At 61.7% G+C, this 56,523-nt stretch carries 53 protein-coding genes and 4 tRNA genes (2 of these 57 only partly in view); 31 read left to right on the forward strand and 26 right to left on the reverse strand.

Going from position 1 to position 56,523, the window contains the following annotated elements; all coding sequences use genetic code 11:
- Nucleotides 1-1,945, reverse strand: the 5' portion of a protein-coding gene (locus IB249_RS11115) for an NADPH-dependent 2,4-dienoyl-CoA reductase (protein WP_192304485.1). Its footprint begins 95 nt before the window's first position; 1,945 of the gene's 2,040 nt are visible here — the first part of the coding sequence; the start codon lies at nucleotides 1,943-1,945; the stop codon falls past the left edge of the window.
- Between the two features lie 210 nt (nucleotides 1,946-2,155).
- Here IB249_RS11115 and IB249_RS11120 point away from each other — a divergent pair, with 210 nt between their 5' ends.
- The 5 genes from IB249_RS11120 (at nucleotide 2,156) to IB249_RS11140 (ending at nucleotide 6,473) form a co-directional block, all read left to right on the forward strand.
- Entirely contained in the window at nucleotides 2,156-2,839 is a 684-nt protein-coding gene (locus IB249_RS11120) for a GntR family transcriptional regulator (RefSeq protein ID WP_192304487.1), read from the forward strand.
- A gap of 107 nt (nucleotides 2,840-2,946) precedes the next feature.
- Complete coding sequence (locus tag IB249_RS11125) at nucleotides 2,947-3,879, forward strand: 4-hydroxyproline epimerase (protein ID WP_192304489.1); 933 nt, start codon at nucleotides 2,947-2,949, stop codon at nucleotides 3,877-3,879.
- Nucleotides 3,876-4,991: an NAD(P)/FAD-dependent oxidoreductase gene (locus IB249_RS11130; RefSeq protein ID WP_192304491.1), complete on the forward strand. Its 1,116-nt coding sequence runs from the start codon at nucleotides 3,876-3,878 to the stop codon at nucleotides 4,989-4,991. The genes IB249_RS11125 and IB249_RS11130 overlap by 4 nt, the downstream gene beginning before the upstream one ends.
- Complete coding sequence (locus IB249_RS11135) at nucleotides 4,984-5,220, forward strand: (2Fe-2S)-binding protein (protein WP_192304493.1); 237 nt, start codon at nucleotides 4,984-4,986, stop codon at nucleotides 5,218-5,220. The genes IB249_RS11130 and IB249_RS11135 overlap by 8 nt, the downstream gene beginning before the upstream one ends.
- Nucleotides 5,217-6,473, forward strand: coding sequence for an FAD/NAD(P)-binding oxidoreductase (locus IB249_RS11140; protein ID WP_192304495.1), 1,257 nt, complete (start codon nucleotides 5,217-5,219; stop codon nucleotides 6,471-6,473). Before IB249_RS11135 ends, IB249_RS11140 begins: the two co-directional genes overlap by 4 nt.
- A 140-nt stretch (nucleotides 6,474-6,613) precedes the next feature.
- On the opposite strand, the gene IB249_RS11145 is transcribed toward IB249_RS11140, so the two are convergent.
- Nucleotides 6,614-6,931 carry a DUF6124 family protein gene (locus IB249_RS11145; protein ID WP_192304497.1) on the reverse strand — a complete coding sequence of 106 codons (318 nt, stop codon included), beginning with the start codon at nucleotides 6,929-6,931 and terminating at the stop codon, nucleotides 6,614-6,616.
- A gap of 807 nt (nucleotides 6,932-7,738) precedes the next feature.
- On the opposite strand from IB249_RS11145, the gene IB249_RS11150 reads away from it, so the two are divergent.
- From IB249_RS11150 to abaF, 9 genes are all read left to right on the forward strand, one after another.
- Entirely contained in the window at nucleotides 7,739-8,488 is a 750-nt protein-coding gene (locus tag IB249_RS11150; protein WP_192304499.1) for an AraC family transcriptional regulator, read from the forward strand.
- A gap of 231 nt (nucleotides 8,489-8,719) precedes the next feature.
- Nucleotides 8,720-9,538 (forward strand): transporter substrate-binding domain-containing protein, encoded by an 819-nt coding sequence (locus tag IB249_RS11155; RefSeq protein ID WP_192304501.1) that lies wholly within the window; start codon nucleotides 8,720-8,722, stop codon nucleotides 9,536-9,538.
- 10 nt (nucleotides 9,539-9,548) lie between these two features.
- Nucleotides 9,549-11,324, forward strand: coding sequence for an aconitase X (locus tag IB249_RS11160; RefSeq protein ID WP_192304503.1), 1,776 nt, complete (start codon nucleotides 9,549-9,551; stop codon nucleotides 11,322-11,324).
- Nucleotides 11,317-11,982, forward strand: a complete 666-nt coding sequence (locus IB249_RS11165; protein WP_192304505.1) for an amino acid ABC transporter permease — start codon at nucleotides 11,317-11,319, stop codon at nucleotides 11,980-11,982. Before IB249_RS11160 ends, IB249_RS11165 begins: the two co-directional genes overlap by 8 nt.
- Nucleotides 11,983-11,992: 10 nt before the next feature.
- Nucleotides 11,993-12,643, forward strand: coding sequence for an amino acid ABC transporter permease (locus tag IB249_RS11170; RefSeq protein ID WP_192304507.1), 651 nt, complete (start codon nucleotides 11,993-11,995; stop codon nucleotides 12,641-12,643).
- Nucleotides 12,636-13,358 (forward strand): amino acid ABC transporter ATP-binding protein, encoded by a 723-nt coding sequence (locus IB249_RS11175; protein ID WP_192304509.1) that lies wholly within the window; start codon nucleotides 12,636-12,638, stop codon nucleotides 13,356-13,358. Before IB249_RS11170 ends, IB249_RS11175 begins: the two co-directional genes overlap by 8 nt.
- A 133-nt stretch (nucleotides 13,359-13,491) precedes the next feature.
- On the forward strand, nucleotides 13,492-14,520 hold the full coding sequence (locus IB249_RS11180; RefSeq protein ID WP_192304511.1) for a trans-3-hydroxy-L-proline dehydratase: 1,029 nt from the start codon (nucleotides 13,492-13,494) through the stop codon (nucleotides 14,518-14,520).
- 127 nt (nucleotides 14,521-14,647) lie between these two features.
- The gene (locus tag IB249_RS11185) at nucleotides 14,648-15,565 is read left to right on the forward strand and encodes a dihydrodipicolinate synthase family protein (protein ID WP_192304513.1); all 918 of its coding nucleotides are present in this window, start codon (nucleotides 14,648-14,650) and stop codon (nucleotides 15,563-15,565) included.
- Nucleotides 15,566-15,638: 73 nt separating this feature from the next.
- Complete coding sequence (abaF, locus tag IB249_RS11190) at nucleotides 15,639-17,036, forward strand: fosfomycin efflux MFS transporter AbaF (RefSeq protein WP_192304515.1); 1,398 nt, start codon at nucleotides 15,639-15,641, stop codon at nucleotides 17,034-17,036.
- A gap of 124 nt (nucleotides 17,037-17,160) precedes the next feature.
- Here the strand turns inward: abaF and IB249_RS11195 are convergent, their stop codons facing one another.
- Nucleotides 17,161-18,168: an Ldh family oxidoreductase gene (locus tag IB249_RS11195; protein WP_192304517.1), complete on the reverse strand. Its 1,008-nt coding sequence runs from the start codon at nucleotides 18,166-18,168 to the stop codon at nucleotides 17,161-17,163.
- A gap of 393 nt (nucleotides 18,169-18,561) precedes the next feature.
- Here IB249_RS11195 and IB249_RS11200 point away from each other — a divergent pair, with 393 nt between their 5' ends.
- Together IB249_RS11200 and IB249_RS11205 are read left to right on the forward strand one after the other, a co-directional pair.
- Complete coding sequence (locus IB249_RS11200; RefSeq protein WP_192304519.1) at nucleotides 18,562-19,686, forward strand: carbon-nitrogen hydrolase family protein; 1,125 nt, start codon at nucleotides 18,562-18,564, stop codon at nucleotides 19,684-19,686.
- Between the two features lie 3 nt (nucleotides 19,687-19,689).
- On the forward strand, nucleotides 19,690-20,730 hold the full coding sequence (locus IB249_RS11205) for an AraC family transcriptional regulator (RefSeq protein WP_192304521.1): 1,041 nt from the start codon (nucleotides 19,690-19,692) through the stop codon (nucleotides 20,728-20,730).
- A 348-nt stretch (nucleotides 20,731-21,078) separates the two neighbouring features.
- On the opposite strand, the gene IB249_RS11210 is transcribed toward IB249_RS11205, so the two are convergent.
- The 11 genes from IB249_RS11210 to IB249_RS11260 all read right to left on the reverse strand — a co-directional run bounded on the left by IB249_RS11210 (nucleotide 21,079) and on the right by IB249_RS11260 (nucleotide 31,534).
- Entirely contained in the window at nucleotides 21,079-21,909 is an 831-nt protein-coding gene (locus IB249_RS11210) for a DUF2242 domain-containing protein (RefSeq protein ID WP_192304523.1), read from the reverse strand.
- Between the two features lie 231 nt (nucleotides 21,910-22,140).
- Entirely contained in the window at nucleotides 22,141-24,012 is a 1,872-nt protein-coding gene (locus tag IB249_RS11215) for a SurA N-terminal domain-containing protein (RefSeq protein WP_192304525.1), read from the reverse strand.
- A 231-nt stretch (nucleotides 24,013-24,243) separates the two neighbouring features.
- Entirely contained in the window at nucleotides 24,244-24,516 is a 273-nt protein-coding gene (locus tag IB249_RS11220; protein WP_002552737.1) for an HU family DNA-binding protein, read from the reverse strand.
- 148 nt (nucleotides 24,517-24,664) lie between these two features.
- Nucleotides 24,665-27,061: an endopeptidase La gene (lon, locus tag IB249_RS11225; protein ID WP_192304527.1), complete on the reverse strand. Its 2,397-nt coding sequence runs from the start codon at nucleotides 27,059-27,061 to the stop codon at nucleotides 24,665-24,667.
- A 161-nt stretch (nucleotides 27,062-27,222) separates the two neighbouring features.
- Nucleotides 27,223-28,506 carry an ATP-dependent Clp protease ATP-binding subunit ClpX gene (gene clpX / locus IB249_RS11230; protein WP_027618777.1) on the reverse strand — a complete coding sequence of 428 codons (1,284 nt, stop codon included), beginning with the start codon at nucleotides 28,504-28,506 and terminating at the stop codon, nucleotides 27,223-27,225.
- A 113-nt stretch (nucleotides 28,507-28,619) separates the two neighbouring features.
- Nucleotides 28,620-29,255, reverse strand: coding sequence for an ATP-dependent Clp endopeptidase proteolytic subunit ClpP (gene clpP, locus IB249_RS11235; RefSeq protein WP_192304529.1), 636 nt, complete (start codon nucleotides 29,253-29,255; stop codon nucleotides 28,620-28,622).
- Nucleotides 29,256-29,349: 94 nt separating this feature from the next.
- Nucleotides 29,350-30,660: a trigger factor gene (tig, locus tag IB249_RS11240; RefSeq protein WP_192304531.1), complete on the reverse strand. Its 1,311-nt coding sequence runs from the start codon at nucleotides 30,658-30,660 to the stop codon at nucleotides 29,350-29,352.
- Between the two features lie 395 nt (nucleotides 30,661-31,055).
- Nucleotides 31,056-31,131: transfer RNA gene (locus tag IB249_RS11245), tRNA-His, on the reverse strand.
- A gap of 76 nt (nucleotides 31,132-31,207) precedes the next feature.
- Nucleotides 31,208-31,292, reverse strand: a tRNA-Leu gene (locus IB249_RS11250).
- A 57-nt stretch (nucleotides 31,293-31,349) separates the two neighbouring features.
- Nucleotides 31,350-31,425 (reverse strand) — tRNA-His (locus IB249_RS11255).
- Nucleotides 31,426-31,457: 32 nt separating this feature from the next.
- A tRNA-Arg gene (locus IB249_RS11260) sits at nucleotides 31,458-31,534 on the reverse strand.
- 275 nt (nucleotides 31,535-31,809) lie between these two features.
- On the opposite strand from IB249_RS11260, the gene folD reads away from it, so the two are divergent.
- Nucleotides 31,810-32,664, forward strand: coding sequence for a bifunctional methylenetetrahydrofolate dehydrogenase/methenyltetrahydrofolate cyclohydrolase FolD (gene folD / locus IB249_RS11265; RefSeq protein ID WP_192304533.1), 855 nt, complete (start codon nucleotides 31,810-31,812; stop codon nucleotides 32,662-32,664).
- A gap of 238 nt (nucleotides 32,665-32,902) precedes the next feature.
- On the forward strand, nucleotides 32,903-33,841 hold the full coding sequence (pbpG, locus tag IB249_RS11270) for a D-alanyl-D-alanine endopeptidase (protein WP_192304535.1): 939 nt from the start codon (nucleotides 32,903-32,905) through the stop codon (nucleotides 33,839-33,841).
- A gap of 112 nt (nucleotides 33,842-33,953) precedes the next feature.
- On the opposite strand, the gene IB249_RS11275 is transcribed toward pbpG, so the two are convergent.
- From IB249_RS11275 to IB249_RS11285, 3 genes are all read right to left on the reverse strand, one after another.
- On the reverse strand, nucleotides 33,954-34,169 hold the full coding sequence (locus IB249_RS11275; RefSeq protein WP_192304537.1) for a hypothetical protein: 216 nt from the start codon (nucleotides 34,167-34,169) through the stop codon (nucleotides 33,954-33,956).
- Between the two features lie 18 nt (nucleotides 34,170-34,187).
- Nucleotides 34,188-34,394, reverse strand: a complete 207-nt coding sequence (locus IB249_RS11280; RefSeq protein WP_192304539.1) for a DUF6021 family protein — start codon at nucleotides 34,392-34,394, stop codon at nucleotides 34,188-34,190.
- 94 nt (nucleotides 34,395-34,488) lie between these two features.
- Nucleotides 34,489-35,163 carry a peptidase C39 family protein gene (locus IB249_RS11285; RefSeq protein ID WP_192304541.1) on the reverse strand — a complete coding sequence of 225 codons (675 nt, stop codon included), beginning with the start codon at nucleotides 35,161-35,163 and terminating at the stop codon, nucleotides 34,489-34,491.
- A gap of 198 nt (nucleotides 35,164-35,361) precedes the next feature.
- On the opposite strand from IB249_RS11285, the gene IB249_RS11290 reads away from it, so the two are divergent.
- Nucleotides 35,362-35,529, forward strand: coding sequence for a hypothetical protein (locus IB249_RS11290; RefSeq protein ID WP_192304543.1), 168 nt, complete (start codon nucleotides 35,362-35,364; stop codon nucleotides 35,527-35,529).
- Nucleotides 35,530-35,615: 86 nt separating this feature from the next.
- Here IB249_RS11290 and IB249_RS11295 read toward each other — a convergent pair whose 3' ends face one another.
- Entirely contained in the window at nucleotides 35,616-36,365 is a 750-nt protein-coding gene (locus IB249_RS11295) for a TerC family protein (protein ID WP_192304545.1), read from the reverse strand.
- Nucleotides 36,366-36,392: 27 nt separating this feature from the next.
- Nucleotides 36,393-36,635, reverse strand: a complete 243-nt coding sequence (locus IB249_RS11300) for a hypothetical protein (protein ID WP_192304547.1) — start codon at nucleotides 36,633-36,635, stop codon at nucleotides 36,393-36,395.
- Between the two features lie 134 nt (nucleotides 36,636-36,769).
- Here IB249_RS11300 and nhaR point away from each other — a divergent pair, with 134 nt between their 5' ends.
- Complete coding sequence (gene nhaR / locus IB249_RS11305) at nucleotides 36,770-37,669, forward strand: transcriptional activator NhaR (protein WP_192304549.1); 900 nt, start codon at nucleotides 36,770-36,772, stop codon at nucleotides 37,667-37,669.
- Nucleotides 37,670-37,672: 3 nt separating this feature from the next.
- On the opposite strand, the gene IB249_RS11310 is transcribed toward nhaR, so the two are convergent.
- Complete coding sequence (locus IB249_RS11310) at nucleotides 37,673-38,827, reverse strand: MFS transporter (RefSeq protein WP_192304551.1); 1,155 nt, start codon at nucleotides 38,825-38,827, stop codon at nucleotides 37,673-37,675.
- A 283-nt stretch (nucleotides 38,828-39,110) separates the two neighbouring features.
- Between IB249_RS11310 and sstT the strand changes: the two genes are divergently transcribed.
- Nucleotides 39,111-40,331, forward strand: a complete 1,221-nt coding sequence (gene sstT / locus IB249_RS11315) for a serine/threonine transporter SstT (protein WP_192304553.1) — start codon at nucleotides 39,111-39,113, stop codon at nucleotides 40,329-40,331.
- A 66-nt stretch (nucleotides 40,332-40,397) separates the two neighbouring features.
- On the opposite strand, the gene IB249_RS11320 is transcribed toward sstT, so the two are convergent.
- Nucleotides 40,398-40,907: a DUF1993 family protein gene (locus IB249_RS11320; RefSeq protein WP_192304555.1), complete on the reverse strand. Its 510-nt coding sequence runs from the start codon at nucleotides 40,905-40,907 to the stop codon at nucleotides 40,398-40,400.
- Between the two features lie 207 nt (nucleotides 40,908-41,114).
- Between IB249_RS11320 and IB249_RS11325 the strand changes: the two genes are divergently transcribed.
- Nucleotides 41,115-41,762, forward strand: coding sequence for a YceH family protein (locus tag IB249_RS11325; protein WP_192304879.1), 648 nt, complete (start codon nucleotides 41,115-41,117; stop codon nucleotides 41,760-41,762).
- Nucleotides 41,763-41,867: 105 nt separating this feature from the next.
- Here IB249_RS11325 and IB249_RS11330 read toward each other — a convergent pair whose 3' ends face one another.
- Entirely contained in the window at nucleotides 41,868-42,686 is an 819-nt protein-coding gene (locus IB249_RS11330) for a shikimate 5-dehydrogenase (protein WP_192304557.1), read from the reverse strand.
- A 246-nt stretch (nucleotides 42,687-42,932) separates the two neighbouring features.
- Here IB249_RS11330 and IB249_RS11335 point away from each other — a divergent pair, with 246 nt between their 5' ends.
- From IB249_RS11335 to IB249_RS11345, 3 genes are all read left to right on the forward strand, one after another.
- On the forward strand, nucleotides 42,933-43,304 hold the full coding sequence (locus IB249_RS11335; RefSeq protein ID WP_192304559.1) for a hypothetical protein: 372 nt from the start codon (nucleotides 42,933-42,935) through the stop codon (nucleotides 43,302-43,304).
- A 316-nt stretch (nucleotides 43,305-43,620) separates the two neighbouring features.
- Complete coding sequence (locus IB249_RS11340; RefSeq protein ID WP_192304561.1) at nucleotides 43,621-43,815, forward strand: hypothetical protein; 195 nt, start codon at nucleotides 43,621-43,623, stop codon at nucleotides 43,813-43,815.
- Nucleotides 43,816-43,927: 112 nt separating this feature from the next.
- Complete coding sequence (locus IB249_RS11345; RefSeq protein WP_192304563.1) at nucleotides 43,928-44,110, forward strand: hypothetical protein; 183 nt, start codon at nucleotides 43,928-43,930, stop codon at nucleotides 44,108-44,110.
- On the opposite strand, the gene IB249_RS11350 is transcribed toward IB249_RS11345, so the two are convergent.
- Nucleotides 44,107-45,168, reverse strand: a complete 1,062-nt coding sequence (locus tag IB249_RS11350; RefSeq protein ID WP_192304565.1) for an AI-2E family transporter — start codon at nucleotides 45,166-45,168, stop codon at nucleotides 44,107-44,109. The two genes, IB249_RS11345 and IB249_RS11350, sit on opposite strands and share 4 nt — an antisense overlap.
- A gap of 162 nt (nucleotides 45,169-45,330) precedes the next feature.
- On the opposite strand from IB249_RS11350, the gene yegQ reads away from it, so the two are divergent.
- Nucleotides 45,331-46,656: a tRNA 5-hydroxyuridine modification protein YegQ gene (gene yegQ, locus IB249_RS11355; RefSeq protein ID WP_192304567.1), complete on the forward strand. Its 1,326-nt coding sequence runs from the start codon at nucleotides 45,331-45,333 to the stop codon at nucleotides 46,654-46,656.
- Between the two features lie 34 nt (nucleotides 46,657-46,690).
- Here yegQ and IB249_RS11360 read toward each other — a convergent pair whose 3' ends face one another.
- A complete protein-coding gene (locus IB249_RS11360) occupies nucleotides 46,691-47,554 on the reverse strand; it encodes a LysR family transcriptional regulator (protein ID WP_192304569.1) in 864 nt (287 codons plus the stop codon).
- A gap of 96 nt (nucleotides 47,555-47,650) precedes the next feature.
- Here IB249_RS11360 and IB249_RS11365 point away from each other — a divergent pair, with 96 nt between their 5' ends.
- Entirely contained in the window at nucleotides 47,651-48,556 is a 906-nt protein-coding gene (locus IB249_RS11365) for a DMT family transporter (protein ID WP_192304571.1), read from the forward strand.
- A gap of 360 nt (nucleotides 48,557-48,916) precedes the next feature.
- Entirely contained in the window at nucleotides 48,917-50,761 is a 1,845-nt protein-coding gene (locus tag IB249_RS11370; protein ID WP_412547998.1) for a methyl-accepting chemotaxis protein, read from the forward strand.
- Nucleotides 50,762-50,783: 22 nt separating this feature from the next.
- Here the strand turns inward: IB249_RS11370 and IB249_RS11375 are convergent, their stop codons facing one another.
- Nucleotides 50,784-51,500, reverse strand: a complete 717-nt coding sequence (locus IB249_RS11375; protein WP_192304575.1) for a FadR/GntR family transcriptional regulator — start codon at nucleotides 51,498-51,500, stop codon at nucleotides 50,784-50,786.
- A 213-nt stretch (nucleotides 51,501-51,713) separates the two neighbouring features.
- Here IB249_RS11375 and IB249_RS11380 point away from each other — a divergent pair, with 213 nt between their 5' ends.
- Together IB249_RS11380 and gudD are read left to right on the forward strand one after the other, a co-directional pair.
- Nucleotides 51,714-53,135, forward strand: coding sequence for an MFS transporter (locus IB249_RS11380; RefSeq protein ID WP_225606899.1), 1,422 nt, complete (start codon nucleotides 51,714-51,716; stop codon nucleotides 53,133-53,135).
- A gap of 24 nt (nucleotides 53,136-53,159) precedes the next feature.
- A complete protein-coding gene (gudD, locus tag IB249_RS11385; protein WP_192304579.1) occupies nucleotides 53,160-54,503 on the forward strand; it encodes a glucarate dehydratase in 1,344 nt (447 codons plus the stop codon).
- Between the two features lie 130 nt (nucleotides 54,504-54,633).
- Here the strand turns inward: gudD and IB249_RS11390 are convergent, their stop codons facing one another.
- Nucleotides 54,634-55,512 carry a LysR family transcriptional regulator gene (locus IB249_RS11390; RefSeq protein ID WP_192304581.1) on the reverse strand — a complete coding sequence of 293 codons (879 nt, stop codon included), beginning with the start codon at nucleotides 55,510-55,512 and terminating at the stop codon, nucleotides 54,634-54,636.
- Nucleotides 55,513-55,673: 161 nt separating this feature from the next.
- Between IB249_RS11390 and ampC the strand changes: the two genes are divergently transcribed.
- Nucleotides 55,674-56,523, forward strand: the 5' portion of a protein-coding gene (gene ampC / locus IB249_RS11395) for a class C beta-lactamase (protein ID WP_192304583.1). It continues 317 nt past the right edge of the window; 850 of the gene's 1,167 nt are visible here — the first part of the coding sequence; it begins with the start codon at nucleotides 55,674-55,676; its stop codon lies off the right edge, out of view.

Here is a 56,523-nt window from a genome sequence, read left to right on the forward strand (position 1 = left end):
GCCCCGCCGCGACCAGGCCGTCGTGCAGTTCGCGCAGCGGGTCCTGCCCGGCGCAGATCACGATATTGTCCACCGCCAGCACCTGCGGCTCGCCGCTTTCGCCGATGCGGATGTGCAGCCCCTGGTCGTCGATCTTCAGGTACTCGACGCTGTTGAGCATCTGCACGTGCTTGTTCTTCAGACCGGTGCGGTGGATCCAGCCGGTGGTCTTGCCCAGGCCGTCACCGACCTTGGTTTTCTTGCGTTGCAGCAGGAACACTTCGCGTGCCGGGGCATGGGGTTCAGCCTTGATCCCGGCCACGCCGCCGCGCGCCTGGAGCTGGGTGTCGATGCCCCATTCTTTCCAGAACGCTGCACGGTCCAGGCTGGTCGCCACCCCCTCATGCACCAGGAACTCCGACACGTCGAAACCGATCCCACCGGCGCCGATCACGGCCACACGCTTGCCCACCGGCTTGCGCTCGAGGATCACGTCCAGGTAGCTCAGGACCTTGGCGTTGTCGACGCCCGGGATGGCCGGCGTACGCGGTGCGATACCGGTGGCCAGAATGATTTCGTCATAACCGCCTTCAACCAGTTGCGCCACGTCGACGCGGGTGTTCAGGCACACCTCGACGTGACTGGTCTGCAGTTTGCGATTGAAATAACGCAGGGTTTCGTAAAACTCTTCCTTGCCCGGCACGCGCTTGGCGACGTTGAACTGGCCGCCGATTTCGCTGGCCGAATCGAACAGCGTCACCTGATGCCCGCGCTCGGCGGCCACCGTGGCCGCCGACAGCCCGGCAGGTCCGGCGCCGACCACCGCGATTTTCTTGATCGACTGCACCGGCAGGTAGTTGAGCTCGGTTTCGTGGCAAGCCCGCGGGTTCACCAGGCAACTGGTCAACTTGCCGCCAAAGGTATGATCCAGACACGCCTGGTTGCAGCCGATGCAGGTGTTGATTTCATCGGCACGGCCCGCGGCGGCCTTGTTCACGAAATCCGGGTCGGCCAGGAACGGTCGCGCCATCGACACCATGTCGGCATCGCCTTCGGCCAGGATCTGCTCGGCCACTTCCGGGGTGTTGATGCGGTTGGTGGTGATCAGCGGGATGCCCACCGAACCGCGCAATTTCGCCGTGACCTTGCTGAACGCTGCACGCGGCACCTTGGTGGCGATGGTCGGGATGCGCGCTTCGTGCCAGCCGATGCCGGTGTTGATGATCGTCGCGCCGGCCTGTTCGATGGCCTTGGCCAGGGTCACGATCTCTTCCCAACTGCTGCCGCCTTCGACCAGGTCGAGCATCGACAGGCGGAAGATGATGATGAAGTTCGGGCCGACCGCTTCGCGCACACGGCGGACGATTTCCACCGGCAGGCGCATGCGGTTTTCGTAGCTGCCGCCCCAACGGTCGGTGCGGTGGTTGGTGTGCGCGGCGAGGAACTGGTTAATGAAATACCCTTCCGAGCCCATGATCTCGACACCGTCGTACTCGGCTTTTTGCGCCAGCATCGAACAGGTGACGAAATCGCTGATCTGCTTCTCGATGCCTTCCTCGTCCAGCTCCCGGGGCTTGAACGGGTTGATCGGCGCCTGGATGGCGCTCGGTGCAACCTGTTTCGGGCTGTAGGCATAACGACCGGCATGGAGGATCTGCATGCAGATCTTGCCGCCCGCCTCGTGCACCGCGCGGGTGACGATCTGGTGCTTGAGCGCTTCTTCCTCGGTGGTCAGCTTGGCCGCGCCGGAATACACGCCACCTTCGTCGTTAGGGCCGATACCGCCCGTCACCATCAGGCCGACGCCGCCACGGGCACGCTCGGCAAAGTAGGCCGCCATGCGTTCGAAACCGCCGGGTTTTTCCTCGAGCCCGGTGTGCATCGAACCCATCAGGGTGCGGTTGCGCAACGTGGTGAAACCCAGGTCCAGCGGGGCCAACAGGTGCGGATAGTGAGCGGCGGTCATCGAAAACTCCACGTCGAGCGATCACGGAAAAGTGAGGGCGCTCTTGGGCGCCCCTCTGTCATGCACAACAGATTATGGGCACTCGACCGGGCGCTCAATGACCGAAACTGACAACTTGATGATCCAATTGCGCAGCAGCTGGCGTGCAGATGCGCGAGTGCCGTGAGTTGCGACGGCAAATTCGTATACCATATCTGCAAATCAGTCCGAATGATCACTGCCGTGACCCTACCCAAATTCAACGCTCCCGACCTGGGCAATGCGCCTTCCACCTCGGAAATCATTACCCGCCACCTGCGTGACGCCATCGTCGCCGGGCATTTCGCCGAGGACGAGCCGATCCGCCAGGACGACATCGCCCGCCAGTTCAACGTCAGCAAGATCCCCGTGCGCGAGGCCCTCAAGCGCCTGGAAGCCGAAGGCCTGGTGATGTTCCAGCGCAATCGCGGGGCGATGGTCACGCGGGTGTCCGATGCCGAACTGGCGCAGATGTTCGAAGTGCGCATGCTGCTCGAAGACAAGGTACTGCGCCTGGCCATTCCCAACATGACCGAAGCCACCTTCGCCCGCGCCGAACGCATCTGCCAGGAGTTCGTCGGCGAGGATGACGTCGGCCGCTGGGCCGAGCTCAACTGGGAACTGCACGCCTGCCTCTACGAACCGGCGCAGCGGCCGTTCCTGGTGAACCTGATCCGCTCGGTCAACGACAAACTGGAGCGTTACCTGCGCATGCAGATGAGCCTGTCGTCCGGCAAGGAGCGCGCCGACCACGAACACCGCGAGATCATCGCCGCCTGCCGCGCCGGTGACGTCGACCGGGCGGTGGGTTTGCTCGACGAACACATCGCCGGCGTATGCAAGACCCTGTTCGAGCACCTGCCCCACCATCACTGACAGCCTGTGCCGATTTCGTCATCGGCGCAGAATAAAACCATCAAGCCGCCAGGCCCCGCACAGGCCACTCTTGCGTTCATCCATCCGAACGCAAGAGTGGCCCTTTGATGAAACGCATCACCGTGATCGACTCCCACACCGGCGGCGAACCGACCCGCCTGGTGACCGCCGGCTTTCCCGACCTGGGCAACGGCAGCATGGCCGAGCGTCGGCAACGGCTGGCGGAGCAACATGATGATTGGCGTGCCGCTTGCGTCCTCGAACCGCGGGGCAGCGACGTGCTGGTCGGCGCACTGCTGTGCGAGCCGGTCGACCCGAGCGCCTGTGCCGGGGTGATCTTTTTCAACAACACCGGCTACCTGGGCATGTGCGGCCACGGCACCATTGGCCTGGTGGCGTCGCTGGCACACCTGGGCAGGATCGGCCCGGGCGTGCACAGCATCGATACGCCAGTGGGGACCGTGCAAGCCACCTTGCACCCGGACCACTCCGTCAGCGTACGCAACGTGCCGGCCTACCGTTACCGCAAGGCCGTGGCCGTGCAGGTCCCGGGGATCGGCGAGGTGGTCGGTGACATCGCCTGGGGCGGCAACTGGTTTTTCCTGGTCGCCGAACATGGCCTGCGTGTCGCCGGCGACAACCTCGATGCGTTGACCGCCTACACCTACGCCGTGCAGCAGGCGTTGGACGTTCAGGGAATACGCGGCGAAGACGGCGGTTTGATCGACCATGTCGAGCTGTTCGCCGACGATGACCGGGCCGACAGCCGCAACTTCGTGCTCTGCCCCGGCAAGGCCTACGACCGTTCCCCTTGCGGCACCGGCACCAGTGCGAAACTGGCGTGCCTGGCCGCCGATGACAAATTGCAGCCCGGGCAGATCTGGCGCCAGGCCAGCGTGATCGGCAGCGAGTTCGAAGGCGCCTACGAATGGCAAGGCGAGCGCATCGTCCCGACGATTCGCGGGCGTGCCTTCATCAGTGCCGAAGCCAGCCTGATCATCGAACAGGACGACCCGTTCGCCTGGGGCATTCGCCCATGAGCCAAGGCCAGGCGGCCGATGTGATCGTGATCGGCGCCGGCATCGTCGGCGCCGCCTGCGCCCAGGCACTGGCCCGGCGCGGCTTGCGCGTGCGGGTGCTGGATGCCGGCCTGCACGGTGCAACGGCGGCGGGCATGGGGCACTTGCTGGTGCTGGACGACAACCCGGCCGAACTGGCCCTGAGCCAATACTCGCTGCAACGCTGGCGCGAGCACGCGCCGGACCTGCCCGACGCTTGCGCCTACCGCAGCAACGGCACGTTGTGGCTGGCGGCTAATGCCGAAGAAATGGCCGTGGCCGAAAGCAAATACCTGAACCTGCAAGCCCAGGGCGTCGCCTGCCAATTGATCGGCCGCCACGCCTTGCGCGAGCGTGAACCGGCGTTGCGCGAAGGCCTCGAGGGCGGGCTGTTGATCAACGGCGACGGCATTCTGTATGCCCCGGCGACCGCCCACTGGATGCTCGACAACGCCCATATCGAACAGCAGCGGGCGCGGGTCAGCGAGGTCGATGGCAACCGCGTGCGCCTCGACGACGGCCAGTGGCTGCACGCCGAAGCCGTCATCCTCGCCAACGGCATACAGGCCAGCGAACTGTGCCCGGAGTTGCCGATCGAGCCGAAGAAGGGCCACTTGCTGATCACCGACCGCTACCCCGGCAATGTCACCCACACGCTGGTGGAACTGGGTTATGTGACCAGCGCCCACAACGCCAAGGGACCTTCGACCGCCTGCAACATCCAGCCACGTCCGACCGGGCAATTGTTCATCGGCGCCTCACGGCAGTTCGGCACCACCGACCCGCAGGTCGAGGGCTGGATGCTGGCGAAAATGCTCAAGCGCGCCACCGAGTACATGCCGGGACTCGCGCAGCTCAACGGCATCCGCGCCTGGACCGGCTTTCGCGCCGCCAGCCCAGACGGGCTGCCGCTGGTGGGCCAGCACCCGCAACGCAAAGGCCTGTGGTTGGCCGTCGGGCACGAAGGATTGGGGGTCACCACCGCGCCCGGCACCGCCGATCTGCTGGTCGCGCAATTGTTCAACGAGACGCCGCCGCTGGCGGCGCAACCCTATCTGCCGCAACGCTTTCTCGGGGAGGCCGTCTATGCCTGATGTGATTGTGGACGGCCACGCCCTGCGGGTGGCCGAGGGCACGACGGTCGCCGCAGCGCTGACCCTGGCCGGTGACGGCAGCAGTCGCACCTCGGTCAGCGGCCAGCGCCGCGCACCGCTGTGCGGCATGGGTATCTGCCAGGAATGCCGGGTGACCATCAACGGCCGCCGGCGGCTGGCCTGCCAGACCCTGTGCCAGGACGACATGCAGGTGCAGACCCGACCATGAACGAATACGCCGACCTGTTGATCATTGGTGCCGGCCCCGCCGGCATGAGCGCCGCCCTCGCCGCCGCGTCCAGTGGCGCACGCATTGTGCTGCTCGACGACAACCCGCTGCCCGGCGGCCAGATCTGGCGCGACGGGCCTCAGGCCCACCTGCCGAAACAGGCGCGACAGCTGCGCGAACGCCTGGCCGCCAGCGGCAATATCCACCGCCATCCCGGCACTCGCGTGATCGCCTGTCCCGGGCCCAGACAGTTGCTGGTGGAGAACGCCGATCGCGGATGGCTGATCGACTACGACAAACTGATTCTGTGTACCGGTGCCCGCGAATTGCTGCTGCCCTTCCCCGGATGGACATTGCCGGGGGTCACCGGGGCGGGAGGACTGCAGGCGCTGATCAAGGGCGGCCTACCGGTGCGGGGCGAACGCCTGGTGATCGCCGGCAGCGGTCCCTTGCTGCTCGCCAGCGCAGCCACCGCGAAACACAACGGTGCCCAGGTGTTGCGCATCGCCGAACAGGCGACCTCAGCTGCCGTCGCCGGGTTCGCCGTGCAACTGCCGCGCTGGCCGGGCAAGCTCGTACAATCCCTGACCCTGTTCGACCGCCAGTACCGCACCGGCACCCACGTCGTGGCGGCGTTGGGCGAAGAAAAGCTCGAAGGCGTGCGTCTGCGCCAACAGGGCAAAATCATCGAACTGGCCTGTGATCGCCTGGCCTGTGGTTTTGGCCTGATTCCCAACACGCAGTTGGGCCAGGCGCTGGGCTGCGAACTCGCGGGCACGGCACTCGCGGTCGATGCCTGGCAGGCCACGACCCTGTCCGATCACTACGCGGCGGGCGAATGCACCGGTTTCGGCGGCAGTGAACGGGCGCTGGTCGAAGGGGCAATCGCCGGGCATGCCGCCGTCGGCAACAACGCAGCGGCCGAACAGTTGTGGCCACGCCGGGCGCGCTGGCAGGGCTTTGCCCGGGCGCTGAACAGTGCCTTCCGCCTTGACCCGCAACTCAAGGCACTGGCACACGCCGACACCCTGGTCTGCCGCTGCGAAGACGTACCCTACGCGGCCATTGCCGGACACACGGATTGGCGTAGCGCCAAACTGGCCAGCCGCTGCGGCATGGGCGCCTGCCAGGGCCGCGTGTGTGGCGGGACCTTGCAGTACCTGTTCGACTGGCAACCCTCGGCCCCCAGACCGCCGTTCAGCCCGGCGCGGATTGAAACGTTGTCGTGTGTGGACGAGACCCCGCCGGGGTGAAGGGGTGGTGGGTTGAACACTGGAGATCCAGTGTGGCAGCGAGCCTGCTCCGGGCGGCGTTCCGACGAGGGTCTTCAACGATGACGCGAGCCGTCTGAGGGCCCGCGTCGCCTGGGCATTTCTCGCGAGCAAGCGCGCTCCTACACGGGAACGAGGTTATCCAGCGCGCGATTCACCGCCAGGTCGGCGAGCATGATGATTTGCTGGATGCCCAACAGCATGTGCCGTTGCGGGCCGTCGACGAACACCGAGAGATCACCCGCCATGACACAGGCCGAAGCCAGTGATTCGCACGCACTGGCCAACAGGGTTTCAGTGTCGACGTCCGGGACGATGAGGAACAGGCTGCTGGGGGTGTGGGGGGATGCGGTTTTTTGCAGCGTGGGATCGAAATCCAGATCTGCCGCCTGCTCGTTTTGTGGGGAGGACTCGGGTGGGGTAGGCGTTGGTTTTGGCATGGTGAAAGCTCCGGCTATGAATGAAAGCTGCGCCGTTTACTCATCGAGGTTCCACGCCCGACCGCTGATTGGCAGCGATGTGCAGACATTAGGGAGCCACGCCACAGCACACAAGCCGGCGGATTCTGGCGAAGTTGTAGGCAAAGGCGCAAGGCAAGACAAATGTGGATTCGTCTGACAGAACCACCCCCTGTAGGAGCGATACGCTGCTTTGGCTGTTGATCTTGCTTTTGATCCACCCGCCCCTTCGGCAGGCTGAGTGGAGGCATTCATCCGGGGAGTGGGCGCGCAGCGCCGTGCGGCGAAGCCGCACACATCGAGAGGAGGTGCAGCGCAGCAAACCGGAGGCGATGTCCCCGGATGGATGCCGGAGCGAAGGAACGCCGAGCCCAGGCGAGGGGCCGGACGCTTGGGGCAAGCCTTTTTGGTTACTTTTTTGGCGTTTGAAAAAAGTGACCCGCTGTAAGAGCGGAACCATAGGCGGCCGTTACCGCAGAAACGGATATGTACACCAGCAAGAACATGGTCGACAGACAAACCGACATCGCGAGCAGGCTCGCTCCCACAGGGGATTGTGTACACCCGAAAAAGCAGCGTCAGCTATAAGGCCGCCATCGCTGGCAAGCCAGCTCCCACAAGGATCGTGTACACCAACAAACCGAGGTCAACTGCACCACTGCCATCGCGAGCAGGCTCGCTCCCACAATGGGAGACACAACCCACTGAGTTAAGCGACCACCCCAAGGGTTCCAGCCACGACGCCGAGTCATTATGATCCCAACGTCGCCCACCAGGCCCCTCCCCCCTATGTTCCCGTCACTCACTGCCTTCAAACCCTGCGACCTGCCCACGCTGCTGAGCAGCCTGCAACCGATCGCCACACTGCTCGACACCCTGTCGGACGTGGCGTTTTTCATCAAGGACAGCGAGGCGCGCTACGTCTTCGTCAACCAGACACTGGCCTTGCGTTGCGGCTTCAAACAGCGCGAAGACCTGCTCGGTCTGACCGCCGACCAGGTGTTCCCGGCGCGCTATGGCCCGCTGTACACCGCACAGGATCGGCGGGTGCTGTCCACCGGCCGCGAGCTGGTCGACCAACTTGAACTGCATCTGTACCTGGGCAACCAGCCGGTCTGGTGCCTGACCCACAAACTCGCGCTGCACAATGAACAGGGGCAGATCGTCGGCCTCGCCGGGATCTCCCGCGACCTGCAACTGCCGCAGTCCAATCATCCAGCCTTCCAGAAACTGGCTGCGGTGGACGCGCACATCCGCCGGCATTTCGCGCGCCCGATCAGCCTCGCCGAGTTGACCGCCATCGCCGGGTTCTCCGTGGCGCAACTGGAGCGCCATTGCAAACGGGTGTTCCAGCTCACGCCCCGACAGATGATCCACAAGTCGCGCCTGGAAGAAGGCTCGCGACTGCTGCTGGACACCGACCTGCCCATCACCGACATCGCCCTGCGCTGCGGTTACACCGACCACAGTGCGTTCAGTCGCCAATTCCGCGCCCTGACCAGCCTCTCTCCCAGCCAGTATCGCGAAGGTCGCCGTTAAAATGTTCCGTTAAGGGGCGCTGCACATTGGCCGTGCTCCCTTCCGTAACACCTTCCTCCTCTCCCTTCCTACCGACAGTCTCCCTCGTTTTTGCGACAACCGCCCTGACTCGCGGGCTGCTGGCCTTTCGCTTGGAAACGGCCATTTCGGCACGCTGCTTGCTAACAGTTAATATCGTATACGAAATCCTCGATACGATATCTAACAGCACTTTCCGATCACGAGGCCTCTATGAAAAACCCCGCATTTGCCGTAGCCCTCAGCGCTGTTCTCAGTACCTCCTTCATCGCCACCGCCCAGGCCGACAAGCTCGACGACATCATCGGCTCGGGCAAGCTGCGCTGCGCCGTCACCCTGGACTTCCCGCCCATGGGCTTTCGCGACGCCAGCAACAACCCGGCCGGTTTCGACGTGGACTATTGCAACGACCTGGCGAAAATCCTCGGGGTCGAGGCAGAAGTGGTCGAGACGCCGTTCCCGGACCGTATTCCGGCGCTGGTCTCCGGGCGGGCCGACGTGATCGTCGCGTCCACTTCCGATACCCTCGAACGCGCCAAGACCGTTGGCCTGACCGTGCCATATTTTGCCTTCCAGATGGTTGTGCTGACCCGCGACAACACCGGCATCAACAGCTTCGACGACATCAAGGGCAAAGCGCTGGGCAACACCAGCGGCACCTTTGAAGCCATCGCCCTGGAAGCCGACGTGAAGAAATGGGGCAGCGGCACCTTCCGCGCCTATCAGTCGCAGAACGACACCCTGCTGGCGGTCGCCCAGGGCCACATAGACGCCACCGTCGTGACCAACACAGTTGCGGCGGCAACGATCAAGTCGGGCAAATACAAGAACCTGAAGATCGCCGGCAATGCGCCCTACACCATCGACTACGTGTCCCTGGGCGCCAATCGCAATGAGTATGGCCTGCTCAACTACCTCAACCTGTTCGTCAACCAGCAGGTGCGCAGCGGTCGCTACAACGAGCTGTTCACCAAATGGGTCGGCACTGACATCCCGCCGACCGACCTGACCGTGCCGAAGGTCTACTACTAAGGTGTCCGGCATGCCTGGGTCCAATGCTCTCAAAGGTCGCAGCCTGATCCCGGGCAGCGCCCAGGGCGCCTTGCTGTTCGCCGATGTCGGGCTGAGTTTCTGGGGCGGAGTCGACCCCTGCAGCGGTGAGGTGATCGACCGTCACCACCCGCTCTGCGGCGAACACCTGGCCGGGCGTGTGCTGGCCATTCCCAGCGGCCGTGGTTCATGCACCGGCAGCAGCGTGTTGATGGAGCTGATCAGCAACGGCCATGCACCGGCCGCGCTGGTACTGGCCGAAGCCGATGAAATCCTGACCCTGGGCGTGCTGGTGGCGCAGACCATTTTCGGGCGTTCCCTGCCGGTGCTGTGCATCGGCCGGGAGGCCTTCGCCGCCTTGCGCGGCAAAGTCTATGCCCGCCTCGAGAATACGGCGCTGAGCCTGTTCGATCAGGTGCCCGTCGATACCTGGCAAGCAACCGCTGCGCCACCGACCGACGAACCCCGCGAGGTGCTCGAACTCAGCGCGCTCGACCGTGCACTGCTCGACGGCGCGCACGGCAAAGCCGCGCAGATGGCGATGCAGATCGTCTTGCGCATGGCCGAACTGCAAGGCGCGCCGCGCCTGATGGATATCACCCAGGCGCACATCGACGGCTGCATCTACACCGGGCCTGCGAGCCTGAACTTTGCCGAACGACTGGTGCAGTGGGGCGCGAAGGTTCGCGTTCCCACCACCCTCAATTCGATTTCCGTGGACCAGCGTCGCTGGCGCGAATTGGGCATCGACCCGGCGCTCGGCGAACCGGCCAGTGCCCTGGGCGATGCGTACATGGCGATGGGAGCACAGCTGAGTTTTACCTGCGCCCCCTACCTGCTCGACAGCGCGCCCCAGGCCGGCGAGCAGATCGTCTGGGCCGAATCCAATGCGGTGGTCTACGCCAACAGCGTGCTCGGCGCACGGACCCTCAAATACCCGGACTACCTGGACATCTGCATCGCTCTGACCGGCCGCGCGCCCTTGATCGGCTGTCACCTGGACACGCACCGCAAGGCGCAACTGCTGATCGAATTACCGCCGTTGAGTGAACTCGACGATGCGTTCTATCCCTTGCTCGGTTACCACATCGGTGCCCTCGCCGGCAGCCGGATCCCGCTGGTGCTCGGGCTGGAGCAGCGCGCGCCGAACCTCGACGACCTGAAAGCCTTCGGCGCGGCGTTCGCCACCACATCCGCCGCACCGTTGTTCCATATCGCCGGGGTCACTCCGGAAGCCCTGGACCCGGCACAGGTGTTGGAAGCGGACACGCCACTGCCTGTGGAAAAGATCCGGTTGCAGGACCTGTTGCTCAGTTGGCGCGAACTCAACAGTGCCCAGGACCTGCAGGTCGGCATCGTGTCCCTGGGCAACCCGCACTTTTCACTTGGCGAGTTCGCCCACCTCGCCCGCCTGTGTCGTGGCCGCAGCAAACACCCCGATGTGGGGCTGGCCATTACCTGCGGTCGCGCGGTGCTGGAACAGGCCCGCGCAGCCGGGCACCTCGTTGCCATCGAAGCGTTCGGCGCGACCCTGGTGACCGATACCTGCTGGTGCATGCTCGGTGAACCGGTGATCCCGCCGGGCGCCACAACCCTGATGACCAACTCGGGCAAATACGCCCACTACGCACCGGGTCTGGTGGGGCGCGCGGTGCACTTCGCCAGCCTCGCCGAATGTGTCGACGCCGCTTGCACTGGCGCCGCCAGCGGACGCTTGCCGACCTGGCTGCAACCCGCCCTGCCGATGGAGAGCCCTGCGCATGTTTGACTACACCTTCCAATGGCGCGCCACCCTGCGCGCCCTGCCGGACATGCTCGCCGGCGCCTGGATCACGTTCGAGACTGCCGCGCTGTCGATGATTTTCGGCGTGCTGATCGCCCTGGCGCTGACGGTCATGCGCGAAACCAGGCAGCCGCTGCTGCGCGGTATCGGCAACGGCTGGGTTTCGATCGCCCGCAACACTCCGTCGCTTTTCCAGATCTACATCCTGTACTTCGGCCTTGGCTCACTGGGCCTGCACGTCAGTTCCTGGATCGCCCTGCTCGCCGGGATCACCTTCAACAACGCAGGCTACCTCGCGGAAAACTTCCGTGGCGGGCTCAAGGCGGTGCCCGGCACGCAAGTGCGCGCGGCGCGCTCATTGGGCATGAGTGCCTTCCAGGCCTACCGGTTGATCATCGTCCCGCAACTGCTGCGGATCGTGTTCTACCCCCTGAGCAACCAGATGGTCTGGGCGGTGCTGATGACCTCGCTGGGCGTGATCGTCGGGCTCAACAACGACCTTACCGGCGTGACCCAGGACTACAACGTCAAGACGTTCCGCACCTTCGAATATTTCACCATCGCCGCGGTGCTGTATTACCTGATCGCCAAGGCGATTGTCGCGACGGCCCGGCTGATGGCCTGGCGGTTGTTCCGTTACTGAGGACGTGACCATGCTTTCCACCAGCTTTACCTGGAACGATCTGTTGTTCCTGCTCAACGGCGCCTGGGTCACGCTGCAACTGACCTGCTGGGCCATCCTGCTTGGCACGTTCGCAGGACTGCTTTTCGGTGTGCTGCGTGCCCTGTTGCCACGGGCCACGCTGCCACTGGCCTGGGTGCTGGACGTGTTCCGCAGCGTGCCGCTGTTGATCCAGTTCGTGCTGTTCAACTCGCTCAAGAGCATCGCCGGCCTGAACATCAGCGCCTTCAGCGTCGGCTGCATCGTGCTCGGGGTCTACGCCGCCGCGTACTTCACCGAGATCGTGCGCGGCGGCGTGCTCTCGGTGCCGCTGACCCTGCGCCGGGCCAGCCGCTCGCTGGGCATGAGTTTCTTCCAGGACCTGCGCTGGATCGTCCTGCCGATGGCCACGCGGGTGGCGTTTCCCGGCTGGCTGAACCTGGTCCTGGGCGTCATGAAAGACACCGCGCTGGTGATGTGGATCGGCATCGTCGAATTGCTGCGCGCCTCGCAAACCATCGTGACCCGCATCCAGGAACCGCTGCTGGTGCTGTGCATTGCGGGCCTCATCTACTACGTCATGAGCCTGGTGGTCGCACGCCTCGGCGCTCGTCTGGAAACAAGGTGGCAGGAAAATGATTGAGATCGACAACGTACACAAATCCTTTGGCGACCTCGACGTGGTCAAGGGTGTCAGCCTGACGGTGAACAAGGGCGAAGTGGTCTCCATCATCGGTGGCTCCGGCTCGGGCAAGTCCACCCTGCTGATGTGTATCAATGGCCTGGAGCCGATCCAGAAAGGCAGCATCCGCGTGGACGGTGTCGAAGTGCACCAGCGTGGCACCGACCTCAACCGCCTGCGGCAGAAGATCGGCATCGTGTTCCAGCAATGGAACGCCTTCCCGCACCTGACCGTCCTTGAAAACGTGATGCTGGCGCCGCGCAAGGTGCTCGGCAAGAGCAAGGCCGAAGCCGAGGCACTGGCGGTGCAACAACTGACCCATGTCGGCCTGGGCGACAAGCTCAAAGTGTTCCCCGGCAAGCTCTCGGGCGGCCAGCAACAGCGCATGGCCATCGCCCGCGCCCTGGCCATGTCGCCGGACTACATGCTGTTCGATGAAGCCACCTCGGCCCTCGACCCGCAACTGGTCGGCGAAGTGCTGGACACCATGCGCATGCTCGCCGAAGACGGCATGACCATGGTGCTGGTGACGCACGAGATCCGTTTTGCCCGGGACGTGTCCGACCGCGTGGCGTTCTTTCGCAACGGTCTGGTGCATGAGATCGGCGCGCCCGACCAGGTCATCGGCAACCCGGTGCACGCCGAGACGGCGGCGTTTCTCAAGTCGGTGAAATAGCGGTGACACCATCGCGAGCAGGCTCGCTCCCACAATGGATCTGCGGTGGGATCGAAATTTCCGATTTACAGCAGACCTGTGGGAGCGAGCCTGCTCGCGATAGCGCCCAAACAGACAACCCAAGGAGCAAACCATGCGCTCATCGAAAGTGATTCACGTCGTCAGCTGCCACGCCGAAGGGGAAGTCGGCGACGTGATCGTCGGCGGCGTCGCCCCACCGCCCGGCGCCACCGTGTGGGAACAGTCGCGCTGGATCGCGCAGGATGAAACCCTGCGCAACTTCGTGCTCAACGAACCCCGTGGCGGCGTGTTCCGCCACGTCAACCTGCTGGTACCGGCCAAGGACCCGCGCGCCCAGATGGCCTGGATCATCATGGAGCCGGCGGACACACCGCCGATGTCCGGCTCCAATTCCCTGTGCGTGGCCACGGTATTGCTCGACACCGGCATCCTGCCGATGACCGAGCCGCAGACCCGGCTGGTGCTTGAAGCGCCGGGAGGCCTCATCGAAGCCGTGGCCGATTGCCGTGATGGCAAGGTCGAGCGGGTGGAGGTCAAGAATGTGCCGTCCTTCGCCGATCGCCTGGACGCCTGGATCGAGGTGGAAGGGCTCGGTGCACTCAAGGTCGACACCGCCTATGGCGGCGACAGTTTCGTCATCGTCGATGCCCAGGGCCTGGGCTTCGCCATCCGCCCCGATGAAGCCGCCGACCTGGTGGCGGTCGGGCTGAAAATCACCCGTGCTGCCAATGAGCAACTGGGCTTTACCCACCCGCTGAACCCGGAGTGGTCGCACATTTCTTTCTGCCAGATCGCGGCGCCCCTGGTCCACGAGAACGGCATCGCCACCGGCGCCAACGCGGTGGTGATTCAACCGGGCAAGATCGACCGCTCGCCCACTGGCACCGGTTGTTCGGCACGCATGGCGGTGTTGCAGGCCAAGGGCTTGATGCAGGTGGGGGATCGCTTCATCGGTCGCTCGATCATCGGTTCCGAATTCCACTGCCGCATTGACTCGCTGACCGAAGTGGCGGGCCGCCCCGCGATCTACCCGTGCATTTCCGGGCGGGCGTGGGTCACCGGCACTCACCAGTTGCTGCTCGACCCGAGCGATCCATGGCCTCAAGGCTACCGGCTCTCGGACACCTGGCCCGGCGCCTGAACGCAGCCGCGCTGCTCAGCCGGACCGACGGCCCACGAAAATCCTGAAAAAACCGAAATAGCACTAGCCGATTCTTTTCATTTTAAATATCGTATACGAAATACAATTAACAAACCCGGAGGCAACAATGAGCAAGCGTATTAACTGGAGTGGCGTCTTCCCTGCCGTGACCACTCAATTCAACGACGACTTCTCGATCAACCTGGAAAAAACCCACGAGGTGATTTCCAACGTCATTCGTGACGGCGTGTCGGGGCTGGTGGTGTGTGGCTCGGTCGGTGAAAACACCTCGCTGACCGCTGAAGAAAAAATCGCTGTGACCGAAGTGGCGGTCGATGCCTCGCGCGGTCGTGTGCCGGTGATCTGCGGCGTGGCCGAGTTCACCAGCGTGCAAGCGGCCAAGGTGGCCAACTCGGTGCGCAAGGTTGGTGTCGATGGCGTGATGCTGATGCCGGCGCTGGTCTACGGTTCCAAGCCGTTCGAAACCGCCGAGCATTACCGCTACGTGGCAAAAAACGCCGACGTGCCGCTGATGGTCTACAACAACCCGCCGATCTACAAAAACGACGTGACCCCGGACATCCTGATTTCCCTGGCCGACTGCGACAACGTGGTGTGTTTCAAGGATTCCTCGGGCGACACCCGCCGCTTCATCGACGTACGCAATGAAGTGGGTGACCGTTTCGTGCTGTTCGCCGGCCTCGACGACGTGGTGCTGGAAAGCATCGCCGTGGGCGCTGAAGGCTGGGTATCGGGCATGTCCAACGTGTTCCCGAAAGAAGGCGAAACCATCTTCCGCCTGGCCAAGGCCGGTCGCTTTGCCGAAGCCATGCCGATCTACGAATGGCTGATGCCGATCCTGCACCTGGACGCCCGTGCCGACCTGGTGCAATGCATCAAGTTGTGCGAAGCCATCGCCGGTCGAGGCAGCGCGCTGACCCGCCCACCACGCCTGGCCCTGCCGGAAGCCGATCGCGTGTTCGTCGAGCAGATCATGGCCAAGGCTCTGGCCAACCGTCCGCACCTGCCGGACGTCGGTCTCTGAGTGATTGCCGGGCGGGTCCTCGCGGACCCGGCCCGGTTGCCTGTTTTTTTGCGCCGCTACAGGAAACGTCAGCATGCCCAACACTCAACACGCCTCAAGCGCAACCACACCCTCGGGACTCAAGCGTGTCGTGGCCGCCGCCATGGCCGGCACCGTCGCCGAATGGTATGAATTCTTCCTTTATGGCACCGCCTCGGCACTGGTCTTCGGCCAGCTGTTCTTCCGCCAGACCGGCAGCGCCATCGACGGCATCATCGCCGCTTTTGCCCTGTATGCCGTGGGCTTCCTCGCCCGCCCGCTGGGCGGCCTGGTGTTCGGTCACTACGGTGACAAGTTCGGGCGCAAGCGCCTGCTGCAGTTGAGCCTGGTGGTGGTCGGCATCACCACCTTCCTGATGGGTTGCCTGCCCGGCTTCAACGAAATCGGCTACGCCGCGCCGGTGCTGCTGGTGTTGCTGCGACTGATCCAGGGCTTCGCCTTCGGTGGCGAATGGGGCGGTGCGATCCTGCTGGTGTCCGAGCACTGCCCGGACAACCGCCGGGGCTTCTGGGCCAGTTGGCCGCAAGCCGGAGTACCGGCGGGCAACCTGGTGGCGACGGTGGCCTTGCTGCTGTTGTCGTCGAACCTGTCGGAGGAAGCCTTCCTCGCCTGGGGCTGGCGCGTGGCGTTCTGGTTCTCGGCGGTCGTGGTGTTGATCGGCTACTGGATTCGCACCAGCGTCGATGACGCGCCGATTTTCAAGGAAGCCCAGGCCCGTCAGGCGCAGACAAAACAACAGCAACTGGGCGTCGTCGAAGTGCTGCGCCACCACTGGCGCTCGGTGCTGGTCGGCATCGGCGCACGGTTCGCCGAAAACATCCTCTACTACACCGTCGTGACGTTCTCGATCACCTACCTGAAACTGGTGGTGCACAAGGACACGACGGAGATTCTGCTGCTGATGTTCGGCGCCCACCTGCTGCACTTCTTCATGATCCCGCTGATGGGCTACCTGTCCGACCTGGTGGGGCGCAAACCGGTGTACCTGACCGGCGCGGTGCTCACGGCGTTCTGGGGCTTCGTCGGCTTCCCGATGATGGACACCGGCAACGCCTGGTGGATCATGGCCGCCATCACCCTGGGCCTGGCCATCGAGTCGATGACCTACGCGCCCTACTCGGCGTTGATGGCCGAAATGTTCCCGACCCACGTGCGCTACACCGCGTTGTCGCTGTGCTACCAGGTGGCGCCGATCTTCGCCGGCTCCCTCGCGCCACTGATCGCCATCACCCTGCTCAACAAGTATCAGAGCTCGACGCCCATCGCGCTGTATCTGGTCGCCGCTTCGCTGATCTCCATCGTCGCCGTCGGCCTGACCCGGGAAACCCGTGGCAAGTCGCTGCATCTGGTCGACAGCGAGTCCGCCGCACGCGTCGCCGCCGTCAACGGCAACGCGGCGGGTGCCACCCGCCCGGACGGTTCGCTGGCCTGACGTGCAACCCTGCGGGAGCCGGTTCACAGGCTCCCGCAGCCGATACCACATGCCTTCATCGCAGGAGTCTGCCTGAGCGCCAGCCACTGCCAATCGGTGGCGCTCTCTTCTCCTCCCGGCTGTCCTATCCCAGCATCGCCTGCAGATCGTGATACAACGCCTCGGGGATCTGCACGCCTTCCACCAGGCTGCGCGCGCGCGCCTCATACCGCCGCTGCGACGGCAACCGTGCGCCCTGGCCCTGGATGCTCTCGAACAACACTTCGGCCCGTGCCAGGTGATGCCCGCTGGCCTCACCGAGAAAACGCTGTGGATCGAAAGCGATGATCAGTTCGCCATGGTAAGGCGACGACTTGCTGCCAGCGTCGTATGCCAGTGATTCGGCACTGGTGAGGTCGCCGATCAACGGCCCGGCGATCAGTTCGACCATGGCCGCCAGCGCCGAGCCTTTGTGCCCACCGAACGTCAGCATCGCGCCGGCATCGAGCACCACGTTGGCATCGGTGCTCGGCTGCCCCTGCGCGTCGACGCCCCAGCCCTCGGGAATCGACTTGCCCGCGCGTCGATGCAGTTCGATGTCGCCCCGGGCAATCGCACTGGTGGCGAAGTCGAAGACAAACGGTTCCTTGCTCGGACGCGGCCAGCCGAACGCAATGGGGTTGGTGCCAAACACCGGTTGATGGCCACCCGCCGGCGCGACCCAGGCATGGCTGGGGTTGCAGGCCAGGGCCACGAGCCCGGCGGCGGTCAGTTGCTCGATCTCGACCCACAGCGCCGAAAAATGCACACAGCGGTTGATCGCCAGCGCGGCAATCCCGTTGGCCCGGGTTTTCTCCATCAGTAACGGCAGCCCGGCCTGGAACGCCAGCTGCGAGAATCCGCCGGCGGCATCGACACGCACGATCGACGGCGCCTGATCGATCACCTGCGGCTCGGCAGCGGCCGCCACCTTGCCCGCCCTGAGCGAATTCACGCAGCCCAGCACCCGGTACAGGCCATGGGAGGCGCAACCATCGCGCTCGCCGGCAATCACCGTGGCGGTCACGGCCTGGGCGTGGGCAAGGTTGAAACCGTTGTGCAGCAAGATCGATTCGGCCAGCTCGCGAGCCTCGGCCAGGGTCAGTCGGATCATAATCCACTCCTTGAACAGACCGTCCAGACTGGCTCACTCGCCGCGCTGCGGCTTGATCGCTTTAGGCAGGGACAGTGACGAATTCAGCACATTGGCGATCAAGCCGCAGCAGCGCCCTCACTGAACCGGTGTGCGAACGACTGAAACCATCGGTGGCAGCGAGCCTGCTCGCGCTAGCGGGCTGACAGCCAGCATCGCAGTGCCTGTACAGCCGATATCGCGAGCAGGCTCGCTCCCACACTGGATTCCGGTCGTTCACGGAATGTGCACGCACAACAAAAAAATGAAAAAAACAGGGCTGGATCTCCCCCTAAGCCGTTGTTTTACCGTAGCCTCGAACCCACGCTGAATGCCAAATCATCCACCCTGTACACGGCTGTCGACTGTTTTCCCATGCGCAAACTTTTGTACCTGACGTTCTCCATGGCGTTGATCGCCGTCCTGACGACCTACGCCATGTGGGCTGCGGATCGCCCGGCAGGCCATTACCTGTCGGACCTGCGGATCGACCTGGCCATCGACCAGGGCACGCCTGCCGACCGTGGCAACCTGCTGGGCATCCAGCCGGAACTGTTTCCCACCGACTATCAGAGCCCCGACCGCCTGCATCGCAAACTCGCGGCCTATCTGCAAAAAGCCCAGGCGCAGGGCCTGCTGAACGAAAAAACCATCGTCGTGCTGCCCGAACACATCGGCACCTGGTTGATGGTCAGCGGTGAAAAAGACGAGCTGTACCAGGCCAATACCATCAAGGAAGCCATGAACTGGCTGGCGGTGAGCAACCCCGTGAAGTTCCTGCGCGCCCTGATCAGCGCCCGCGGTGAAAACCGCCTGGATGATGCGCACTTGCGCATGAAAGCCAAAGGCATGGCCAAGGATTACCAGGCGCTGTTCGGTGGCCTGGCGAAAGAGTTTCATGTGACGCTGGTCGCCGGCTCCATCGTGCTGCCCGAGCCGAGTGTCATCGACGGCACCCTGAAAGTCGGCCCAGGCGCGCTGTACAACAGCAGCATCGTGTTTGGCAGCGACGGTGTACCGATTGGCCAACCCCAGCGCCAGATGCACCCGGTGTTCGCCCGCAACGATGAGACAACGCCCCCTGGCAAACCATCGCTGACGGTCATCGATACCCCCGCCGGGCGCCTCGGCGTGCTGATCGGGCGCGACAGCTGGTACCCGGACAACTACCGCCAGCTCGACGCTCAGGGCGCACAATTGGTGGCCGTGCCAGCGTTCGTCAACGGGCGCGGAACGTGGGATCAGCCCTGGCGCGGTTTGAAGGACCTGACCTCCGCCGCTGTCAGCCTCAAGGCCGGCGAAGTCAGTGAAGGCCAGGCCTGGCACCGCCTCACACTCACCACGCAACCGGGCAGCCAGGCCATCGCGGGCATGAGCGTGTTCCTGCGTGGACAGTTCTGGGACCAGGGCAGCGCCGGGCAAAGTTTCCTCAGCCGCAATGGACAGCATTTCGCCAGCGACCCCGTGCGCGGTGCGCGTTTGCTGAACCTGTGGCTGTAATCGATGAAACCTACACCGATGCGCCTGGGCGACCTCTCGGTCGGCTTTGTTCACAGCCTGGCCGATGCGGTACGCAGCCACGGCGTCGACCCGCAGCCGTTGCTCGAGCAATACGGCCTGGACCCGGCCCGGTTGGGCGAAGCCTGCGCGCGCCTGTCGATCCCCCGCTACATGCGCCTGGGTCACAGCGCCATTCAGCTGACCGACAACCCGGGGCTGGGCTTGCGCATGGGCCAGCTCAGTCGCCTGAGCCAGGCGGGTCTGGCCGGGGTCACCGCCGCCCAGGCGCCGACGGTTCGGGAAGCGGCACGTTGCCTGATTCGTTTCGAAGCCCTGTACGGCTCAAACTACCGCGGCCAATCGAGCTTTCATGAAGACGCCCAGGGGGCCTGGCTGCGCTTCTACTCCATCAGCCCGTACAACGCCTATAACCGCTTCGTGGTGGATTCGATCATCGCCGGCTGGTTGCAGCAATTGTCCAGCGTCAGCGCCACGCCGCTGCGCGCCGAACGCATCGAGATCGAATTCGCTGAACCGGATTACCGCGAGGCCTATGCCGCACTGGGCGATTGTCCGATCCAGTTCGACGCCGAACAGAACCAGTTGCGCCTGGGCCTGGCCGCCCTCGCCCAGCGCAACCCGGTGCACTGCCCCAGTACCTGGCGACACCTGCTGCAATTGTGTGAACGGGAACTGGAGCAACTGACACGCACCCGCAGCCTGCGTGAACGCATCACTCAGTTACTGGGCCCGTTGCTCAATGGCGGTCGGGAACCCGACCTGGAAGAAGTGGCGGCACGCCTGAAGCTGCCCACCTGGACCTTGCGTCGCAGACTCGCCGAGGAAGGTACGCAGTTTCGCGCCATTCTCAACGACACCCGTCGCGACCTGGCCATGACCTACATTCGCGATACCGAACTGGCGTTCGGTGAAATCGCCTACCTGCTGGGCTTTGCCTCAGCCGAAGCGTTTCAACGCGCATTCAAACGCTGGAGCGGTCAGACACCCGGCGAGTTCCGCCGCAGTCACCGCCAGTCCGCCTGACGCTTACAGCTCGGTAGCGTCTTCGGCCGGCTCCAGTGGGTCGAGTTCGAACGCCTGGTACTCGAGCAGCTCTTCCTGATAATCGTCCATTTCGAATCCTCCTGATAAATAACCTGATCAACTGACCAGTCTCTTGAGCATAAAGTGCCTGCGTGAAAGAAAAATGACGCACGCGACGCTTCGTCGCTACTGAATAAAACGTAGCAGCGAGTCAGGAATTTATCACAGGATTTTTTCACGACAGAGCGCGGGAATGGGCCGGGCTTGACCAGCATCAAGCCTGAACGCGTGCCGGGATCGCTGGCCCGCCAGACGATCCCGGAACGGCGGGCCAACTCGACCGGCCGATCACAGGGCGGGAATCGGTTCGCTCGGTGGCGGCAGGTCCGACTGAGGGGGTGGCGTGACGGTTTCCGACGACGGGGCTGGCTCGGTACTTTGCGCCGGGGTCACCGGGGCGGGCTCAGGTGGCGCTGCAACCGGTTGCGAGACGGGCTCCGGGGTCGCTGCCGGAGCAGACTCCTGGGTCGGGGCCGGGGTCGGTTCGGCAGCAGGTGCCGGCGCTGGCGCCAAGGGGGCCGGGGCAGCCTGGGGTTCAGGCATACCCAGATCGGTTTTCGGCTTCTCGACGATGTGCGCGGCTTTCTTCGCTTCAGCCGGCAGGAACAACTCGACCAGGGCGAAGAAGCGCTCGTAGAACTTGGCCGACGAGACAGTCTCGCTCGCCACCTTGACCATCGAATCGTCCGACGAGCCAATCGGCATCGACACGGACCCCAGCACGCCCACGCCCAGGCTGGCGGAATTGTTGGTCTTCTTCAGTGCGTAGCTGTCCTGCAGGGCGTTGGCGAACATGGTCGCGTGATGCCCTTCGCTGCCGTCGTCGGCACACACCACGCTGAAGCTGATCTCCATGTGCGTCTCGCCGGTCTGCTGGAAGCTCTTGTGACCGGCAATCAGTTTCGGATCGCTGCTGGTGATGATGTAGCCCTGACTGAGCAATGCGCGCCGGGCGGCTTCGCAGCTCTGCTTGTCGGTGACCGGGTAGTTACGCGAAAAGGTACCGGAATCATCAAAGTTCTCATGCTCATAGATGGCGGCTTTCTTCGACGAGCATCCGGCTGCGGCGGCCAGCACCAACGCCAGCCCGACAACCCGTACGGGAAATGATTTAAACATTGAGCATCCTGATGAAAACGGTCCGACGCGTATTGTGCAACAGATCGTTGCTTAGCGTCGCATCGATTAGTGTCTTGAAACAGTTACAGTGTACTGACCGACATTTACCGGAAAAAGTCGTTCGACGAAAACTTCAGGTGACAGACAGCATCGGTCTGTTTTTCCTGGGCACACAAAAAAACCCCGGTCTTTCGACCGGGGTTTTCAGGGTGCGGGAAACTCAGCCAGGCCTCAGTAGCGCTGGATGTCCGCTTCGGTTTCCAGCTGCTTGCGGTACGCCGCGAAGTCCTGTTGGCCAATGCGCGACGCAAGGAAGCGACGGTATTGCGCCTTCTCTTCATCGGTCGGAGCGGCCGCTTCGTTGACAGCGTTCAGGCGCACGATCACCAGGCTACCATCGGCCAGGGTCACGCTGCTGAAGGTCGGCTTGTCTTTGGCAGCCGGTTTCGGCATGCGGAACAGTGCCTGCAACACAGCCGGGTCAACCCCTTCCTGAGCGCGGGTTGCAGCGGCGGTGACCTTCCAGTTCTGACCGTCGATGGCCTTGTCCAGTGGCGCCTTGCCATCGCGCAGGTCGGCGATCAGCTTGTCAGCCCGGGTCTTGGCATCAGCACTGGCGTGCTCCTTGGTCAGCTGGCCACGGATGGCGGCAGATACGCTTTCCAGCGGCAGTTGCGAAGGCTTCAGGTGCTCCTTGGCGCGCAGCACGATCACGGTTTCCGGATCGAGTTCGATGGCGGTGCTGTTGGCACCCTCATCCAGCACTTCAGGACTGAACGCAGCAGCGATCACCGCACGGTTGGCGGCAACACCCTCGCCACCTTCCCGGCCAAACGGCTTGGAGGTGTGAACAGTCAGCTTCAGGTCCTGCGCCGGCTGGGCCAGGTCGGAGGACTCGAACGACGAATCTTCCAATTGCTTGGTCGCCTCGACGAAACGCTGTTCGACCTGTTGGGTTTTCAGCTCGCGGGTCAGCTTGTCCTTGAGGCTGGCGAGGGTCGGAACCTCTGGCGCTTCGACACCCAGCAGCTTGATCAGGTGGTAACCGAAATCGGTGCGAACCGGCGCGGACACTTGATCCTTGGCCAGCGCGTACAGCGCGGTTTCGAATGCAGGATCGTAGACGCCAGGGCCTGCGTAACCGAGGTCACCGCCGTTGTTCGCCGAGCCTGGGTCCTGGGACAGTTCCTTGGCCAGGGCCTCGAACTTCTCACCCTTGGCCAGACGGGCCTGGATTTCCTCGATTTTGGCCTTGGCTTGCGCCTCGGTCACCTTGTCGTTCACTTCGATCAGAATGTGCGCAGCCCGGCGTTGCTCGGACAGGTTGGCGATTTCTTTCTGATACGCCGCTTGCAGGTCTTCGTCCTTGACGGCGACCTGATCGAAGAAGGACGACTTCTTCAATTCGATGTAATCGATGATCACCTGATCAGGTGTCATGAATTCCTTGGCATGCTCGTCGTAGTAGGCCTTGACCTCATCGTCGGTCAACTTGACCGCTGCCGGGTCAGCCTTGACGTTGATGGACGCGAAATCGCGGGTCTGCTTTTCCAGACGGGCGAAAGCCAGAACCTGGGCATCGGTGACGAAACCGCTGCCGGCCAGACCTGCGCGCAACTGACCGATCAGCATTTCCTGAGCCAGCATCTGGCGGAATTGCATGCGGCTGTAGCCCAGCTGACGAATGACCTGATCGAAGCGCTCCGGACTGAACTTGCCGTCCACCTGGAATTCAGGCGTTTGCAGAATCACTTGGTCCAGCGCCGCCTCGGAGAAAGCGAACTTGGATTTTTCCGCGCCTTGCAGCAGCAGCTTGCGATCGATCAGCCCCTTGAGGGCCGCTTCGCGCAGCATTTTTTCGTCGAGCAAGGACGCATCGAAATCCTTACCGAGCTGTTGCATGAGCTGGCGGCGTTGCATATCCACCGCCTGGCTCAGCTCGTTCTGGCTGATTTCGTCGCCATTGACCTTGGCCGCATCATTCTTGTGCGTCGTAGCCTGAAAGATGGCGTCGAAACCGGTCAAGGCCATCAGTACAACGATGACCCCGATAATGGTCTTGGCAATCCAGCCTTGTGAATTGTCCCTGATATTTTGCAGCATGCGTCCCCCAGAAACGGTTGAACTTCAAAAATAGGCAACCGTGGAGCGTGGGTAGAATCCGGATAGAAGAAAGGCGCATCCGAGGATGCGCCTTCTCGTAACTGGCGAAGCGGACCAAGAATTCGAATTTGCGACCCTTGGTGTCTCGGACCGGCAATCTGCCGGCTGGCCTACCGCTCCGCTGCCAGGTCAGGCTTGAGCCCGACCCGGACAGGTAAAACCTGAATCAACTTAGTTGACAGCTTCTTTCAGCGCTTTACCGGCTTTGAAACCTGGTTTTTTAGCGGCGGCGATTTCCAGTGTCTTACCGGTCTGTGGGTTACGACCGATGCGAGCTGGACGATCGGTCACGGAGAAAGTACCGAAACCAACCAGAACTACGGAGTCGCCAGCCTTGAGAGCGCCAGTGACGGATTCGATTACAGCGTCCAGCGCACGGCCAGCAGCAGCTTTCGGGATATCAGCGGATGCAGCGATAGCATCAATCAGTTCCGACTTGTTCACTCTAAAGTCCCCTTATATCTATTTGAGTATGATTCTAAGTTTTTTGGTGAAAGCAAAAACGAGTGCTGAATGGCCTACAGACACTTAAGAGCCGCTTTATAACAAGGGCTCTAAAAAGCTGTCAACAAGCCCCCCAGGCAAATGCGTATTAATGCGTGCTAATTCTTTCCTTAGAGTCAGACTCGCGTTTTTCATCCTTTGCGACGATCTCCGGAGCTACATCGGGCAAGGGCTCCGGCGCGTATTGCAGCGCAATTTGCAGGACCTCGTCAATCCATTTAACCGGTTTAATCTGCAGATCCTGCTTGATATTGTCAGGAATTTCCTTCAAATCGCGGACGTTCTCTTCAGGAATGATCACGGTCTTGATACCACCGCGGTGAGCCGCGAGCAGTTTTTCCTTCAGGCCGCCAATCGCCAATACCTGACCCCGCAGGGTGATTTCGCCGGTCATCGCGACATCGGCGCGCACCGGGATGCCGGTCAACGCCGATACCAGTGCCGTGCACATGCCTACGCCCGCGCTCGGGCCATCCTTCGGGGTCGCCCCTTCCGGCATGTGGATGTGCGTGTCGCGCTTCTCGTGGAAGTCCAGGGGAATCCCCAGGCTTTTCGCACGGCTGCGCACGACAGTCTGGGCCGCGGTGATCGACTCGACCATCACGTCACCCAGCGAACCGGTCTTGATCAACTGGCCTTTGCCCGGCACCACGGCCGCTTCGATGGTCAGCAACTCGCCACCTACCTGGGTCCATGCCAGGCCGGTCACCTGACCGATCTGGTCCTGGGATTCGGCCAGGCCGTAGCGGAATTTACGTACGCCGAGGAAGTCCTCGAGCATCGACGCGGTGACCTTCACCGAGAAGCGTTTTTCCAGCGCATGCTCTTTGACCGCCTTGCGGCAGACCTTGGCAATCTGGCGCTCCAGCCCACGTACACCGGCTTCGCGGGTGTAGTAGCGGATGATGTCGCGAATGGCGTCTTCTTCGAATTCCAGCTCGCCTTTCTTCAGGCCGTTGGCCGTGATCTGCTTGGGCGAGAGGTATTTGACGGCAATGTTGATCTTCTCGTCTTCGGTGTAGCCCGGCAGCCGAATGACTTCCATCCGGTCAAGCAGCGCCGGCGGAATGTTCATGGAGTTCGAGGTGCACAGGAACATCACATCCGACAGGTCGTAGTCGACTTCCAGGTAGTGATCGTTGAAGTTGTGGTTCTGCTCCGGATCGAGCACTTCCAGCAACGCCGATGCCGGATCGCCACGCATGTCGCTGCCCATCTTGTCGATTTCATCGAGCAGGAACAGCGGGTTGCGGACACCCACTTTTGTCATCTTTTGAATCAATCTTCCTGGCATCGAACCGATGTAGGTCCGGCGATGGCCGCGAATTTCAGCTTCATCGCGCACGCCACCCAGGGCCATGCGTACGAATTTGCGGTTGGTGGCGTGAGCGATCGACTCGGCCAGGGAGGTTTTACCCACACCTGGAGGGCCCACCAGGCACAACACCGGACCACGAATTTTCTTCACGCGCTTCTGCACGGCGAGGTATTCGAGAATACGTTCCTTGACCTCTTCCAGACCGTAGTGGTCGGCATCGAGGATGTCTTCCGCGCGCGCCAGGTCCAGACGCACCTTGCTCTGGGCCTTCCACGGCACCTGGACCAGCCAGTCGATGTAGGAACGCACCACGGTCGCCTCTGCGGACATTGGCGACATCTGCTTGAGCTTGTTCAGCTCACCCTGGGCCTTGGCCAGGGCATCTTTCGGCAGGCCGGCGGCATCGATGCGCTTTTTCAGCTCTTCGATTTCATTGTGGCCTTCGTCGCTGTCGCCCAGCTCTTTCTGAATGGCCTTCATCTGCTCATTCAGGTAGTACTCGCGCTGGCTGCGCTCCATCTGCTTCTTGACGCGACCACGAATGCGTTTTTCGACCTGCAGCAAGTCGATCTCGGCATCCAGCAGCGCCAGGACGTGCTCGACCCGGGCCGACAAATCGATGATTTCGAGAATTTCCTGCTTCTGCTCGATCTTCAGGGCCATGTGTGCGGCCATGGTATCGACCAGGCGACCCGGCTCATCGATGCTGTTGAGCGACGACAGGACTTCAGCCGGGACTTTCTTGCCCAACTGCACATATTGCTCGAACTGGGCCAACAGGCTGCGCACGAACACTTCCGACTCGCGCTCGGGCGCGTCGACTTCATCGATCAGCGAGACTTCGGCGCGGCAGTGACCGTCCACTTCGCTGAAGCGCTCGACGGTACCGCGTTGCTCGCCTTCGACCAGAACCTTGACCGTGCCATCAGGCAGCTTCAGCAGCTGCAGGACGGTCGCAATGGTGCCCACGCGATAAAGTGCATCTTCACCGGGATCGTCGTCGGCAGGGTTTCTCTGGGCCAGCAGAAGGATCTGCTTGTCGCCCGTCATCGCGGCCTCGAGGGCTTCGATGGATTTCTCGCGCCCCACGAACAGCGGGATAACCATGTGCGGATAAACCACGACATCACGCAATGGCAAGAGAGGCAATTCGATGGTTGTCTTCATGATTTCGCCTCTACGGCGGCCACAAGGCCGGAAACAGATGGAATTGAGCTTGAAACCAAGATGGGGGCTGCCTTGAAAAAAAACAAGCGCAATGACAGGGTTAAAACGCGGAAAAAGCAAAGGGGCCCGAAGGCCCCTTCCCTGTTCCAGCTGCGTGACGCTTAGGCGTCTGGCGCAGCCTTGGCAGTCGGCTCACTGTTTTCGTAGATATACAGTGGCTTGGACTTGCCTTCTATGACGCTTTCATCGATCACGACTTTACTCACCTCGGACTGCGAGGGGATTTCGTACATGGTGTCGAGCAGCACACCTTCGAGAATCGATCGCAGACCACGGGCACCGGTCTTGCGTTCCAGGGCACGCTTGGCCACCGACTTCAGTGCGTCGGCCCGGAACTCCAGGTCCACGCCTTCCATTTCGAACAACTTGGCGTATTGCTTGGTCAAGGCATTCTTCGGCTCGGTGAGGATCTGCATCAACGCAGCCTCATCAAGCTCGTCCAGCGTGGCAAGCACTGGCAGACGACCGACGAATTCCGGGATCAGACCGAACTTGACCAGATCGTCAGGCTCGACTTCACGCAGGGACTCGCCCACCTTCTTGCCTTCTTCCTTGCTGCGCACTTCTGCGTTGAAACCGATGCCACCCTTGGTGGAACGGTTCTGGATGACTTTCTCCAGGCCGGAGAACGCACCACCGCAGATGAACAGGATGTTACGGGTGTCGACCTGAAGGAATTCCTGCTGCGGATGCTTGCGACCACCCTGGGGCGGAACGGAAGCGACCGTACCTTCGATCAACTTGAGCAAGGCCTGCTGCACACCTTCACCAGACACATCACGGGTGATGGACGGGTTGTCGGACTTGCGCGAGATCTTGTCGATCTCATCGATGTAGACAATGCCCATCTGGGCTTTTTCCACGTCGTAGTCGCACTTCTGCAGCAGCTTCTGAATGATGTTCTCGACATCCTCACCCACGTAACCCGCCTCGGTGAGGGTGGTTGCGTCGGCGATGGTGAACGGAACGTTCAGCAAGCGGGCCAGTGTTTCGGCAAGCAGGGTCTTACCCGAGCCTGTCGGGCCGATCAGCAAGATGTTGCTCTTGCCGAGTTCGACGTCGTCATTCTTTTTGTCACGCTGATTCAGACGCTTGTAGTGGTTGTACACCGCTACGGCCAGAATCTTTTTCGCGCGCTCCTGACCAATCACGTATTGATCAAGAATGCCGCTGATTTCTTTAGGCGAAGGCAATTTATGCGCGCTGCTCTCGGCCTGTGCTTCCTGCACCTCCTCACGGATGATGTCATTGCACAGGTCGACGCACTCGTCGCAGATAAAGACCGAGGGGCCGGCAATCAACTTGCGTACTTCATGCTGGCTTTTGCCACAGAAGGAGCAATAGAGCAGCTTGCCGTTGTCCTCGCCGTTGCGGGTGTCAGTCATTCGTTCGATCCAAATCCGATAGGCTTGCAACACAAGATGAAGGCTATTGCGGGCTTTTTCAAGCCCGCCGATGATCGGACACGCCGACCAAGCCCTATTTTGAGCCGCTTATTTTACGCTGGGCGCGAAGTGATCACTTCATCGATCAGACCGTACTCACGGGCGGCTTCTGCACTCATGAAGTTATCGCGGTTGGTGTCGCGCTCGATTTCTTCCAGGGTACGCCCGCTGTGCCGCGCCATCAGCGTGTTCAGGCGCTCGCGGATGAACAGGATTTCCTTGGCATGGATCTCGATATCCGAGGCCTGGCCCTGGAAACCGCCCAGTGGCTGGTGAATCATCACGCGCGAGTTCGGCAGGCAGTAACGCTTGCCCGGAGCACCGGCGGTCAACAGGAAAGCGCCCATGCTGCAGGCCTGGCCGATGCAGGTGGTCGACACGTTGGGTTTGATGAACTGCATGGTGTCGTAGATCGACATGCCCGCCGTCACGGAACCGCCTGGGGAGTTGATATAGAGATGGATGTCCTTGTCCGGGTTTTCCGCTTCAAGGAACAGCAATTGCGCACAGATCAGGTTGGCCATGTAGTCCTCTACCGGACCAACCAGGAAGATCACTCGCTCCTTGAGAAGACGCGAATAGATATCGTAGGCGCGCTCGCCACGAGCAGACTGCTCGACAACCATCGGGACCAGGCCGCCGGCGGCCTGGATATCAGAGTTCTGCTGAATATACGAATTACGGAACATGCTCTGCAGTCACTCCCAAAATAGTTATGTCTTGAAAACGCATAAGCCAGCACGAATGCTGGCTTATGGTGTGTACGTCTTAACGCAGGAACAATCAATCGGCTTGTGGAGCTTCTACCGGCTTGACCGCTTCTTCGTAAGAGACCGATTTGTCGGTCACGCTAGCTTTCTGCAGAACAGTATCCACAACTTGCTCTTCCAGCACAACCGAACGGACTTCGTTCAGTTGCTGGTCGTTCTTGTAGTACCAGGACACGACCTGCTCAGGCTCCTGATAGGCCGAAGCCATTTCCTGGATCATGTCGCGAACGCGCGCTTCGTCAGGCTTGAGCTCGTACTGCTTGACCACTTCAGCCACGATCAGACCCAGCACGACACGGCGCTTGGCTTGCTCTTCGAACAGCTCGGCCGGCAGTTGGTCAGGCTTGATGTTGCCGCCGAACTGCTGAACGGCCTGCACGCGCAGACGATCGACTTCGTTGGACAGCAGGGCCTTCGGCACTTCGATCGGGTTGGAGGCCAGCAGACCGTCCATGACCTGGTTCTTGACCTTGGACTTGATCGCCTGACGCAGTTCACGCTCCATGTTCTTGCGAACTTCGGCGCGGAAGCCTTCCAGGCCGGTTTCCTTGATGCCGAATTGAGCAAAGAACTCTTCGTTCAGCTCTGGCAGCGTTGGCGCGGAAACAGTGTTCACGGTCACGGTGAACTCGGCGGTCTTGCCCGCCAGGTCGAGGTTCTGATAATCCTCTGGGAACGTCAGGTTCAGAACACGTTCTTCGCCGGCTTTGGCGCCAACCAGACCGTCTTCGAAACCAGGGATCATGCGACCCGAGCCCAGTACCAGTTGAGTACCCTTGGCGGAACCGCCAGCGAATACTTCACCGTCAACCTTGCCAACGAAATCGATGTTCAGCTGATCATCGTTCTGGGCAGCGCGATCGGCCACTTCGAAACGGGTGTTCTGCTTGCGCAGCACGTCCAGCATCTTGTCCAGATCGGCATCCGTCACGTCGGCGCTCAGGCGCTCGACGCTGATACCTTCGAAACCGGCAACGGTGAATTCAGGGAACACTTCGAATACGGCAACGTATTCCAGATCCTTGCCAGCTTCCAGGGATTTCGGCTCGATCGAAGGCGAACCCGCCGGGTTCAGCTTCTGCTCGACCACAGCTTCATAGAAGGAGGACTGGATCACATCGCCCACAGCTTCCTGACGCGCATCAGCACCGAAACGCTGACGAATCACGCTCATTGGCACCTTGCCTGGACGGAAGCCGGCAATCTTGGCCTTTTGGGCAGTCTGTTGCAGACGCTTGTTGACCTGAGTCTCGATGCGCTCAGCCGGCACGGTGATGCTCATGCGGCGCTCAAGAGCAGAAGTATTTTCAACAGAAACTTGCATGGATATTCCTCGTTGCACAGACGTTAGCCGGCCGTTACCGACCCAAGAATCAAGGGCATGCATTCTAGAGGGTCAAACTCAAGAAGTCACCCTACTGAAAACGGGTAAAAACACAGCAGGCAATTTAGAGGGAAGAGCGCACCAATGCACCCCGCCCCGACAGCAAATACAACCCCTCACGCCAGGGCTCTGCGACAACCCTTCTATATATAGAAGGGACCGCCGACCGATACCCCGGCCGTCACCCCTGACAGCAGGAGCGGCCAGCAGCGTGGCAGCATCGAGAAACATAAATTCGACGAAACGCCCTGCCTGCGTGGCCCTTGACCCGCCACCACTCAAACCACTGAAACAAAAAAGGCGCCAGACTGTTAAATCTGGCGCCTTTCGGAATATGGGGTGGACGATGGGGATCGAACCCACGACAACGGGAGTCACAATCCCGTGCTCTACCAACTGAGCTACGCCCACCATATTGCGTGACAGAGAAGTCAAACGACCTCTTTGCAGAGCTCCAGCCAGGCCAGCGGCTTGAATGAAGCTTATTTGGTGCGGATGAAGAGACTCGAACTCTTACGCCTCGCGGCGCTGGAACCTAAATCCAGTGTGTCTACCAATTCCACCACATCCGCGGATTGAAGCGGTTAAAGCAAAGGCGCCAGACTGTTAATCTGGCGCCTTTCGAAATATGGGGTGGACGATGGGGATCGAACCCACGACAACGGGAGTCACAATCCCGTGCTCTACCAACTGAGCTACGCCCACCATATCGCGTTACTTGTGCCAAAGCTGCCTAATGGCGCACCCGGCAGGACTCGAACCTGCGACCATCCGCTTAGAAGGCGGATGCTCTATCCAGCTGAGCTACGGGCGCCTTATTAATCTGTACCCTTGGAGGACTACAAACTAAGTGCTTTCCGGTTTCGCAAAACCTTAATTCTGCTTGACCTTCATAACCAGTGCTAGGCTGTGCCCGACAAGTGCGACGAATAGTATAGAGCGCCCCAAGGGTCGTCAAATCCTTTTTATAAAAAATTCATTTAATTAAAGGGGTTAGGGGAATTTGCAGACCAAGCGCCTTTGCCCTCACCGCCTGACATGCGAGAATGCGTTCTCTTTTTTTCCCCTCTCGATGGTTAATCACGCGCAATGACTGCACAACTAATCGACGGCAAATCGATCGCCGCCAGCCTGCGCCAGCAGATCGCCAAACGCGTTACCGAGCGCCGCCAGCAAGGCCTGCGCACACCCGGTCTCGCGGTGATCCTGGTCGGCAGCGATCCCGCCTCTCAGGTTTATGTCTCGCACAAGCGTAAAGACTGTGAAGAGGTCGGCTTCATTTCCCAAGCCTACGACCTGCCTTCCGAAACCACCCAGCAAGCGCTGACCGACCTGATCGATCGCCTGAACGAAGACCCGGCAATCGACGGCGTCCTGCTTCAGTTGCCTCTGCCGGAACACCTGGACGCCTCCAAACTGCTGGAGCGCATCCGCCCGGACAAAGACGTCGACGGTTTCCACCCTTATAACGTCGGCCGCCTGGCCCAGCGCATTCCATTGCTGCGTCCGTGCACGCCCAAGGGCATCATGGCATTGCTGGAAAGCACCGGGGCGGACCTGTATGGCATGGACGCCGTGGTCGTCGGCGCCTCCAACATCGTCGGTCGGCCGATGGCGATGGAATTGCTGCTTGCCGGTTGCACCGTGACCGTCACCCATCGTTTCACCAAGGACCTGGCAGGCCACGTCGGTCGCGCCGACCTGGTGGTGGTGGCTGCCGGCAAGCCCGGCCTGGTCAAGGGTGAGTGGATCAAGGAAGGCGCCATCGTGATCGACGTCGGCATCAATCGACAGGATGACGGCAAACTGGTCGGCGACGTCGTCTACGATACCGCCCTGCCCCGTGCCAGCTGGATCACCCCGGTCCCGGGTGGCGTGGGCCCGATGACCCGTGCCTGTCTGCTGGAAAACACCTTGTATGCAGCCGAAACCCTGCACAGCTGAGTCCACGCGGCAAGCCAGGCGACAAACACAAGAACCCCGCCATTGGCGGGGTTCTTTTTGCCCGCAGGTTTAACATGACCACTCGCCGGAAACCTGCTGTTTTGTAGGGGATTTCAAGGACTTTCACCTGTTGATTGAACAACCATCGACAGTTCTTCAGCCATACTCCTAAAATGCGTCGGTTTGAAGAAACAGCCCGTTACAAAACGACTAATCCATACCTTATGAGTCTGCCAGCGTGAAAATTCGTCTTTCCATCCTGAGCCTGTTTTTCGCCTTTACAGGGACGTTCCTCACGCCAACGGTCAATGCAGCCGACACCACCGCAGCCCCCCGAGACGCCAAGCAACTGAAGATCGCCTCCGGCAGCGCCCTGTTGATGGACCTGCAAACCAACAAAGTCATCTACGCCAGCAACCCGGACGTGGTTGTCCCCATCGCCTCGGTCAGCAAACTGATGACCGCATTGGTGGTTGTCGAAGCCAGGCAGAACATGGACGAGTACATTTCCATCAACATCAGCGACACCCCGGAAATGAAGGGCGTGTTTTCCCGGGTCAAGCTCAACAGCGAAATGCCGCGTCGGGAAATGCTGCTGATTGCCTTGATGTCCTCGGAAAACCGCGCCGCTGCCAGCCTGGCCCACCACTATCCGGGTGGCTACGCCGCATTCATTGCCGCGATGAACGCCAAGGCTCGGGCGCTGGGAATGACCAACACCCACTATGTCGAACCGACCGGCCTGTCGCCGCGTAACGTGTCGACGGCGCGCGACTTGAGCAAACTGCTGATCGCTGCCCACAAGTACCCGATCCTGACCGAACTGAGCACCACCAAGGAAAAAACCGTTTCGTTCCGCAAACCCAATTACAGCCTGGGTTTTCGCAACACCGACCATCTGGTCGGCAAACCGAACTGGGATATTTCGCTGACCAAGACCGGCTTCACCAATGAAGCGGGGCACTGCCTGGTGTTGGTGACGCGCATGGGCAACCGCCCGGTGGCCCTGGTGATTCTCGATGCCTTCGGCAAGTACACGCACTTCGCCGATGCCAGCCGTATTCGCAACTGGGTCGAAACTGGCAAGAGCGCCGACGTTCCATCGGTGGCCTTGCAGTACAAGTCGGAGAAGAACCTGAAGCAACGCCAGGGCGGCGTGGCCGAGGCCTCCAAGTAACGGACTTCACCCTGCGGGAGCGAGCCTTCTTGCGATGAATGCACTGCAGGCACCTCAGGGTGACTGTCAGCTGGCAATCGCGAGCGGGCTCGCTCCCACAGGGTTTCAACGCTCAGTCATTGGGCAGCGGCATCTGGTCATCATCGGGTATACCGTCTCCGGCACTCGGATCCCTGGTACCCAGGGGAGGCTCGGTCGGCACCACCGCAGGCCTGGCCAGGGGGTCACGCAGCGGGCTGTCGGGGTCCATCACCGGGTCAACGTCGTCTTCCGGGGTGGTGGGAACGCTGTCCGGATGCTTGTCGTCAAAACTCGAATCGGTAGACATACACACCTCACTCGAACGTCAGGGTTTCAGGTCGGCCAATGGGTCGTAGGGTTTGGCGGGCGCTTTGTCGTCCTCGCCCGGCTTGACGTCCCTCGGTGCCTTGGCCGGTCCGGCAGGGTCTACCTGCGGATCGGCCAGGTCGGGAGAATCAGGGTCGAATCCCAGCTCGTCGCCTGAGGAATGCTCGGACGAATGCGGGCCGGAAGGATGCTTGGAATCGGTCATGGGTGCCTCCAGGATCTGGCCCGGAAAAATCCGGGCACTTACCCTTCAGAGGACGATCGCACGAGGCCGTGCGATGCAGATGACGAACGGAAGGTTATTGCGCGTCAAGCGCCTTGCGCGCGCGGGCTGCGGCTTGTTCCTGGCCGGCCTGGGCCAATTCGCTCGCCGCATTCAACCAGCGTTGCCGGTCAACGTTGGCTGGAATCTGGTTCGGCTTCTGGATCAGTACCGCCCAGCCACCGGCGCTCTCGAAGGCAGACTCGAACGAGCCAAAGCTCATCGACTCCCGGCGATTCATCCCGGCTCGCAGCAACACCGTCTGTTTCTGCCGGTCGTAACCGGAAAGAATGACGTAACGCGACTCAGCCCAGAACGCCGACCCTTCGGTAAACCGCACCATCACCGGGTAACCGGCGGCCACCTGGGCCAGCAAAGCAGGCAGGTTGCTATCGAGGGGGTAAACGACCATGCCGTATTCACGTGCCAGGTTCGGAATGCTTTGCTGCAACTTCGCTTCAGCGCCCGGGAGATGCAGGGGCTTCTCGAGCAAACCTGGGGTGATGACCACTCCTTGCTGCGACAACAGGCTAGCCAGGACCTGCGGACCGCTTTGATAACTGGTTCCGCGGTAGAACGTGCCACTGAGCTCCACCCGCTCCGGCAGGCGTTTGACCTCCGGTGCCACGCTGCCCGCACAGCCCGCCAGGCCCACCATGCAACCTGCAATCAATGCTGCCATTCGAATTCGCGACATTGCCCGCACCCTCATCCCTCTCTATTCAATCCAAGTGCTGGATCATAGGGCGCCAATCGGCGGCGGTATAGCTTTTACCGGCAGTCACACGATTTCGATAGAGCGAAGTGGTTGGTCACAGGCGACCTTTGGTCAATAGCTTGAAACACAGCACCGACTAGACTGTCACTGGTAAAGAGTGTGTGCCCGTTGCAGGGCAAAGAGGAGGCACTGATGAGCCTGACAATGACCATCGTGATGTTGATTTCCGGCTGGCTGGCCGTCGCCGCCGCCATGTTGTGGGGGGTCCTGCGAATTGCACGCCGACACCACCACCCTGCCCCGACGGCGCGGGTGGAAAAGATCGAAAAAACTACTGTACGCCACGCCACCGTGCACTGACGGGCAAACGTCACCCATTGCGAATAAATGAAAAGGCCGCCTGGGCTCTTTCGAGCGCAGGCGGCCGTTTTGTTCATCCCCCCCTGTCAGGCTTCGGCAGCCAGACGCTTCTGTTTGGCCCGCCGCGACATCATGTTCAGGACTTCGATAGCGGCCGAGAACGCCATGGCTGCGTAGACGTAGCCCTTCGGTACGTGGGCGCCGAAACCTTCGGCGATCAACGTCATGCCGATCATGATCAGGAAGCCCAGCGCCAGCATCACCACCGTCGGGTTGTCGTTGATGAACTTCGCCAGCGGGTCAGCCGCCAGCAACATCACCAGCACCGAGACCACCACTGCGATGATCATGATCGGCAAGTGCTCGGTCATGCCGACGGCGGTAATGATGCTGTCGATGGAGAACACCAGGTCTAGCATCAGGATCTGCCCGATCGCCGCGGCAAAACCCAAGGTCACCGTCGACGTTGCCGTTTTCGGATCCTGCGGAGCCGGGTCCATGCTGTGATGGATCTCGGTCGTTGCCTTCCACAACAGGAACAGGCCGCCGGCGATCAGGATCATGTCCTTCCAGGAGAAGGCATGGCCGAGGATTTCAATGACCGGCGCGGTCAATTGCACGATGAACGCGATGGTGCTCAACAGCGCCAGTCGCATGATCAGCGCCATGCCGATACCCACGCGCCGGGCTCTCTGCCGATATTGCTCAGGCAGTTTGTTGGTCAGGATCGAGATGAAAATCAGGTTGTCGATGCCGAGCACGATTTCCATCACCACCAGCGTGGCCAGGGCGACCCAGGCGGTGGGGCTTGCAGCAAGTTCCAAAAGGTATTCCATGGGTCAGTCCTGATTCTTGATGACGGTTTAGATTTCCTGGGACGAAGACTCGGTTTTTTCCTGATCTTCGCCTGACGATTCTTTCTTGCTGATCAGCCCGCCGGTGGCGTCGCTGAGCGCCTGTTCGGCGGCTTTGTGCGTATCGTCGATCGCCTGCTTGGCACTTTCGGCCGCCTTGCCCATCAGTTGCTGGGCGCTTTTTTCGGCTTGTTCGCAACCGGCCAGTAGCAGCAGAGACGCGGCCAGCAGCGCCGTGGTCTTAAGGTTCATGGTGCTTTCCTCGATTGAACAGATCGGGCCGCATCGGCAGCCGTTGATAGCGAGGCATTCTAGGCAAGCGAACACTTCAGGAAAATTCGTATTTTTACCGGTTATACTTCGTTTTTTACGAACTGTAGAACGCCATGATCAACTATCGCCAATTGCATTACTTCTGGGTGGTGGCCAAGACCGGCAGCATCGTGCGGGCCTGCGAGCAACTGAACCTGACGCCACAGACCATCAGCGGGCAGATTTCCCTGCTGGAACAGACCTACGGCATCGAATTGTTTCGGCGAGTGGGGCGGCAGCTGGAACTCACCGAAGCCGGGCGCCAGACCCTGCCGTACGCCGAACAGATGTTTCAGCTCGGTGGTGAACTGGAGTTGATGCTGCGGGCGCAACCCAATGAACAGCAGATCCTGTTTCGGGTCGGCGTGGCCGACGTCGTGCCCAAGTCCATCGTCTACCGCCTGATCGCGCCCACCATGGAACTGCACGAACCGCTGCGCATCACCTGTCGCGAAGACAAACTCGAACGCTTGCTCGCCGACCTGGCGATCCAGCGCCTCGACCTGGTGATTTCCGACAGCCCGATGCCTTCGCACCTGGACATCAAGGGCTACAGCCAGAAGCTCGGCGAATGCGGGATCAGTTTCTTCGCCACCGCTGAACTGGCGGCGCAATACGGTCAGGACTTCCCGCACAGCCTGCACGGTGCACCGCTGTTGATTCCGGGACCGGAAACCGTTGTGCGCAGCCGTTTGCAGCGCTGGTTCGCCGAGCAGCAGATCCAGCCACGGATTGTTGGCGAGTTCGACGACAGTGCCTTGATGCAGGCATTCGGGCAATCGGGAAGCGGAATCTTCATCGGCCCGAGCGTGATTGCCGATGAAGTGAAACGTCAGTATGGCGTGCAGTTGCTCGGCCAGACCGACGCGGTCACCGAATCGTTCTACGCCATTTCAGTGGAACGCAAGGTCAAGCACCCCGGTATCGTTGCGATTACCGAAGGTGCCCGACGCGAGCTGTTTACCGCCCTATAGGACTCAGGCGCAGACTTCCCGGGGCTTGAAGGTCATCAGTGCCATGGCCAGCAGAATCGACATCAGGATCAGGCCGGCCGCCGCAAAGCCCAGGCCTTGCAGGCCGACGCTGTCGATCACCCGACCACCGATCATGGCGCCCAGGCCAATACCGAGGTTGGCCCCGGCAATGTTCAACGACGCGGCAAAGGCTGGCGCCTCGGGCGCGGCCTTCATCAAGCGCACATGGCTGACCAGGAACAGCGCCGCCTGGGTCACGCCCCAGATCCCCATCGCCGCCGCCAGCCCCAGCGGCGAGTGAATGTTCGGCACCAACGTCACCATGCCGGCAATCATGAAGGCGCAAAATGCCATCGAGGCGATCAGCGGGTGACGATCCACCGCGCGCCCACCCAGCGAGTTGCCGATCAGGCCCACCGCGCCGAAGCCCATCAGGCACCAACCGACCACCGTGCCGTTGAAGCCGGCCAGGCGCTCGAGGATATCCGCAAGGTAGGTGTAAGCAGTGAACATGCCGCTGAACACCACGATCGACAGCACGACATGGCCCAGCATCAAGGGGCTGCGCAGGATCTTGAACTGCGAACGCAAACTCACCTGATGCTGGTGCAGGCTGGTTTTCGGCAGGTAGAAAAACAGCAGCAGAGCCTTGGCGAAGGCGATCACCGCCAGGATGCCAAAGGCGCTGCGCCAGCCAAATGCATCGGAAATCAGCGTGCCGACCGGGATGCCGAACACCGTTGCGCAGACAATGCCAAAGCCGATCTTGGCGATGGCGCGCCCCGCGTAATCCGGCCCGACGATGTCCACCGCCGTCTCACTGGCCAGGGCCCAGAACACCGGCAACCCCAGCGCGGGCACCAGACGGGCGAACGCCATCACCCAGATGTTCGGCGCGAATGCCGCGAGGGTGTTGGCCAGGCCAAACATGATCAGCACCGAGATGAACAGCTTGCGCCGTTCGAAACGCGCGAAGTACGCCGTCAGGAACGGACCGAATGCCGCCACGGTGAAGGCGAACAGGGTCACCAGCAGGCCGGCCTGGGGAATCGTGACCTCGAGGTCCCGGGCGATGGCCGGCAGCAGGCCGACGATGATGAATTCCGTGGTCAACACCGTGAAACCGGCGGCGGACAACAGGAGGATGGGCAACAGCATGCAGAACTCCAGAAAAACGACGACACCAGCGATAGCCCGAAGGCCCACTGGCAAAGATGAAAATGAGGATGGCCGATGTTAACAGAGTGCTGGCCATCACGGTTGCACGAACCTGCAAATCCAGTGGGCCAATGGGGTGACAGTTGGTCACAGACCGGAAGGCGGAACACGACCAGCGCTGTGATAAAGTCCGCACCCTGCGATTTCCAACCCCTGTCCATCCGCCAGTGACTGGCGCCGACGTCGCAACACCCTCGCACCTGACCCATCAGAGATGTCGTTTATGACTGCTTCATCCCCTTCGCTGTTGCAACGCCTGAAAGGCTTGAGCCTGGTTTCGCAAATCATCATCGGCCTGATCGCGGGCATTGCCCTGGCGCTGATCGCGCCCGAAGTGGCGAAGTCCACGGCGTTCATCGGCAAAGTGTTCGTCTCGGCGCTGAAGGCCGTCGCGCCGATCCTGGTGTTCGTGCTGGTCATGGCATCGATCGCCAATCACAGGCACGGCCAGGAAACCCACATCCGGCCCATTCTGTTCCTGTACCTGCTCGGCACCTTTGCCGCGGCGGTGGTCGCGGTCGTGGCCAGCATGATGTTCCCGTCGAATCTGGTGCTGAACACCCACGACGTGGCCGTGACGGCGCCGGGGGGCATCGCTGAAGTGCTGCAAAGCCTAATGTTGAGCGTGGTGGACAACCCGGTCAGTGCCCTGATGAACGCCAACTTCATCGGTATTCTGGCGTGGGCCATCGGCATGGGTATCGCAATTCGCCATGCCGGCGAGACCACGCGCGAAGTACTCGGCGACCTGTCCAACGGTGTCACCCTGATCGTTCGCCTGGTGATTCGTTTTGCTCCGCTGGGGATCTTCGGCCTGGTGGCTTCGACCCTCGCGACCTCCGGCTTCGGCGCGCTGGTCGGCTATGTGCACCTGCTGGCGGTGCTGCTCGGCTGCATGCTGTTCGTGGCGCTGGTCATGAACCCGCTGATCGTGTTCTGGAAGTTGCGCCGCAACCCCTACCCGCTGGTGATCACTTGCCTGCGCGAAAGCGGGATCACGGCGTTCTTCACCCGCAGCTCGGCGGCGAACATTCCGGTCAATCTGGAGTTGAGCAAGCGCCTGGGTCTGCACGAAGACACCTACTCCGTATCGATCCCGCTGGGCGCGACGATCAACATGGCGGGCGCGGCGATCACCATCACCGTGCTGACCCTGGCAGCCGTGAATACGCTGGGCATCGCCGTGGACATTCCTACCGCCATTCTGTTGAGTGTCGTCGCAGCCATCTGCGCGTGCGGCGCGTCAGGTGTGGCGGGCGGCTCATTGCTGCTGATTCCACTGGCCTGCAGCCTGTTCGGCATCCCCAGCGAAATTGCCATGCAGGTGGTGGCGGTCGGTTTCATCATCGGTGTGTTGCAGGATTCGGCGGAGACGGCGCTGAACTCCTCCACCGACGTGCTGTTCACGGCGGCGGCCTGCCTGGGCGAAGAACAGAAGGCGTAGGCTTTTTACAGTCATGAAAAAGCCCCCGGAACCCAAGGCTGCGGGGGCTTTTTTGTATCCGGCGGTTTAGAACGCGCCCATGTAATCACGCTTGCCCACTTCCACGCCGTTGTGGCGCAGCAGTGCATAGGCGGTGGTGACGTGGAAGAAGAACTGCGGCAAGCCATAGCTCAGCAGGTAGGCCTGACCGGAGAAGCGCTTCTCTTTCGGCGTGCCTGGGCGCGTGACGATCTCGATGCCTTCCTTGCCATTGACCTGTTCGGGCTTGATCTCGCCGATGTAGGCCAGAACCTTGGTCAGCAGCGCCTGCAGCTCGGCGAAGGTGGTTTCGGTGTCTTCGTACTTCGGCACTTCGACCTCGGCCAGGCGCGAGGAAACGCCCTTGGCGAAATCAACGGCGATCTGCACCTGGCGCACCAGCGGGAACATGTCCGGGTACAGGCGCGCCTGCAGGAACGCATTGGCATCGATGTTGCGGGCGGTGGCGTGGGCCTCGGCCTTGTGGAGAACGTCGCTCAGGGCGGTGAGCATTTGCTTGAAAACCGGGATGGAGGCGTCGTACAGGGAAATGGTCATGGCAGTCTCGTGTGATGACAGGAGTGAAACGTGGGAGCGATTATAGCGATGCACGAACCCTGCGGTGCCCGCCGGATGGTAAAAAATAAAGTGAAGCGCCGAGGGGCCTTGGTGACCCGCCAGCGACGAATTCAGTTGCCATTGGCGTGCGCCAATCTAAAGTGCATGCCAGCAGGAGAAGAATATGAACCGGGGTAAGGACGCAGCATCATGAGTGAACAAGAAACCACGTTCGACGAGCCACGGCTCAACAGCACGGAAATCCGCATTCTGGGCTCGTTGATCGAGAAGCAGGCCACCAGCCCGGAAACCTATCCGCTGACCCTCAATGCGCTGGTGATCGCCTGCAACCAGAAAACCAGCCGCGAACCGGTGATGAACCTCACCCAGGGTCAGGTCGGCCAGAGCCTGCGTGCCCTCGAGGGACGCGGCTTTACCCGGCTGGTGATGGGCAGTCGCGCCGACCGCTGGGAGCACCGGGTCGACAAGGCCCTGGAACTGGTGCCGGCGCAGGTGATTCTCACCGGACTGCTGTTCCTGCGTGGTCCGCAGACCGTCAATGAACTGCTGACCCGCAGCGGGCGCATGCATGACTTCGAGGATGCCGAGCAGGTCGTGCACCAACTGGAGCGCTTGATCGCTCGCGGGCTGGCCGTGCTGATCCCACGCCAGGCCGGGCAGCGTGAAGACCGCTATACCCATGCCCTGGGCGACCCGGCGGACATCGAGGCGATCCTCGCGGCCCGTCAGAACCCGACCGAGCGCAGCACCGGCGGCGGTGTTTCACTTGAGCGGATCGAAGAGCTGGAGGCGCGGATTGCTGCGCTGGAGGAGCGCTTGGCGCGTCTCGAGTAGTCAGATCCCCGCAGCGCCGCCTTCGCGAGCACGCCGGCTCCCCCCTTGCATTGGGTCGCAAACCCTGTGGGAGCGAGCCGGCTCGCGACAGGGCTCGCGCAAGCCTCAACCGCGAGCGAACGCCACCGCCTTGCGAAACTGTTCATCCGTCGGACGCACGCCGGTGTACAGCACGAACTGCTCCAGGGCCTGGATCGCGATCACTTCCAGGCCGGTGATCACCCGCTTGCCCTCGGCACGAGCCCTCACGATCAGCGGCGTCTCCACAGGAATCGCCACCACGTCGAAGACCGTCTGCGCAGCCGCGATCGCTTCGGCATCAAAGGCCAACTGATCGGCCTCGGGCCCGCCGGTCATGCCGATCGGGGTCACGTTGATCAACATCTGCGGGCGGCGTGCGCCCAACTCGGCTTGCCACTCATACCCCAGCGATTGCGCCAGGGCTCGTCCGGTGTCTTCGTTACGGGCGACGATCACGCCGTTGCCGTACCCGCCATCGCGCAGGGCACTGGCCACGGCCTTGGCCATGCCCCCGCTGCCACGCAGGGCGAAGGTCGATTCCCTGGGCACCTGATGGGTCTGCAGCAATTGGGCGACGGCAATGTAATCGGTGTTGTAGGCCTTGAGATGGCCATGGGTGTTGACGATGGTATTGATCGATTGAATGGCGGCGGCGGACGCGTCCAGTTCGTCGACCAGGGCAATGCAGGCTTCCTTGAACGGCATCGAAACGCCGCAACCGCGGATGCCCAGGGCACGGATGCCGCCAACGGCGCCGGTCAAGTCCTGGCTGCTGAACGCCTTGTAATAGAAATTCAGGCCTAATTGCTCGTACAGGTGATTGTGAAAGCGCAGGCCAAAATTCCCCGGACGCCCTGACAGGGACATGCACAGCTGGGTGTCTTTGTTGGGGTTCATTTGCATGAATAATCTCCTTCGACAGCACTTTCAGATGGACGGGATTAGCCAGGCCATCGCGATCCGTTCGATCATAAGGGTGTGCCTGCCGATGGCAGCGCACGACGGTAAAGAAGCCGGTACAGACCTTACACAAAATTTACCCAACGGCTGTGCAGATTTTCCAAAAAACGTTGTCTTAGAAGTATCCCCGCGACGATCCCTGGGTCTATTGCAGACTCAGGCGCCGGGTTGAAGAACCGAGGAATTATCATGATCCGTAAAATCCCCGCAGTTGCCTTGCTGATCGGCGCTCTGGCTGTCACAGGGCAGGCAGAAGCGCATGGCGGTGGTGGTTGGCAAGGTCCGGCGGTATTTGGCGCGATCGTTGGCTCGGCCATCGTCGGTTCGGCCATCATCAACAGCAACCGACCGGTCTATGTCGCGCCGGAGCCTGTCTACGCGCAGCCTGCACCGGTGTATTACGCGCCACCGCCACCACCGGTCTATTACCAGCCGGCGCCGGTGTACGTTCAACAACCGGTCTATTACCGCCCCGCTCCGGTCTACTACGGACCACCCCGCGGCTACTACGGGCCACCACGCGGTTACTACGGACCTCCCCACGGCTATGGCCGCTGGTGAACACGCCCCGCCCTATGGCGGGGCTTTCTTTTGTGGGTACGAGACTGTCTCGCCGAAGGTCTGAATACCTGCGTTGTCCGGGTGACGCTCGCGAGCCGGCGGGCCCAATCGCACATTGAGCTCGTGTCCCCCAGCCATTCGTCGCAAAGGTCTGAATTTCTCTATTAGAGGTCGCTCTCGGGACAGCACGGGTTGCGCAAGCAGGCAAGATTGACTCGCCCCCTTCCCTGCGGAAGCGGTCATATTTTTGTCATGTCAGGCCCGCACGCTAGGACCTGTCCGTCAATAACAGCTTGATTACAACAAGGACGAGCTCATGCCCACGCAAAATCCGCATCGCGATATCAGCTTGTGCACTTCCGGCAAGGTGTACAGCGCCCTGACCGAACTCAAGCACCTCGAGGGTCACCGCAGCGCCAAGTTTCTTTCGCTGATGGCGGAAAACCTGGTGCGCAAAGGGCTGCTCAACGAGCAGGAAGTGGTTCATTTGCTGGACCTGGTGGTCGACTGACCGACAGACGGTCACTGGGGCATGCTCGCGTCAATGACGACTATTGAAAGCGTTGATTTCTCGTTCAAGCGCCAGCCCCTTAAGGTAGCTCCATAGATTGATGGAGGTACTTATGTCCCAGGTTCAGATCATGTCCGTTATCGGTAGCGCGGTTCCCGCATCGCTCAGAGAGCTGGGATTGCTCGCCTGCTGGTACCTGATGCAGGACGGCGAACCGATCAGCGGTCCGCTCACTTCGCTCAATGCCGCCAAGGCCCTGTCGCAACGCCTCGACACCGAGCGATTCAGCGCCTAAGGCAACTGCACCCGCGGTTTGGTTTCGATGAAGATCGCCCAGCTCGACATGAACAGCGCCGCGATCAAGGGCCCGATGACAAAGCCGTTGAGTCCGAAAATCGCCAGGCCGCCCAAGGTCGAAATGAGAATCAGGTAGTCGGGCATCTTGGTGTCCTTGCCGACCAGTATCGGTCGCAGCACGTTGTCCACCAGGCCGATCACGAACACGCCGAACAACCCCAGCACCACCCCCTGCCAGATCGCCCCGCTGAGCAGGAAAAACGCCGCGACCGGCGCCCAGACAATTCCCGCGCCGACCGCCGGCAGCAACGACAGAAAAGCCATCAGCACGGCCCAGAGCAGCGAGCTCGGGATATCGAGAAACCAGAAGATGATTCCGCCGAGTGCGCCCTGGGTGATGGCCACCAGCAGGTTGCCTTTGACCGTGGCCCGCACCACGCGGTTGAATTTGAGCTGCAAACGGCGTTTCTGGTGTTCTTCGAGCGGCACTGCGGTGCGCATTTTGCGCGCCAGCTCCGCACCGTCGCGCAAAAAGAAGAACAGCAGGTAGAGCATGATGAAAAAGCTCACCAGGAATTCGAACGTGCCCTGGCCAAAGCTGAAGGCCTGGTTGGCGATGAACTCGTTGCCACTCACCGCACTTTTGACGATCTTTTCGCGCAGCCCCTCCAGCTCACCGACACCGGCCCGATCCAGCAGGTGCTGGAAGTAGTTCGGCAGGCTGTGCTTGAAATGCGAAACATAACCGGCAATGTCCAGCTCGCCACTTTCGATGCGCTTGTACAGGGCGGCGCCCTCTTGAACCAGCAGGATACTGAGGACGATCACCGGCAGAATGGCGATGACCAGGGCAATGCCCAGGGTCAGTCCCGCCGTCAGGTTGCGTTGCCAGCCCAGCTTCAATTGCAGCCGCCGCTGCATCGGCGCAAAGAGAATGCCGAGGATCACCGCCCAGAACACTGCGCCGTAGAACGGCAGCAAAATCCAGATAAACGCCGCCGTGACCAGCCAGAGCAGAATCACCAGCGACTTGTTGTGTACCGTCTGTTCATTCATGTTCGATCCATGTCAGTCCAAAGCCACGCCTGTTGCGCCCTGATGCTTAGTCCGCCACGGTTCGCACGAGTGCCATCCGTTTGTTCATCAAGCATAGATCCAGATCAATGAAACTCGCGGGCAAGACGATTACCCTCGCCGGTTTTTGCGATCGACACGCTCATGACCCTGGCCACACCCGAACTGCTCGCCCCCGCCGGCACCCTGAAAAACATGCGTTACGCCTTCGCCTATGGCGCCGATGCGGTCTACGCCGGCCAGCCGCGCTATAGCCTGCGGGTACGCAACAACGAATTCGATCACGCCAACCTCGCGCTCGGGATCCGCGAGGCGCAGGCCCAGGGCAAGCGTTTCTACGTGGTGGTCAACATCGCCCCGCACAACGCCAAGCTGAAGACGTTCCTCAAGGATCTGGAACCGGTGATCGCCATGGCGCCGGACGCGCTGATCATGTCCGACCCTGGCCTGATCATGCTGGTACGCCGGCACTTCCCACAGATGCCGATTCACCTCTCGGTGCAGGCCAACACGGTCAATTGGGCGAGCGTCGAGTTCTGGCAATTGCAAGGGGTGAGCCGGATCATCCTGTCCCGGGAGCTGTCCCTGGAGGAAATCGATGAAATCCGCCAGCAAGTGCCGGCCATGGAGCTCGAAGTGTTCGTCCATGGCGCGTTGTGCATGGCCTACTCCGGGCGCTGCCTGCTGTCGGGCTACATGAACAGGCGCGACGCCAACCAGGGTACCTGCACCAACGCCTGTCGCTGGAAGTATTCGGCGCAGCAGGCCACGGAGAATACGCTCGGCGAGATCGTGCAGACCTTCGAGCCCGAACCGACCCTGGGCATCGGGGCACCGACCGACCAGGTATTCCTGTTGCAGGAAGCCAATCGCCCGGACGAACTGATGCCCGCGTTCGAGGACGAACACGGCACCTACATCATGAACGCCAAGGATCTGCGCGCCGTGCAGCACGTCGAACGCCTGACGCGGATGGGCGTGCACTCGCTGAAAATCGAAGGCCGGACCAAATCGCACTTCTACTGCGCGCGCACCACCCAGGTGTACCGGCAGGCCATCGACGATGCCGTGGCCGGCCGCGCCTTCGACCGCAGCCTGATGACCGATCTGGAATCCCTCGCCCAACGCGGCTACACCGAAGGTTTCCTGCGCCGGCATGTGCATGACGAGTACCAGAACTACCAGAACGGCAGTTCGGTGTCGGAACGCCAGCAGTTCGTGGGCGAACTGACCGGCGAGCGGCGAGACCGGCTGGCGGAGGTCAAGGTCAAGAATCGCTTTGCCCTGGGGGATCACATGGAGCTGATGACCCCCAAAGGCAACTTCCACTTCGACTTGCATCAGTTGCAGGACAGGGACGGCCAATCCATCGACGTCGCGCCGGGGGACGGGCACACCGTGTACCTGCCGATACCGGATGCCGTGGACCTGCGTTTCGGCCTGCTGATGCGCGATCTGGCCAAGGCCTGATCGGTCCGGACGCACCGAGGCCATGCCAGGGGTGTTACACGAATTCCTCCCGCAACATGGCCACGAAGGCTTCCCGCGCCGGGTGCACCCCGGCGTTTTCGTGCCAGTAGAACAGGTTGTCGATCGCCGTCAGTTCAGGGAACTCGAACCCCGCGCAACCGGCGCCCCTGGCGTATTGATCGAACACGCCCCGGGGCACCAGGGCCACCCCCGCCCCCGCGCTCACGCAACCGACAATCGCGCCATAGCTGGCGAGGCTGACGATGGGCAGTGCCTGCCCCTGTCGCAACAGCCAGTGCTCCAGCGCCGCACGATAGGGGCAGCCCTGGGGCCACATGAACACGGTCTTGTCGCGCAAATCGGCAATGTCGCGCACCGGCCCCAGTGAGGTCGAGGCGATCAACAACAACTCCTCGCGGTACATGGGTGTGCGTTTGAGGTGCGAGCGCTCGACATCCACCGCGACGATTGCACCGTCGAGCCGATGGCTGACCGTGTCATCGAGCAATTGCCCCCAACTGCCGGTGGTCAGCTCCAGCGCCACCGCCGGGTAACGCTTGTGGAACCTGGCAAGCAGCCGAGGCAGGCGACCGGTGGCGGACGATTCGATGGCACCGATGCGCAGCGGACCCGAGGGTTCGGCCGCAGGATCGACCGCGCGTTTGGCCTCGGCGGTGAGCGCGAGGATCTTCGAGGCGTAGGCGAGGAAGGTCTGCCCAGAGGGGCTGATGCGCAACCCCCGGCCCTCGCGCAGAAACAGCGCGACGCCCAGCTCCGCCTCCAGCGCCTTGATCCGCGCCGTGATGTTCGAGGGCACACAATGCAACAACTCGGCGGCACGGGCAATGCTGCCGACGTCGGCAACGGTCTTGAACATGCGAATCTGCGACAGCTCCATACATCACCTAAAGTGAACTATCGTCGCAGTATAAGTCAGTTGTGGCGAATGGTCTGACTTCCGATACTCGCAGCACCTGCCTGCCGGTGCCCGACCATGAAAACGCTGCCCCCCACTCCGCTGCACCCCGTCAAAATCATCCTGGCCATGGCGTTTGTCGTGGCGTGCTGGGGCTACTCCCCCAGCGGCATTCACATCGGCCTGCAAGCCTATGACCCCGGGCACCTGGCGTTATTGCGGTTTCTGGTGGCGTCGGCACTCATGGCGTTGATTGCGTCGATCAAGGGCATCACCCTGCCCCGGCTTCGCGACCTGCCGCTGCTGTTCGGACTCGGATTTTTCGCCGTCAGCCTGCACCACGTGGCGATCAATGTTGGCCAGCAGGGTGTCAGCGCCGGCGCATCGAGTGTCCTGGCGCAATCCACGCCCCTGTTCAGCACGCTGCTGGCGCGATTCGTCTTCAAGGACTGTGTCAGCGCGTGGCGCTGGGGTTGTGTGTTGCTCGGCCTGGCCGGCGTATTGATGGTGGTGGCCGGCGACCGAGGTCTGGGCAGTATCGATGGCCACGGCCTGTTGATCCTGCTGGCGGCGCTGTCCTGGAGCCTTTACTTTGCCCTGCAGAAGCACCATGGCGGGCGTTACGACGGGCTGACGCTGGTGTGCTGCACGGTGTGGTCGGGGACGGTGTTGCTGCTGGTGTATCTGCCGGGACTGGCGACCCAGGTGAGCAACGCCCCGCCCCAGGTGCAACTGGCCGTCCTGGCATTGGGGGTGTTTCCCAGTGCCCTCGCCTACCTGGCCTGGGCATTCGTGCTGGCACACGTCGATCTGAGCCGGACGACGATGACGCTGTACCTGGTGCCCCCGACCGCCATGGCGATGGCGTCCGTTGCCTTGGGCGAGCGTCCGACCCTGATGATCGTCGGCGGTGCGCTGGTCGTGCTGATCAGCGTGCTGGCGCTGAACCTGGAACGCAAGCCAGCGGTGATCACCGATGCCTGAACGTGCGGCCACCGCGAAGGTTCCCGGACTGTTTGTTGGCAAACAACGCTTTTGTTGACCCAGGTCAAAACAACTGCAAATGAGCCCCCTGGGACAGTGTATCGGCGCAAAAGTCGACGCCTTTTGCAGTGATAGCACTTAGCCACTCACGTAAGATGGGTCACAGGATGTGCGCAGATAAAAAGAGCGGTTCGACAACCTGGCGCCTCAATGAATTCAATATGGACTGAGGTGTAAAGGGCAATGCTCAAGAATGCTCCGCTACGTTTGAAACTGCTGTTGATCCTGGCACTTCCCCTGCTCGGTTTTTTGCTGTTATCCGGTCTGTTCGTCACGAGCAACTATGAAACCTTGCGCGACATGAATACGACGGTGACGGCCAGCGCCACCGCGCAGAAGTTGAGTCGACTGATCACCGCATTGCAACGCGAGCGGGGTGCCAGCGGTGTGTTTCTGGGCAGCGGCGGCAAGTCGATGGCCGAGCAGATGGCGCAACTTCGCAAGGACTCCGATGTGTCGATCGAGGCCGTGCGCGGGTTGTCTGCCCAGGGGAACATCCCACTGTCAGATGCCATTCGCGCATTGGAAGGGGTCGCGGCCACGCGCGTACACGTTGATCAATTGAGCATCAGCGGCGTCGACTCGGGCACGCGTTATACCGGGATCGTCAACACCCTGATTGGTTACACCCACTCCCTGGAAGCCAGCGTCAACAACGCAACGGTCATTCACGCACTCAGCGCACTCAATCAGTTCATCGAAATGAAAGAACGGGCCGGGCGCGAGCGAGTACTGCTCGGTCTGGTCTTCAACCAGGGGCATTTCGACGAAACACTGTTGTCGCGTTTCAGCAGTAACCTGGGGGAGTTCTCTGCTTATGCCGATGCGTTCCGGCGCAAGGCCCCGCCCGCCTTGCTGCAACAGTTCGATGAACAGATGCAAACGCCGATTGCCCTCGAAGTTGCCAAGTTGCAACGCCTGGCCTTCGACATTCCACTGGGACAACCACTGAACATCAAACCCGAAATGTGGTTTCAAACCTCGACCCGACGCATTGACTTGATGAGCCAGATCGAAGATGCCCTGGGTCAAAGTGTCAGCAACCTGGCGATGCACGAACGGGATCTGGCCAGTCGCGCCCTGTGGCTGACGCTTGGCGCAGTGGTCGTGGCGCTGTTGGTGGTGTCGCTGCTCTCCTTCATCATCATCCGCACCATCAACCGGGCGGTCAGCGACGTCAACCGGGTACTGGACGGGTTGGCACAGCGCGACCTCACGGCGCGCGCCACCTATGAGAGCAAGGACGAGTTCGGCCAGATCTCCCTCAACCTCAACCGCATGGCCGAAGAGATCAGGGGCGTCGTGCAGGAAATCGGCAATGCCACGGCACAAGTGGCGACTGCGGCGGAAGAATCGTCGGCGGTGACGATCCAGACCAGCCAAAGTGTTGGCCAGCAACGCCAGGGCACCGAACAGGTCGCCACCGCAATCAACGAAATGAGCGCGACGGTGCGCGAAGTGGCGCAAAGCACCAACGATGCCGCGCAGATGTCGCGACAGGTCAATCTCAGTACCGAGCAAGGACGCGCGGAGATCGAAAGCACCATCGGACTGATTCGCCAGTTGTCAGGCCAGGCCGAGGACACCGCGCAGATCATCGGCAACCTGAAGGATGAAAGCCACGCGATCTCCTCTGTACTCGACGTGATTCGCGGCATCGCCGAACAGACCAACCTGCTGGCGCTGAACGCGGCGATCGAAGCGGCGCGGGCCGGGGAATTCGGGCGTGGTTTTGCGGTGGTCGCCTCCGAGGTGCGCACCCTGGCGCAGAAGACCCAGGAGTCCACAGGCAGCATTCAGCAGATGATCAGCAACCTGCAGGCCGGTTCGGACCATGCGGTCACCTCCATGCAACAGACCCTGGACAAGGCCCAGGATGGGGCGACCAAGGTCGAACGGGCGGGCGAATTGCTGGTGGAGATTGCCGACGGTGTCGCCCGCATCAACGACCGCAACATTCAGATCGCATCCGCCGCCGAAGAGCAGAGCGCCGTGTCGGAAGACATCAATCGCAACGTGAACGAGATCAACGACCTGGTGATCCAGGTGAGTGCCGGCGCCGAGCAGACGGCCATTACCAGCCAGGAGCTGGCACGCCTGGCGGAGTACCAGCAACGACTGGTCAATCGCTTCAAGATGGCCTGATCGCTAGCGGGCAGGTCCCCGCTCAGTCGCCACCGGCAAGAAACCGGTCGCGACTGTTGGTCAGGTGCAGCCACATGGCAGCCCGTGCCGCATCCGCATCCTGGCGCTTGATGGCATTGAGAATCGCCTCGTGCTCGAGGTTGGCGAGCTGCCCCAGCTTGCTCAAATCCGTGGCGCCGCGTTCGGCAGCGTTGACTCGGGTCCGGGGAATCATCGCACTGCCCAGGTGCTGCATGATTTCGCTGAAACAGACGTTGCCGGTGGCTTCGGCGATCAACAAGTGAAAGCGCCGGTCGGCCTCGACGCAACTGTCGTTGTTGGCGAGCAGGCTTTGATAGTCGTCCAGGGCCTGGCGCATCTGCGCCAGCTGCGGTTCAGTGCGGCGCACCGCCGCCAGCGCGGCAGCCTGGGTTTCGAGCCCCAGGCGCAACTCCAGAATGCTGCGCACACCCAGCGCGGTATCGACGTTGAGCCGCAACCCCTGCTCCGGCGCGCGCTCGATAACGAAGGTGCCGATGCCGTGCCGCGTTTCTACCAGCCCCGACGCCTGCAACTTCGAGATCGCCTCGCGCACCACCGTGCGACTGACGCCATGTTCGGCAACGATGCTGTTCTCCGACGGCAACTTGTCCCCCGGCAGCAACTGGCCGAGCAGGATGCTCTGGGTCAGTTTGCCGACCAGGTCATGGGCCAGGTTGTGGGTGCGCTTGCGGGCAGGCGCTTCCAGGTCTTCTTGCATGGGGATCATCCAAAAACGCGGTTGACGGAATCCTAGCATCGCGGATGGACGGAAGCCTCAACAAACGCACACCAACTTGTATGACAACACTCAACAATTTCGGTAAAACCAGTGAAATCCGACGGATAACCAAGTAGCGAATAATCACGAAATCCCGATTAAATCTCCATAATGCTGGGCGATAGCGCTTGCGAAACAAAAAAATGCAGTTGTATGATGTCTTTCAACAACGCAACACCCGCAACACCCGCAACACCCCGCATAAAAATAATCAGTGGGAGACATCAAGTGAAAACACCCCTCACCGGGACGCACGGCGGTCTTGATCCGACCCTGCAATCCGCCATCTCGAAAGTGAAACGCCACGTTCTGCCGCTCTTCGTCATCATGTTCATCGTCAACTACATCGACCGCGTGAACATCGGCTTCGTCCGTACCCACATGGAACACGACCTGGGCATTGGCGCTGCCGCCTACGGCTTGGGTGCCGGCCTGTTCTTCATCGGTTACGCGCTGTTCGAAGTCCCCTCCAACCTCCTCCTGCAAAAAGTCGGCGCCCGCGTCTGGTTGACCCGGATCATGCTGACCTGGGGCCTGGTCGCCGCCGGCATGGCCTTCATCCAGAACGAAACCCACTTCTATATCCTGCGTTTTCTGCTGGGCGTGGCTGAAGCCGGATTCTTTCCGGGTGTCATCTACTACTTCACCCGCTGGTTGCCCGGCGTCGAACGCGGCAAGGCTATCGCGATCTTCCTCAGTGGCTCGGCGATTGCGTCGTTGATCTCCGGCCCACTGTCCGGGTTGCTTCTGCAAATCGACGGGCTCGGCCTGCATGGCTGGCAATGGATGTACTTCATTGAAGGCATGTTCTCGGTGGGCCTGTGCGCATTCGTCTGGTTCTGGCTCGACTCCAGACCCCACGACGCCAAATGGCTCGACCGCGCCGAACAGGACGCCCTGGTCAAGGCCATCGACGCCGAACAACTGGCCCGCGAAGCCGCGACGCCCGTCAAGCCGTCCCTGGGCACGCTGCTCAAGGATCGTCAGATCATCCTGTTCTGCCTGATCTATTTCTTCATTCAGCTGACCATCTATGCCGCGACGTTCTGGCTGCCGAGCATCATCAAGAAGATGGGCGACCTCAGCGACATTCAGGTCGGGTTGTTCAACTCGATCCCGTGGCTGCTGTCGATCGTCGGCATGTACGCCTTCGCTTCGCTGTCGGCGAAATGGAAACACCAGCAAGCCTGGGTGGCCGCGGCCCTGCTGATCGCGGCGGCGGGGATGTTCATGTCCACCACCGGCGGGCCGATCTTCGCGTTCGTGGCGATCTGCTTCGCGGCGCTGGGGTTCAAGTCGGCCTCGTCGCTGTTCTGGCCGATTCCCCAGGCCTACCTCGATGCGCGTATCGCTGCGGGGGTGATCGCACTGATCAACTCGGTGGGCAACCTCGGCGGCTTCGTGGCCCCCACCACCTTCGGCCTGCTGGAACAACACACCGGCTCGATCCAGGGCGGGCTGTATGGCCTGGCTGCAACCTCGATCATCGCCGCGATCATCGTGTTCGCCGCCCGCAACACGCCCAAGGCCGCATCGCCGACGGCATCGGACAAACCCGCGCCCCAACACGCCTGACATGGCTTTCAAAAGGATAACAACATGACCGCACATGACACCGCCAAAGCCCCGATCATCACCAGCATGCAAGTCGTTCCAGTGGCTGGCCACGACGGCATGCTGCTCAACCTGAGCGGCGCCCACGGGCCGTTTTTCACCCGCAACATCGTGATCCTCAAGGACAACGCCGGTCACACCGGGGTCGGCGAAGTGCCGGGCGGCGAGAAGATCCGCCAGACCCTGGAAGATGCCCGCTCACTGGTCGTCGGCAGCCCGATCGGCACTTGGCAGAAGATTCTCAATCAAGTGCGCCGGACCTTCGCCGATCGCGATGCCGGTGGGCGCGGCTTGCAGACGTTCGACCTGCGCATCACCATCCACGCCGTCACGGGCCTGGAAGCGGCACTCCTGGATTTGCTCGGTCAGCACCTCGACGTGCCGGTCGCCGCCCTGCTCGGCGAAGGCCAGCAACGCGACGAGGTGAAGATGCTTGGTTATCTGTTTTATGTCGGTGATCGCCAGCAGACGGACCTGGCCTACCGCAGCGAACCGGACGCCGACAATGACTGGTTCCGCCTGCGTCATGAAAAAGCCATGACCGCCGAGGCGGTGGTCCGCCTGGCCGAGGCCGCCCACGCTCGTTATGGTTTCCAGGACTTCAAGCTCAAGGGTGGCGTGCTCAGCGGCGACGAGGAAATCCAGGCCGTCACCGCGCTGGCCGAACGCTTCCCCGATGCGCGCATCACCCTCGATCCGAACGGTGCGTGGTCGCTGAAGGAAGCGATTCGTCTGTGCCGCGACCAGCACCACGTTCTGGCCTACGCCGAAGACCCCTGCGGCGCGGAAAACGGTTACTCGGGCCGCGAAGTCATGGCTGAGTTCCGCCGTGCCACCGGCCTGAAAACCGCGACCAACATGATCGCCACCGACTGGCGGGAAATGGGTCATGCGATCCAGTTGCAGTCGGTGGACATCCCGTTGGCCGACCCGCATTTCTGGACCATGCAGGGCTCGGTGCGCGTGGCGCAGATGTGCCACGAGTGGGGCCTGACCTGGGGTTCGCACTCCAACAACCACTTCGATATTTCCCTGGCGATGTTCACCCATGTCGCGGCAGCGGCACCGGGTGACATCACCGCCATCGACACCCACTGGATCTGGCAGGACGGCCAGCGCCTGACCAAGGCCCCGCTGCAGATCGTCGACGGTTGTGTGCAGGTGCCGAAGAAACCGGGACTGGGGATCGAGCTGGACATCGACCAACTGGCCAAGGCCCACGAGCTGTACAAGGGCATGGGACTGGGCGCGCGCAATGACAGCGTGGCAATGCAGTTTCTGATTCCGGGTTGGACGTTCGATAACAAGCGGCCGTGTCTGGTGCGGTGATCCAACGGGCATTCAGTGCTCAAATGTGGAGCGAGCCTGCTCGCGACAGCGGAGTGACAGGGGACGATGAGGTTGCCCGTCGGTGCCTCATCGCGAGCGGGCTCGCTCCCACAGGGTCATGGAGTGTCCGCTAGTGCGGGTGGGCCGCCTGCAACAACCACCCCTTGAACGCCGCCATCGCCGATGTTTCCGCACGCGATTGCAAGCGGGTCAGCCAGTAGCTGCCGGTGGTGATGCCGATGGCGAACGGCTGCTCGATGGCGCCCGACGCCAGTTGCCGGGCAAACATCAGGGGCGGCGCCAGCGCCACGCCGGCGCCTTGCAGGGCCGCCTCCATCATCGCCAGCGACGAGTCGAAGACGATGCTGCGCGTCGACGCGACATGGGGCGCCAGGCCAGTGGCCTGAAACCACTCAGGCCACTCGTCCGTGCGATAGGATCGCAGCAGCGTCTGCTGCAACAGGTCGTCGGGGGCCTGCAATTGCCGGGCAATCTGCGGCACGCACAACACCGACAACGGCGCTTCGATCAAGCGCACCGCCTCAATGCCGTGCCACGCGCCTGCGCCAAACCGGATGGCATAATCCAGGCCTTCGGCGGCAACATCCACCCGATTGTTGTTGGTCGACAGGCGCAGATCTATGAATGGATGTTTCGCCTGGAAGTCGGCCAGTCGCGGCAGCAACCACCCCACCGCGAACGTCCCCACCGCGCCCACCGTCAACACTTCGCGAAAATGCCCGCCCTCGAAACGCTCCAGGGTTTGAGCGATACGGTCGAATGAATCGCGCAACACCGGCAGCAGGGTTTCCCCTTCGCTGGTCAGCATCAGCCCGCGTGGCAAGCGCTTGAACAGCGTCACCTTGAGCTGGGCTTCCAGGCTCTTGACCTGATGACTCACCGCCGCCTGGGTGACACACAACTCCACCGCCGCCCGGGTGAAACTCAGGTGTCGCGCCGATGCCTCGAAAGCACGCAGAGCGTTAAGCGGTAGTTGTGGGCGAATCATGCCGACTCCCAAATTTTTCTAATGGCCAGGCCGAGATAACGTCGTTTGTCGCGACTCGGCAAAGTGAATAGATTTTGCCACGCTCATCGGCAGGCCCATTCCACAATCGCTCGGAGTGGGCGGGTACACCCGATAACAATCACATGGACAGCGGCGCACACATGCATAACTTCAAACTCAGCAAGGCCTTATCCTACAGTGCTTTCGGACTTTTCCTCGGCGCAGGTTCCTGCATGGCCGGCAAGGCTGCGGACTCACAGATCGAAGCGGTCGTGAACGGCGCCGTGCTGCCCGTCATGCAACAGCAGAGCATTCCCGGCATGGCAGTGGCGGTCACCGTCAATGGCAAGGCACATTACTTTAACTACGGCGTAGCCTCGAAGGAAACCGGCCAGGCGGTCACTGCCGACACCCTGTTCGAAATCGGTTCAGTGAGCAAGACCTTCACCGCCACCCTCGCCGCCTATGCCCAGGCCAGCGGCAAACTGTCCCTGTCCGACAAGGCCAGCCAAGTCTGGCCAGCCTTGCAGGGCAGCGCATTCGACACTGTCAGCGTGTTGCAGCTGGGCACCTACTCGGGCGGTGGATTGCCGCTGCAGTTCCCGGCCGAGGCCGACTCGCCGCAGACAATGCTGGCGTACTTCAAACAGTGGAAACCGCTGTATGCCCCCGGCAGCCATCGCCAGTATTCCAACCCGAGCCTGGGGCTGTTCGGCTGCCTGGCCGCGCAAAGCCTGGGTGTGTCGTTCGATGACGCCATGGAAAACACCCTGCTGCCCAAGCTGGGGTTGAAGCACACCTTCCTCAGGGTGCCGCAGGATCAGATGGGACTTTACGCCCAGGGTTACAACAAGGACGACAAGCCGGTGCGAGTCGGCCCGGGGGCGCTGGATTCGGAGGCTTATGGGGTGAAGACCAGCGCGTCGGACCTGCTGCGCTACGTGCAGGCGAACCTGCAGCCGGCGAGCCTGGAAAAACCCTTGCAGCAAGCCATCGCCATCACCCATACCG

The organism is Pseudomonas sp. PDM04, from assembly GCF_014851765.1.
Lineage (GTDB): Bacteria > Pseudomonadota > Gammaproteobacteria > Pseudomonadales > Pseudomonadaceae > Aquipseudomonas.

Bases quoted from the DNA above. Each gene is read 5' to 3' on its own strand.
- IB249_RS11120 (WP_192304487.1), top strand. From the start codon at position 2,156: ATGATCACTGCCGTGACCCTACCCAAATTCAACGCTCCCGACCTGGGC.
- IB249_RS11125 (WP_192304489.1), top strand. From the start codon at position 2,947: ATGAAACGCATCACCGTGATCGACTCCCACACCGGCGGCGAACCGACC.
- IB249_RS11130 (WP_192304491.1), top strand. From the start codon at position 3,876: ATGAGCCAAGGCCAGGCGGCCGATGTGATCGTGATCGGCGCCGGCATC.
- IB249_RS11135 (WP_192304493.1), top strand. From the start codon at position 4,984: ATGCCTGATGTGATTGTGGACGGCCACGCCCTGCGGGTGGCCGAGGGC.
- IB249_RS11140 (WP_192304495.1), top strand. From the start codon at position 5,217: ATGAACGAATACGCCGACCTGTTGATCATTGGTGCCGGCCCCGCCGGC.
- IB249_RS11145 (WP_192304497.1), bottom strand. From the start codon at position 6,931: ATGCCAAAACCAACGCCTACCCCACCCGAGTCCTCCCCACAAAACGAG.
- IB249_RS11150 (WP_192304499.1), top strand. From the start codon at position 7,739: ATGTTCCCGTCACTCACTGCCTTCAAACCCTGCGACCTGCCCACGCTG.
- IB249_RS11155 (WP_192304501.1), top strand. From the start codon at position 8,720: ATGAAAAACCCCGCATTTGCCGTAGCCCTCAGCGCTGTTCTCAGTACC.
- IB249_RS11160 (WP_192304503.1), top strand. From the start codon at position 9,549: ATGCCTGGGTCCAATGCTCTCAAAGGTCGCAGCCTGATCCCGGGCAGC.
- IB249_RS11165 (WP_192304505.1), top strand. From the start codon at position 11,317: ATGTTTGACTACACCTTCCAATGGCGCGCCACCCTGCGCGCCCTGCCG.
- IB249_RS11170 (WP_192304507.1), top strand. From the start codon at position 11,993: ATGCTTTCCACCAGCTTTACCTGGAACGATCTGTTGTTCCTGCTCAAC.
- IB249_RS11175 (WP_192304509.1), top strand. From the start codon at position 12,636: ATGATTGAGATCGACAACGTACACAAATCCTTTGGCGACCTCGACGTG.
- IB249_RS11180 (WP_192304511.1), top strand. From the start codon at position 13,492: ATGCGCTCATCGAAAGTGATTCACGTCGTCAGCTGCCACGCCGAAGGG.
- IB249_RS11185 (WP_192304513.1), top strand. From the start codon at position 14,648: ATGAGCAAGCGTATTAACTGGAGTGGCGTCTTCCCTGCCGTGACCACT.
- abaF (WP_192304515.1), top strand. From the start codon at position 15,639: ATGCCCAACACTCAACACGCCTCAAGCGCAACCACACCCTCGGGACTC.
- IB249_RS11195 (WP_192304517.1), bottom strand. From the start codon at position 18,168: ATGATCCGACTGACCCTGGCCGAGGCTCGCGAGCTGGCCGAATCGATC.
- IB249_RS11200 (WP_192304519.1), top strand. From the start codon at position 18,562: ATGCGCAAACTTTTGTACCTGACGTTCTCCATGGCGTTGATCGCCGTC.
- IB249_RS11205 (WP_192304521.1), top strand. From the start codon at position 19,690: ATGAAACCTACACCGATGCGCCTGGGCGACCTCTCGGTCGGCTTTGTT.
- IB249_RS11210 (WP_192304523.1), bottom strand. From the start codon at position 21,909: ATGTTTAAATCATTTCCCGTACGGGTTGTCGGGCTGGCGTTGGTGCTG.
- IB249_RS11215 (WP_192304525.1), bottom strand. From the start codon at position 24,012: ATGCTGCAAAATATCAGGGACAATTCACAAGGCTGGATTGCCAAGACC.
- lon (WP_192304527.1), bottom strand. From the start codon at position 27,061: ATGAAGACAACCATCGAATTGCCTCTCTTGCCATTGCGTGATGTCGTG.
- clpX (WP_027618777.1), bottom strand. From the start codon at position 28,506: ATGACTGACACCCGCAACGGCGAGGACAACGGCAAGCTGCTCTATTGC.
- clpP (WP_192304529.1), bottom strand. From the start codon at position 29,255: ATGTTCCGTAATTCGTATATTCAGCAGAACTCTGATATCCAGGCCGCC.
- tig (WP_192304531.1), bottom strand. From the start codon at position 30,660: ATGCAAGTTTCTGTTGAAAATACTTCTGCTCTTGAGCGCCGCATGAGC.
- folD (WP_192304533.1), top strand. From the start codon at position 31,810: ATGACTGCACAACTAATCGACGGCAAATCGATCGCCGCCAGCCTGCGC.
- IB249_RS11275 (WP_192304537.1), bottom strand. From the start codon at position 34,169: ATGTCTACCGATTCGAGTTTTGACGACAAGCATCCGGACAGCGTTCCC.
- IB249_RS11280 (WP_192304539.1), bottom strand. From the start codon at position 34,394: ATGACCGATTCCAAGCATCCTTCCGGCCCGCATTCGTCCGAGCATTCC.
- IB249_RS11285 (WP_192304541.1), bottom strand. From the start codon at position 35,163: ATGAGGGTGCGGGCAATGTCGCGAATTCGAATGGCAGCATTGATTGCA.
- IB249_RS11290 (WP_192304543.1), top strand. From the start codon at position 35,362: ATGAGCCTGACAATGACCATCGTGATGTTGATTTCCGGCTGGCTGGCC.
- IB249_RS11295 (WP_192304545.1), bottom strand. From the start codon at position 36,365: ATGGAATACCTTTTGGAACTTGCTGCAAGCCCCACCGCCTGGGTCGCC.
- IB249_RS11300 (WP_192304547.1), bottom strand. From the start codon at position 36,635: ATGAACCTTAAGACCACGGCGCTGCTGGCCGCGTCTCTGCTGCTACTG.
- nhaR (WP_192304549.1), top strand. From the start codon at position 36,770: ATGATCAACTATCGCCAATTGCATTACTTCTGGGTGGTGGCCAAGACC.
- IB249_RS11310 (WP_192304551.1), bottom strand. From the start codon at position 38,827: ATGCTGTTGCCCATCCTCCTGTTGTCCGCCGCCGGTTTCACGGTGTTG.
- sstT (WP_192304553.1), top strand. From the start codon at position 39,111: ATGACTGCTTCATCCCCTTCGCTGTTGCAACGCCTGAAAGGCTTGAGC.
- IB249_RS11320 (WP_192304555.1), bottom strand. From the start codon at position 40,907: ATGACCATTTCCCTGTACGACGCCTCCATCCCGGTTTTCAAGCAAATG.
- IB249_RS11330 (WP_192304557.1), bottom strand. From the start codon at position 42,686: ATGCAAATGAACCCCAACAAAGACACCCAGCTGTGCATGTCCCTGTCA.
- IB249_RS11335 (WP_192304559.1), top strand. From the start codon at position 42,933: ATGATCCGTAAAATCCCCGCAGTTGCCTTGCTGATCGGCGCTCTGGCT.
- IB249_RS11340 (WP_192304561.1), top strand. From the start codon at position 43,621: ATGCCCACGCAAAATCCGCATCGCGATATCAGCTTGTGCACTTCCGGC.
- IB249_RS11345 (WP_192304563.1), top strand. From the start codon at position 43,928: ATGTCCCAGGTTCAGATCATGTCCGTTATCGGTAGCGCGGTTCCCGCA.
- IB249_RS11350 (WP_192304565.1), bottom strand. From the start codon at position 45,168: ATGAATGAACAGACGGTACACAACAAGTCGCTGGTGATTCTGCTCTGG.
- yegQ (WP_192304567.1), top strand. From the start codon at position 45,331: ATGACCCTGGCCACACCCGAACTGCTCGCCCCCGCCGGCACCCTGAAA.
- IB249_RS11360 (WP_192304569.1), bottom strand. From the start codon at position 47,554: ATGGAGCTGTCGCAGATTCGCATGTTCAAGACCGTTGCCGACGTCGGC.
- IB249_RS11365 (WP_192304571.1), top strand. From the start codon at position 47,651: ATGAAAACGCTGCCCCCCACTCCGCTGCACCCCGTCAAAATCATCCTG.
- IB249_RS11370 (WP_412547998.1), top strand. From the start codon at position 48,917: ATGAATACGACGGTGACGGCCAGCGCCACCGCGCAGAAGTTGAGTCGA.
- IB249_RS11375 (WP_192304575.1), bottom strand. From the start codon at position 51,500: ATGCAAGAAGACCTGGAAGCGCCTGCCCGCAAGCGCACCCACAACCTG.
- IB249_RS11380 (WP_225606899.1), top strand. From the start codon at position 51,714: ATGATGTCTTTCAACAACGCAACACCCGCAACACCCGCAACACCCCGC.
- gudD (WP_192304579.1), top strand. From the start codon at position 53,160: ATGACCGCACATGACACCGCCAAAGCCCCGATCATCACCAGCATGCAA.
- IB249_RS11390 (WP_192304581.1), bottom strand. From the start codon at position 55,512: ATGATTCGCCCACAACTACCGCTTAACGCTCTGCGTGCTTTCGAGGCA.